This is a genomic window from Leisingera sp. F5 (assembly GCF_001593695.1).
Genome location: NZ_LUKH01000006.1, coordinates 1 through 54384, shown reverse-complemented (window position 1 = coordinate 54384; position 54384 = coordinate 1). Strand labels below are relative to the sequence as shown.

Sequence of the window (54384 nt, the reverse complement as noted above, 5' to 3'; positions counted from 1 at the left end):
GAAAGTGCGGATACCCCAGTCAGGTTTCACCACCATCCGCTGGTAAGTACGTTCCGTCACTTCACCCCAGGCGGCCATCCAGCTGAGGGCAGGGTTTGGCAAGGCGGAAAAGACCGGGTAAGATGCCATGGAGAGGGCGGTGGCGCCCAACCATTGGTTGGTGTTCCGGACGGTCTCCATCAGATCGTAGGTCATCATGTATCGCATGCGTGTCTCCTTCGGGCTCTGCCCCTGCGTCATCGGACCATCAAATCCGGAACATTGGACCAATCGCCGCTTCGCCCTGAAAAATGCAGAAGGTATTCTGCATAGCAGAAAGCCTATGAGGGATTCATTTATATGACAACTAGTGACGAATTATCCGCAGCGGCCAATTCTGAGAGCATTGAAAAGCTTAAGGAAAACATGAGCCGTGTTGAGGAGCTGAGCAAGCGTCTGGCCGATGTCATGTCCCGGAAGACCCCGCATAACGCTGCTTTGGACGGCCCGAATCAAGAGCTTTATGCACGTGCAGCAACCGCCTATTGGACGGAGGCGATGCAAAACCCTGCCAAGATCCTGGAGCAGCAAGTCGAATACTGGAGCAAATCGGTGCTGAATTTCGCCGAAGCGCAAAAGACCTTGGCCGGTCAGATGGGCAGCGCGGACGACGGCGGCGCCAAGGACCGCCGGTTTTCGAATCCTTTGTGGGAGAGCAGCCCGTATTTCCACTTTGTGAAGCAGCAGTACATGACCAACGCCGATGCGATCCGCAAAGCGGTGCAGGATGCGAGCGAGTTGGACGGCAAGGACAAGCAGCGGCTGACGTATTTCGCCGACCAGATCATCGAGATGATGTCGCCGACCAATTTTCTGCCCACCAATCCGGATGCGCTGGAAAAGGCTGTTGCGACCGAAGGCCAGTCGCTGATCGACGGGCTGGAGAATCTGGTCACCGATCTGGAAGCCAACAATGGTGAGCTGGTGGTGCGGCTGGCGGATGAAAGCGCCTTTGAGCTGGGCGGCAACATCGCGACCACGTCCGGCGATGTGGTCTACCGCAACCGGATGATGGAGCTGATCCAGTACAAACCCGCGACGGAAACCGTGCATGAGACCCCGATCGTGCTGTTTCCGCCCTGGATCAACAAGTTCTATATCCTCGACCTGAAGGCGCAGAACAGCATGATCAAATGGGTGACTGAGCAGGGCTATACCCTGTTCGTCGTCTCCTGGGTCAATGCGGATGCCAGCCATGCCGACGTGGGAATGGAAGACTACATGCAGGAGGGTTTCCTGACTGCGATTGAGACGGTCAAGGAGATCTGCAAGGTCAAGCAGGTGAACGCGGTGGGCTATTGCATTGCCGGCAGCACGCTGAGCCTGACATTGTCGCTGTTGAAGCAGCGTGGCGACACTTCGGTAAAATCGGCAACCTTTTTTACCACGCTGACAGACTTCGGCGATCAGGGCGAATTCACGCCGTTCCTGCAGAATGATTTCGTTGACGGGATCGAGGCGCAGGTGGAAGAGGAAGGGCTGCTGCGCTCCTGGGTGATTGCCCGGACCATGTCGTTCCTGCGTTCCAAGGATCTGATCTATGGCCCCGCCGTCAAAAGCTACATGATGGGCGAGACGCCGCCGGCCTTTGATCTGCTCTATTGGAACGGCGATGGCGCCAACCTGCCGGGCCGGATGGCGGTGCAGTATCTGCGGGGCCTATGCCAGAACAATGAATTTGCTCGCGACGGGTTTGAGCTGATGGGGCACAAGCTGCATATCAAGGATGTGGATGTGCCGCTGATGTCGATCACCTGCGAGACCGACCATATCGCCCGCTGGAAAGACTGCTACCGCGGCGTGCAGCAGATGGGATCGCGCAGCAAGAGCTTCATCGTGTCTGAGTCCGGCCATATCGCGGGCATCGTCAACCCGCCCAGCAAGAAGAAATACGGCCACTACACCAATACCGATCTGAAAGGGGACAGCGAAGCCTGGATGGAAGGTGCGGAATATCACGAAGGCTCCTGGTGGCCGCGTTGGAATGAGTGGCTGAAGAAGCGCTCCGGCAAGCAGGTTCCCGCCCGTGAAGCCGGCGATTCGGGCTACCCCTCTTTGATGCCTGCCCCTGGATCTTATGTAAGGGTCAAGGCAAACCGTTGATTTGACGGGATTTGCGATTTTTTTCTGCACTGCAGCATCAAAAACCTTGAAATGCTGCAGTGCGGCATGCATATTCCTCTCATGCTAAGAGCGCAGGATGGTCCTGCTGCAGCTTTCTGAGGAATTAGAACTATGGCAAAGACCCAAGACTTCACCGCGATGATGAAAGACTTCATGGGCGCATTCCCGGTCGACACCAAAGCGATGGAAGACGTTTTCAAAAACACCGCAGCCCTGAACGAGAAGCTGTCCGCCGTTGCGCTGGACGCTGCCGGCAAATCCGCCGAGATCTCGAACAAGTGGACCAAAGAAACCATCTCCAAGCTGGGCGATGTGTCCAAAGTCAAAGCCGACCCGGCCGACTATGCCAAAGCCGCAACCGATTTCGCCTCCGCTTCCGCTGAAGTGGCTGCTGAAAACATGGCTGCCTTTGCTGAGATCGCCAAGAAGGTCCAGATGGAAACCGTTGAACTGGTTATGGCTGCCGGCAAAGACATGGGCGAAGAAGCCACCGCAGCTGTGAAGAAGGCCACCGACGAAGTGACCTCTGCTGCGAAAAAAGCTTCGGCTGCTGCGAAGTAAGATCGACCGCAGACCGGCCCTGGCTCTCCTCCCTGACGGAGCCGGACTGTGAGAAAGGGCAGGCCGCAAGGCCTGCCCTTTTGCTGTTCAGGGGGCACTCACTCCGGCAATCCGGCCCGCCGCAGCCCGTCGCAGTAATGCTCCAGATCTGCTGCTCTGACAAAGGGGAGGGTCTTGCTGATGCGGGCGAGCGAAAACTCCGGCTCCAGGCCAAGGATGCGCCCGCATTCCCGTGCCGCCGCAGCCCTGTCCCCCAATTGTGCGTAGCAGGCAGCCAGATGGCGGTGCGGGGCCGGAAAGCCGGGAAACAGCCCGACAGCCTTGTTCACTTCTGAAATGCCGGGCTGGTACTCCCGGCACATGTACAGCGCCAGCCCCCTGAACCAGTGGAAATAGGTTGGATGGAACGGGTTGCGGCCAGAGGCTTGATCCAATTCGGCAAGGGCCTTTTCGGGCTGGCCCCGGTACACATAGGACAGGCCGCGGAAGGCCATCGCGTCAGTGTCGTTCGGATTCAGGGCAAGGGCGCGCTGGAAGTGGTCCTCCGCCAGGGGAAATTCTCCCTTGAACAGATGCATGACGGCCAGCCGGCGTTGCACGACGCTGTCCAGCGGGTCGATACGGGCTGCGCGGCGCAGATATGGGAAAGCCTGATCCAGGGTGTCTTCAGGGGACAGGCCCCAGCCGCTCATCCATTCAACCAGATATGTGAGCGCCAATCCGGAATAGGCCGACGGATTCCCCGGATCGCTGTCACAGGCTTTCTGGTACAACTCCCGGCACTGATACAGGGTGTTCCGGGTGTCGAGGATCAGAGCTTTGGCTTGCAGGACCAGTTCCTTGGATGTCCAGGGGCCGCCGCTGGCCAGCACTTCGGCTGATTTGCGTTTTGCAGTGGCCTGCAACTGTCCGGCCAGGGTTTGAGTGATCTGGCGGGCCAATGCGTCCTGGTGGCTGAAACCGGCCTGATTATCCTGGTCGTATTGTTCGCTTAGCAGCGAGGTTCCGCTGTAACCATCTGCCAGCGAAACAGCGACACGCAGGTGTCCGGACCGTTGCCGCACCGTGCCCTCAACCAAGTAACGGACGCCCAGTTCCACTGCAGCAAGGGATGTTTCAGATGCGCTGCTGGCAAAACGAAGTGCAGTGGTGCGGGAAATGACGCGCAACTCGCGGAACCGGGAAAGACCGATGGTAATGTCTTCGGTCAGGGTTTCGGCCAGGCTGTCTGCGCCGGGGGCAGCGGGGGATTTGTTCAAGAACGGCAGAACGGCTACGGACACTTCGTAGGCGGGGCCTTCTGCTTCAAAGCGCGGCATCGGGTTTTCGGCGATGCGGAAGATCCGAACCGGGTCAGAGATGTTGCGGATAACCTGCAGGCCGAGGTCGTCAAAGGCAGCATTGATCCTGCCGCGGACCTGTTCTTGAACCGTGCCGGAAACACAGATTTCACCGGGGCCTGCAAGGCTTTCGAGGCGGGCGGCGATGTTGACGCAATTGCCGAACAGATCGTCCCCGGCAGCAATGACGGTTCCTGTGTGAATTCCCATTCTCAGGTGCAGATGGGGCGGAGGGCCGCTGGCAACCGCAGCAGCGGTCAGCTTGGCAATCAGCAAGGCGGCTTTCACCGCGTGCACAGAGGTTTCGAACTCCAGCAGAAAGCCGTCGCCCTGTGTTTTGACAAGCCGGCCTGAATACTGCTGTGCGGCCGGCACGACGATATCGTCCGCAAGAGTGCGAACGGCAGCGACCGCTTCCGCTTCCCCGGTCTCAACCAGTGCGGAAAACCCAGCCACATCAGCGATTAAAACAGCAGCTTGTCTTTGTCTGTCCCCTTGGTCAGCCATCATTCCCGCTACCACAGACTCAAAAGACTCTGCCTGAATTATATCACATCGAGAGTTTTTTGCTGCACCTCAATTTCAAAATGTTCGATATTTGTTCATGGGAGGCTGTCTTGAGGTCAAAACTGCGCATTGCGGAAACTGGTGTATTGCGGCTCCCAGCCGGTCATTTGGCGCAGTTTTGCAGACTCCATCTGCTGATCCAATGTCGGACCCTCGGCCCAATCGCCGTATTTAATCAGCACGTGTTTGAGGCTGCGCACAACATAGCTGGCATCATGGCCGTGGCGCCGGGCGATCTCGCGGGTGATCTCTGCCACGGGCACGCCGGTTTCGGCACTGGCATTGAAGTGGCCTGTTAGCTTGGGGCGTTCCATCAGCAGCCGGTAGGCGCAGGCAAGATCTGCCCGCTCGACCAGGGGCCAGCGGGTTGCGACACTGCCCCAGATCTCAAACGGCATCATCAGGCGGGCGGCCTCCAGATAACGGGAAAACACACCGCCTTCAGGATGGTAGACCATCGCCGGGTGGATCACCGCGGCGGAAACGGCGGGGGCAGCAAGAGCGGCACGGGCGTTCTTCTGCATCCAGGCAAAGGGTTTGATTGGCCGCATGGGGCTGACCTCATCGGCGATCCGGTTGCCAGTCGCGCCGTACAGCCAGCAGCCCCCGGTATAAATCAAGCGCAGAGGGTCCGGGCGCAGGGCCGCCTGGCGCAGGATGGCGCCCATGGCGGCGGTGTCCGCCTCTGCCATGTCCGGACCAAAGGTGGCCGCAAGCTGGATCAACCCGTCCACATGGGCGACCTCGCGGACCCAGCTGCCGGGGTGGCGCAGATCGCCGCGCAAGGGGCGGGCGCCCATTGCTGCCAGTTTGCGGTCCGAGGCATCCGAGCGGCTGAGGCCGGTAACGTCATGCCCGTACCGGATCAGGTTTTGGGTGACGGCGGTGCCGATGGATCCGGTGCCGCCGAGGATAAAGATTTTCATGTCCCGCGTTGTCCTGCTGCAGATTCTGTCGCGGAGTCCTTTGTGAAATCTCAAGCCTGGTTGAGGTCAAGCGTCCTGAATGCGGGCGCTGCAGGGCTGTAGAGAACAAATGTTGCGGAAAACCTGCGGAGGCTTCCCTTTTGTTCTGCGCTGGCATAGGCTTTGCTGCGATGCGTCATGACCGGGGAGGGATTACATGACAGAACAGGACAAACCCTTGCTGATAAAGCGGTATGCAAGCCGCAGGCTTTATAACACTGAGACCAGCGATTACGTCACGCTGGAGGATATCGCGGGGTTCATCCGGGAAGGGCGCGAGGTGCAGATCGTCGACCTGAAAACGGGCGATGACCTGACACGGCAGTATCTGCTGCAGATCATTGCAGAGCATGAAAGCCGCGGCGAGAATGTGCTGCCGGTGAATGTGCTGAACGATCTGGTGCGCAGCTATATGGTGCCCGGCGGCGGGGTGATGCCGCAGTTTCTGCAGTCTTCCTTTGATATGCTGCGCGAAAGCCAGTCAAAGATGATGGAGAACATGAGCGCGATGAATCCTATGGCCAAGATGCCGGGGTTCGAAGCGATGAAGGCACAGCAGGAAGCGTTTCTGAAGGCGATGACCGGCGGCCTTGGCACGGCCGGGTGGACTGGCGGCGCACCCGGAGAAGAGAAATCCGAAGGCGGCGAGGATCTGGACGACATCAAGAAGCAGCTGGCTGCGCTGCAGGAGAAGCTGTCGAAGATGAAGTGAGGCGATTGGCGGCAGCGGGGGGCTGAGCAACGAGGGGCTCCCGCCTGTTCGCAAACAGTCTGCGACTGTTTCTCACAGTTGGGCGTGGCACCGCGTTGCGGTGCCATTCTTTTTGTGAGGTTTCTGTGTAAGAATTGCAGCGCCCGTGCGCTGCGCCGGGATTCAGACGCCAGGTTCGGCTGTCAAGCGCCCGGTTTGATTTTCAGGATATTGTGCAGCCGGTGGTACGGCGCGTTCCTGACGATCTTGTCCAGATCACCGGTTTCCGGCTGCGGTTTGGAGCGATAGAACAGATAGACGCTTGCAGCAAATGACAGGGTGCAGGCCCCGGCAATTGCGCTGGCGATGACAGTTTCCATTCCCATGGCTTCAAACATGCTGTTCTCCGGTTTCAGGACCAATATAGGCGTGGAGTGTTGAAATTTCCATATCACTTTGCACTGCCCGTGTTCTTTGCGGCTTCCAGCACATGGCGGGCCAGTGTTTCCGCGGCTTCGCGTTCTTGCGTATTGATCCGCCGCCGCGCCCGTCCGCCGAGGCGGGACGCGGTGGCGAAGATGAAGCCTGAAAAGGATAGCAGCGTCAGGCCAAAGGCAAGACCGCCCGTTACAGTGCCTGCAATGGCAGCGCCGAAGCTGGCCAGCAGCGCACCGGCTGCCAAGCGTTGCGACCATTGGCCGATCACCTGATCGGCATCCTGTGCCTGGGCTTCCGCATTTCCGGCCCGGGTGGCAAAGGCGGTCAGCAAGTCAGCCACCGTAACCCCGGTTTCCGGGTCGTTCGCGGCCCCGATAGCGGCCAGAAGCGCAGCCCGCTCACCGCTGCTGGCGGCAACCGCGCGGATGATCTGCGTCAGGTCTTCCTCGTTGATCGGATCACCCATGCTAAGGGCATTGGCCATTGCCACCAATGCGGTGGCCGGGCGCCGTTCGAATGCGGGAAGCGGTGTCATGGCGGTAAACTGGAGGGCACAAGCCAGGATTGCAATCACGAAAAACCCCGGCGCGCGGCCGGGGCTGTACCTTGTTCAATCTCCTGTGGTGTTCAGGCCGCGGCCCTGCCTGTGCTTTCCTCAGCCGCAGCCAGCAGGATATCTGTAACCACATCCAGTTCTGCACGGGTCAGACGCACTGGCAGGCGCACGTCGCAGGCCTTCATCAGCATGGAGCGGGTTTGCGGCAGGTCGGGCTGGCCGCCCAGGAATTGCCAGTTCCAGAAGGCGCGGGCGTTGTCGGTGGAGAGGCCGAAAACCTGCACCTTGACGCCTTTGGATCCTGCTGCAGCAGCAAAGGCACGGGTCTGTGCCTCGCTGAGGCCTGCAAGGTTGAACTGGATCGAATCCGGCGCGCGGCGTTCAGGGGCCAGCGGTGCGGGCACGTCGAAGAAAGGGGAGGCATTCAGACGTCCGGCCACATAGTCATGGTTGGCCAGCCCGTCGCGCACCCGGCGCGCCAGTTCCGGCAGCTGCGGGCGGATCACAACAGCGGACAGGTTGCTCATCCGCAGGTTATACAGCGGCAACTGGTTCTGCCACTTGGCAAAGGCCTGCTCCAGATCCGGGGTGTTTTCCCCGTGCGGGCCCTTGTGCTTTTTCCAGTTGTGCTCGTAAGCGCCGGACATGATCGCGGCGCGCGCGACCAGGTCGGCGTCGTCGGTGATCAGGATGCCGCCTTCACCAGCGTTGACCATCTTGTAGGACTGGAAGGAGAAGCAGCCGGCCTTGCCGATGGTGCCGATGTTCTTACCGCTCCAGGTGGTGCCCAGCGAATGAGCCGCGTCCTCGACCACCGGGATGCCGCGGGCATCGCACAGCGCCATGATCGCATCCATGTCGGAGGTATGGCCGCGCATGTGGCTGATGATCACCGCCTGCACGCTGCCCAGCTTGGCCTCAAAGTCACCCATGTCGATGCGGTAGTTGTCGCCGACTTCACACAGCACCGGCACGCAGTCGGCATGAACGACCGACGACGGCACGGCGGCAAAGGTAAAGGCCGGGATCAGCACGCGGGCGTCGCGGGGCAGGCCAAGCGCCTTCAGCGACAGGAACAGGGCGGCCGAGCAGGAGGAGACCGCCAGCGCGTATTTACTGCCCAGCAGTTCAGCATATTCCTGTTCCAGCAGCGTAACGGGCGCGTCTTCGGGCGCGGTGTAGCGGAACAGATCGCCCGACTGCATCAGGGCCTCGATTGCCTCAAGGGCGGCTGCGGGAATGGGTTCAGCGTCATGAACGTTGGGCGGCAGAGCCATATTTCAAAATCCTGAATTGTTTCTTTAGGAAATGTAAAACCAGCGGTCAAAAATGCCAAGAGGCGACGCTGCGGAAAATGCCGCGCAGGCAAAATTTCACAGAAATGTTGCGGAGTTGCGCGAAAACCAGCCTGGAGTCAGATCCCCAGCCGGTCGCGCAGGGCAAACCAGGTCATTGCCAGCACCAAGAGCGGCGAGCGCATCCGCGGCCCGCCCGGGAAGCGCGGGGCAGGGACGCGGGCCAGGGTGTCGAATCCTTCTGCCTGTCCCTGGATCGCCTGCGCCATCAGCTGGCCGGCATGGGTGGCGGTGCCGACACCATGGCCGGAGTAGCCGGAAGCAGTCAGCACATTGGGCGCCAGCCGGGCCAGATAGGGCATCCGCTTTATGGTGATGCCCAGGGTTCCGCCCCAGGCGTAATCGACCCGAACGTCCTTGGTGTGCGGGAAAATCTGCTGCATTGGTTTGCGCACTGTGGCCTCGATATCGGCTGGAAAGCGGTAGCCATAGCTTTCGCCGCCGCCGAACAGCAGCCGCTTGTCATGGCTGAGCCGGAAATAATTCACAACGAACTTGGTATCCGCCACAGCGACATCGCGGGCGAGCACCCGGGCCGCGTCTTCGCCCAGCGGTTCGGTTGCCACGATGAAATTGTTGATCGGCATCACCCGCGCCGCGACCTGATGGTTCAGCCCGCCAAGATAGCCGTTGCAGGCCAGGATCAAGTGACCGGCCGTTACCGTCCCGCCTGCAGTCCGCACGCGGACCTGCGCGCCTTCCTGGATGTCCAGAGCCTCGCTTTGCTCACAGATCTGCGCCCCGGCACCAGCCGCCGCCCGGGCCAGGCCCAGGGCATAGTTCAGCGGGTGCAGATGGGCAGCACCCATGTCCAACGATCCGCCCTTGTAGGCAGGAGAAGGGCAGATGGCGTGCAAGCCGGCCTCATCCAGCGGTTCGATCTGATCGTATCCGTAGCGGTTTTGCAGGTGTTCAGCATAGGCGTGTTCATGGGCTGCTTCGTTTTTGGAGAAGCAGGCATGGGCAATGCCGGGTTTCAGGTTGCAGTCGATGCTGTGACGGGCAATCAGGGATTTCACCAGATCCTTGGCGTCTTCGCCCAGCTGCCAGAGCTTTTGCGCGTCTGCTTTGCCCATCAGCGCTTCGAGCCCGTCCTGTTCCATCCGCTGGCCGCTGCCGAGCTGGCCGCCGTTACGGCCCGAGGCGCCAAAGCCCACGCGGTGCGCTTCCAGCAGCACAACACGCTGGCCCGCCTCCGCCAGATGCAGTGCGGCGGACAGGCCGGTGTAGCCGCCTCCGACGATGCAAACATCTGCAACTACGTCACCGGCCAGAGCCGGGAAACGATCCATCGGCGTGGCTGTTGCGGCATACCAGCTGTTTGGATATTCGCCCTTGCGGTCATTGGAATAGAGCAGGTTCATTGCCATCCCGCACCTCTTTCGCAAGCAGGCACCCGTGCGGGCGCCCTGCTCTTCATCTTTTCAAAAAATACTCAATTGCACCGGCGCTGCGCCCGGGCGCAACGCCGGCGGTTTCACACGTTCATCAGCAGATGTTCGCGCTCCCAGGGAGAGATCACCTGCAGGAATTCGTCATATTCCGCGCGTTTCACGATGGAGTAGACGCGGGCGAATTCCGGACCCAGAACCTCATGCAGTTCAGTGGCCTCGTCAAAGAGATCCAGCGCCTGCCCCATCACTTGCGGGATATCGCCTTCGCCCTCATAGGCGTCGCCCTTGAACTGCTTGCGCGGGCGCTCCTCGTTGATCAGGCCAAGATAGCCGCAGGCCAGCGACAGCGCGATGCCCAGGTACGGGTTGCAATCCATGCCGGCGATGCGGTTTTCCACCCGCCGCGCCCCGGGACCCGACAGCGGAATGCGGATGCCGGTGGTGCGGTTGTCGCGTGCCCACTCCAGATTGATCGGAGCCGCGTGGTCCTTCACGTACCGCCGGTAGGAGTTCACATAAGGCGCCATCACTGCCAGGCCCGCGGGCAAGTGGTTCTGGAACCCGGCAATGTAGTTGTAAAACGCGTCCGTCTCGCCGCCCTGCGGGCCGGAGAAGATATTCTCGCCGGTTTCCATATCCAGAACCGAATGGTGGATGTGCATGGCTGAGCCCGGCTCATCTTCGATCGGCTTGGCCATGAAAGTGGCAAAACAGTCGTGACGCAGCGCCGCTTCGCGGATCAGCCGTTTGAAATAAAAGACTTCATCGGCCAGTTTGACCGGGTCGCCATGCAGCAGGTTGATCTCCAGCTGCCCGGCGCCGCCTTCTTGGGTGATGCCGTCGATTTCAAACCCCTGAGCCTCGGCAAAGTCGTAGATGTCGTCGATCACCGGGCCAAACTCGTCCACTGCGGTCATCGAATAGGCCTGGCGCGCCGCTGCCGGGCGGCCGGAGCGGCCCATCATCGGTTTGATCTCATGCGCTGGATCAATGTTGCGGGCGACCAGGAAAAACTCCATCTCCGGGGCCACAACTGGCTTCCAGCCCTTGTCATGATAGAGCTGCACCACGCGCTTCAGCACGTTGCGCGGGCTGTAAGGGATCGGTTTGTCGTGCCTGTCATAGGCGTCATGGATCACCTGCAGGGTCCAGTCGCCGGTCCAGGGGGCAGCGGTGGCCGTGGACATGTCCGGCTTCAGCGTCATGTCCTTTTCGATCCAGCCGTCCTCATCCGCGGCATCGGCCCAGTCCCCGGTGATGGTCTGGTAGAAGATGCTGTCAGGCAGATGGAAATAGTCGGTCTTTGCGAATTTGGATGCCGGTACCGCCTTGCCACGGGCGATACCGGGAAGGTCCGAGATAACGCATTCAACTTCGTCGAGACGACGGCCCTCCAGATAGGTTTTTGCTGCTTCGGGAAGGGCGTCGAGCCAGGCTGACATTACGTCCTCTCTTTCCTGTAAAATTCTGCGAGGAGGGTTGCGATTTCTTGGTTGTCCACGGGGGCGTCCAGCTCAGCGGCTGCACGGTCCAGCAGGTCGTCCGGCACCACGCCGCGGCCGCGTTTTTCGATCAGGCCGCCGACAAAGGCGCTGGGGAATTCAGGATGCGGCTGCCAGGAGATGATGTGGTCGCCGTAGGCCAGGATGCCGTTCTGGCAAAAGTCGTTGCCGCCAAGCACCCGGGCGCCTTGGGGCGGTTCCACCACTTGGTCCTGATGCCAGGCATTGAGGGTCAGGTCCTTGCCGTCCACCTGATAGGTGACACGGCCCACGGCCCAGCCGCCATCGAACTTCTTAACCTTGCCGCCAAGCGCCTGGGCGATGATCTGGTGGCCGAAGCAGATGCCGGCCAGCGGCTGTTTCCTGGCGTTGATTTCGCGGATCAGCGCTTCCAGCGGCGGGATCCAGGCGTGATCTTCATAGGCACCATGCTTGGAGCCGGTGATCAGCCAGGCGTCGGCCGCATCGGCGCTGTCCGGCAGCACCCCGTCCACCACGGCCCAGGTTTGAAACTCAAAGCCGTTGCCATCCAGCATGTCACGGAACATGCCGTCGTAATCTCCAAAAGGGCCGAACAGGTCTTCGGGGGAGTGGCCGGTTTGCAAGATGCCGATTTTCATGAGTCACCAAATTTGATCAAATTGAGCCTAGCTGAGGGGAATGAAGCAGGCAAGCCCCTAGCCAAGCCCCTCAGGCAAGGCGGCTCTATACCGCTTCCAGCCAAGACAGCCAATGGCTCTCCCGGGGGCGCTCGGCAAAGCCTTTCAGCTCCTGCCGTTTGGTCATCACCAGATTTTGGATGGCAAGTTCCGGCAGCACACGGGCGATCAGCGGGTCGGTCTCAAACCAGTTGATTGCAGTCTCCCAGTCGGCGGCCAGCTGCGGCAGGCCTTCGATCTCGTAGATGTTGCCCTCAGACGGGGCGGGGGGCTGCATCCGGTCTTCGATCCCGGCCAGGGCAGAGCCAAGCACAGTTGCGAGCATCAGATAAGGGTTGATGTCGCCGCCAGCGACGCGGTGTTCAATGCGGCGTGCCTTGGGGCTGCCGCCAGGGATGCGGATGGCAGCGGTGCGGTTCTCGTAGGCCCAGGCAGCACTGACGGGCGCATGGGCGCCAGGCACCAACCGGTCGTAGGAGTTGCCGTGCGGGGCAAAGATCAGCGAACTGGCAGGCATCGCCGCCAGGCAGCCGGCCACCGCATGCATCAGCAGGTCCGACCCTCTCTCGCCGCCATCGTCAAAGACGTTGCTGCCGTCCTTGTCCTCGACCGAGAAATGCACATGCATGCCGTTCCCGGCCTCCTCGGCGTAGGGTTTCGCCATGAAGGTCGCGGCAAAGCCGTGTTTGCGCGCAAGCCCTTTTACCAAGGCTTTAAACAGCCAGGCATCATCTGCCGCGCGCATGGCTTCCTGATGGTTCAGGTTGATTTCAAACTGACCCAGGCCCGCCTCGGAAATAGCCGACTGGGCGGGGATGCCCATCATTTCGGCGCCGTCGTAAAGATCGGTGAAGAAGTCGTCAAAGGCGTCCAGCTCTGCCACTGACAGCACCGATTGCTGATCCAGTTCGCGCCCCGTTTGCGGGTCGATCGGCGGAGCCGGGCGGGGGCCGCTGTCATCGAGCAGGCTGAACTCCATCTCTGTCGCTGCCACGACACTCCAGCCGCGTGCCGCATAGCGCGACAGCACATCAGCCAGCACATGGCGGGGATCGCCAAGGAAAGCAGAGCCATCTTCCCAGTACATCGCCATCGGCACCAGCGCGGAAGTGCTTTTGAGCCAGGGCATCGGCACCGCACCGCGTTCGGTCGGCAGCATCACCCCGTCGGCGTCGCCGGTTTCAAACACCAGCGGATTGTCTTCCACATCGCGGCCCCAGAGATCGACATTGAGGGTCGAGATGGGCATCCGCGCCGCGCCGCTGTCCAGCTTGGCGGCCATGCCCGCAGGCAGGCGCTTGCCGCGCATCTGGCCGTTCATATCACAGGCGGCAATGCGGATGGTCTTCAGTCCGGACAAGTCCATAGGTGGCTCCATGAATACGTTGCGCCAACCCTAGCGCAGAGAATTGCATTCGCCAAGATAATTTGATCAAAAGTTAGAAGTGACGCTCCGGAGGCAGTAATTTATGGGAAAGCATCCTGCGGTTTGAGGCCAAGAACGCGCCCGGCACGATCCGGCATTTAAAAAAATGGCTCCCGAAGGAGCCATTCTGAATTCAGCGGATCAAGCTGATCCTCAGCTTGGGCTTGGCACGCCGTTCCTGCGGCAGGTGCCTGTTCAGCTGTTTGTTAACAAAACCGAACACCGAGATAACGGCCAGTGTCAGCAGAATGAAATAGAAGGCCAGGATCGGGTAGGGGACAAAGGGGTTGAAGGTCTTGTCCGCGAAATAGCTGGCATAATACAGTGCATCGCCCTTTTGCCGCCAAGCCGGGAAGCCCGAAAAGAACACCAGCGTGGTGGCGTGGAACAGAAAGATCGCCTCGTTGGTGTAGGCAGGCCAGGCCAGCCGCAGCATGGTCGGGAAGGTGATGCGGCGGAACCGGGTCCAGCCGGTCATGCCATAGGCGTCTGCGGCTTCGATATCGCCCTTGGGTATCGACAGCAGCGCACCATAAAAGATCTCGCCCGAATAGGCCGCGGTATTGCAGAACAGAACGACCAGCGCGCCCAGCCAGGCAGAGGTGAAGGGATCAAAGAAGCTGGAAACGCTTTTGAGGCTGAGGAAGCAGGCGTAGGCAAAGAAGAACTGAATGAACAGCGGGCTGCCGCGGAACACGAAGATGAACCACTCCGCCGGTTTGCGCCACAGCGGGTTGGGGCTGGATTTGCCAACTGCCAGGGCGACGGCCAGGAAAAAGCCGGTCGTCAGGGCAATGATGCCGAAGTAGATGTTCCAGATCATGCCGGAGCCGATCAGGGTGAAGTGCTCGCACAGGGTGTATTCGCCCTTGGGCAGCAGCCGTTCGCCAAAGCCCAAGGAACGGAAAGCATAGGCCTGGATGGTTTCAACGCAACTCATGCCGCTGCCTTTCTTTGTGCTTCGCCTGCTGCGGTGGCCTGGCCCTTGGTCAGGCGGGTCATGATGCGGTCCAGAACCACTTCGGAGACTTTGGTGAAGCAGAGGTAGAACACCAGCAGTGCGGCGAAGTACCAGACATGCCAGTTCGGATGCGGGTAGTCGGTGAACCGTGCGGTCTTGGTGCCGCCCAGCTCGCGCGCCCAATAGACGATGTCCTCAACCCCCAGCAGGAACAGCAGCGGCGTCGACTTGATCAGCACCATCCACAGGTTCGACAGCCCCGGCAGGGCATAGACCCACATCTGCGGCACCAGAATGCGCCAGAACGCCTGACGGCTGGTCATGCCATAGGCCTCGGCGGTTTCGATCTGGCCGCGCGGCACGGCGCGCATGGCACCAAACAGGACGTTGGCGGCAAAGGCGCCGAAAACGATCGAGAAGGTCAGAACCGCCAGGAAGAAGCCGTAAGTTTCATGCACCCATTGCGGTGCGGTGGACAGCGGCAGTTTCGCCGCATCGCAGACCACAAAATCAATGCCGCGGCGGATCGGTTCATCCCAGTCCGGGCATTTCACCTTGTGGCGCATCCACTCGAACGCCTGATCCAGCGCGATGACGAAGAACAGGAAGAAGGCAATATCGGGCACGCCGCGCACAATGCTGGTGTAGCCCATGCCGAACCAGCGCAGCGGCAGGATCTTGGAGCGTGCGGCACTGGCCGCACCAAATCCGAACATCAGCGCGACCGGGGCGGTGATGGCCAGCAGGGTCAGGACCACAAAGACCGAGATATAAAGGTTCAAATGCTTGCCGGTGGTCAGGTAGCAGCTGAGCCAGCTCAGCCCCTCAAGCGTCGATGGGTCCGTGCAATAGGAAAACATAAGTGGGCCTGTCTTTCTGTGCTCACGCCCGGGGCCGCAGGCACCGGAAGAGAATGAATGAGGCCCGCGCGCCGCGGCGGCGGGCCTGCAGATCCTGAAGCAGGATCAGATTACCACTGGGAGGAAACTTCCCATTTGGCGATCAGTTCATTCAGCGTGCCGTCGTCTTTCATAGTCTGGATCGCCGCGTCGAAGGTGCCGCGCAGTTCAGCGTCGGATTCACGGAAGCCCATGCCGACACCGCCGCCAAGTGCTTCGGATTTCTCCAGCATCACCAGGCCGTCGCCAACCACGGTGTCGAGGAAGCTTTTGTCGGCCAGAACCGCGTCAGCTTCGCCGTTGCGGACGGCTGCGACGGTTTCTTCCGGGGTGGCGAACTCGACCAGGGTCCAGCCCTGTTCGGCCACGAAAGCCGACTGCAGTGTGGAGGCCTGGGCTGCTACAACGCCGCTGGACAGATCAACATCTGCCGAAAGTGCGACGTATGCAGACGGATCCGGCGGCGTGTAACCTTGAGTGAAGTCGATGACCTCGTCGCGCTCATCAGTGATCGACATGCCGGCGATGATGGCGTCGTAGTTGCCGGAGACCAGGTTCGGAATGATCGAATCCCAGTCGTTTTTGACCCACTCGCAGGTCAGTTCGGCACGCTTGCACAGCTCATCGCCCAGCTCGCGCTCAAAGCCGTCGATCTCGCCGGCGTCATTGACGAAATTCCACGGCGCATAGGCGCCCTCGGTGCCCAGGCGCACAGTGTCCGCCAGGCCGATGCCTGCGGTCAGCGCCAAGGCGGCGGTGCCAAGGATCAGAGATTTCATATATTTACTCCCGTTCTGTTTGGTTATTGGGTCTGTTTGTTATTGCTTATTGGCCGTGCCGGGTCGAGGACAGGAATGCCCTGAGCCGCGGCGAGCGGGTGTTGCCGAACAACTCGTCCGGCGAACCTTCTTCTTCGATCAGCCCCTGGTGCAGGAACACGATGTGGCTGGACACATCTGCTGCCATGTTCATGTCATGGGTCACGATCAGCATGGTGCGGCCCTCGGCGGCGAGGTCCTTGATCACCTTGACGACTTCCTGCTCCAGCTCGGGGTCGAGCGCAGAGGTGGGCTCATCGAACAGCAGTGCTTCGGGTTCCATGCACAGCCCGCGGGCAATGGCAGCGCGCTGTTGCTGGCCGCCCGACAGCTGCGCCGGGTAGACATCGCATTTGTCGCCGATGCCGACCTTGGCCAGGTAATGGCGGGCTTTTTCCTCGACCTCGGCCCGGTCGCGGCCCAGCACCGTGACCGGCGCCTCCATCACGTTCTGCAGGATGGTCATATGGGCCCACAGATTGAACTGCTGGAAGACCATGGACAGGTTGGTGCGGATGCGCAGGACCTGTTTGGCGTCCGCCGGGCGGCGGTTGAGACCCTGGCCGGACCAGGTGATCGGCTCGCCCTTGAACCGGATTTCGCCTTGCTGGCTGTCTTCCAGCAGGTTGCAGCAGCGCAGCAGGGTAGACTTGCCTGAACCCGAAGACCCGATCAGCGAAACCACGTCGCCCTTGTGGGCGGTGATATCAACGCCTTTGATCACTTCCAGCTCGCCATAGGATTTATGCAGGCCGCGGATTTGCAGAACGGGCGAAGTATCGGTCAAGGTGTCTTTGTCCCTGTAAGTGGAAATTCGTTCTTATTGGACCGAAAAAAAGACCGAATGCAACGTTCAAACCGCACAAGCCGGCTCTGCAGGCGTCAAAATGACGGGCTGAGCTGCCATTTTGGAAGGGCGTGCTACGTCAGCTCAGCAGACCGGATGCGCTGTTCGGTCAGCACCGGGCCGGGCGGTGTCGGCACTGCCAGGTAGTCGCTGGGGGCAAACTGCACCAGCCCCTTCAGGTGCAGCAGGCTGCGAGTGTCTTCGTCCAGCCCGCGGATGGCGGATTCAACAGCGGAATACAGTAGTTGAGGGTCCTGGCCCAGGGCAGTGATGTAAGGCAGGGTCGGGGTCGGTTCAGTGCGTTCAATCTCCGTCAGCCCGGCCGCGAAGCCATCGTATTCTTTGACCAGTTCCCAGGTCAGCGCGTCCAAGGCCGCAAAATCGGCCCGGCCCTCGGCAACGGCTTGCGCCGACAGGCTGTGCCCGCCGGTTTCCACCAGCGCGCCAGGCAGAATATTGCGGTCGTGCAGATGCACCATCGGTGCGGCCCAGCCGGACTGCGACAACCCCTCGTTAAAAGCAAACCGGCGCCCGGTAAAGGCAGAGAGCGGCTGGCCCGCGTCCGCGCTGCGGGCGATAAAGACGCTGTTGTAATAGCCAGGCGGGCAGCCCGGCAGGCCGTAGTCGGGTGTGCCGATCAGCTCCACCTCGCCATAAAGCCGGGTGCGGTAAGGGCAACCGCAGGTCTGTGACAGCAGCAGATCCGGCGATTTCCAGACTTCCCAGAAGTCGGCGCCGCGGGTCAGGTCTTCGGGGCCGCCGCCCAGATGCGCGCGGATCGAGGTCCAGAACCGATCGTTTGCCGCAGCCGTTTCCGGACGGTCGTACATTCCAAGATGAGCAATCATAAAGCAGCCTCTGCCCGTTTGCGCGCCAGTGCGCTGTCCACATCCGAAACCCCCAGCAGACTGGCGGACAGCCGCAGCAGAGCATCTTCATTTGCATCGCGGTGGCCATCGGCCAAGGCCACTTGCCACAACGCTTCTACAACACCGGTGCGGTCCTCATAGGCCACGGCATCCTTGATCGCGCGGGTGAAGCGCACGGTATCGGGGGCCTCGGCTTCCATCGCCTCAGCCTGCTCGCGCAGGATCAGTGTCCCGCCTGTGTCCAGCTGGTAACGGGTGGACAAAATCCGGTCGATCCGGTCCTTCTCCACTTCAGAGTAATTGTGATCCGAGCGGGCAATCCGCACCAGCAGAGCAGTCAAGGCAAGCCGCGCCCCCTCGTCATCCAGCGGCGCAGGTGCAGGTTCCAGCAACCGTTGCAGAAGCTCCTTGAACATCAGCTTTCCTCCGCTGTGCCGCTGAATTTCTCAACCGCACGGGCGCGGGCTTTCTGGCTGTCGGCATAAGACAGGCCCATTGCCTTGCGGGCCTCTTCGACGATGGTGACTTCACCCGCGTGCTCGTTGCCGTCAGCCAGCACCACCTCCCACAGCGCATCCATCGCCGCCAGCCGTTCCTCCAGCCCGGTGGTCTCGCGGATCAGCCGCCCGAAGGTGTCGGTTTCCGGCGCTGCGGCGTGCAGCTTTTCGCAGGTGGCGCGCACCTTGGCGGCCTCGATTGCGTTGTGCTGGTAGAGCCGGGCCAGGATCCGGTCGATCAGGCTGATTTCCTCCAGCTGATAATCGCGGTCGGATTGCGCCACCCGCACCAGCAGGGCCCCCAGGGCCAATTCGGCATCCGGGTCCGGCAATTCCGGGCGCTCTGTCGGGCGGAACGCTTGGAAGAATTTCTTAAGCAGCGGCATCAGCAGACCTCGGTCAAAGCGGCTGGGCAGGCGGGGTTAATCGCCGTACCCTTCGATGATTTGCATATCACCCGCCGAGACCAGATCGCGAAAGGCCTTGGCGTCCTGATAAGCCATGGAATCATAGCAGGCTTTTGCGGTTTCGAAATCCTTGAATTCGAGGACAACAGTGCGCGAGCGGAACGCGCCTTCGCGCACCTCGCGTTCGCCGCCGCGTATCAGGAACCTAGCCCCGAACTCGGCCAGCACCGGCTGGGCCGCGGTCTTGTAGTCCTGGTAGCGCTCCATGTCCTGCACATCCACATGGGCCACCCAGTATCCTTTGGGCATGGGCTGCAGCCTCCCTTCTTTTTATGGTTGAGTGCAGGCTGATACAAAAGCGCGGCAAAGACAATGGGGCGGTTGTTAAGAATTTCCCCGTTCCGCGGAATTTGCACCTGCTTCAATGGTTTGCCGCGAAATGCAAAACGCCCGCCGGTGAGGACGGGCGTTTGAATCATGCTTAACAGCCGGCTCAGCCGATCTCAGCCAAACGTGCCAGGGCTTCCTTGATCTTGGCTTCCTCCTCCTCGCGTGCGGCGAGGTTCGCCTTGGCTTCCGCAACCACGTCCTCCGGGGCCGAGGCCGCGAATTTCGGGTTGTTCAGCCGCCCGCGCAATCCGCCCAGCTCTTTGGCCAGCTTGCCCAGGGTCTTCTCCAGGCGCGCCTTTTCGGCGTCCACGTCGATCACATCCGCCAGCGGCAGGCCAAAGGAGGCACCGGGTGCGGCCACCGAGGCGCAGCCCTTGGGAAAGCTCTCGACCTGCTCCAGCGAGGTGATGCGGGCCAGCTTCTGGATCATCGCCTCGTTCTTCTCCCAGGCGTTGCGGGCCTGATCAGAGAACTCAGTGACCACCATCGGGATCTTGGCGCCCGCCGGCACATGCATCTGCGCGCGGGTGGAGCGGATGTTCTCAATCGCGGTGATCACCCAGTTCATCTCGGCGTCAGCCTCGGCGTTGACCAGCTCGGTGCCATAGGACGGCCAGTCGGCGTGCACCAGCATCTTCTCGCGCTTGGCAGTGTTGCCCCACAGCTCTTCGGTGATGAAAGGCATAATCGGGTGCAACAGGATCATGCATTGATCCAGCACCCAGCCCAGCGTCTGGCGGGTCTCGGCGATCACCGCCTCATCTTCGGAGCCGAACAGCGGCTTCGACAGCTCGATATACCAGTCGCAGACCTTGCCCCAGGTAAAGGCATACAGCGCGTTGGCCGCGTCGTTGAAACGGTAGGCTTCCAGCGCTGCGTCCACCTCAACCCGCACTTTGGCGGTCTCACCAATGATCCATTGGTTCACGGCAGCCTTGGCGTCGGGGCAGGCATAGGCCAGGGTGTTTTCATCATAGACGTTGTTGAAATGGGCAAAGTTCACCGCATTCCACAGCTTGGTGCCAAAGTTCCGGTAACCCTTGAGGCGCTCCATATCCAGCTTCAGCACGCCGCCAAGCGCCGCCATCGCAGCCGAGGAGAAGCGCAGCGCGTCGGCGCCGAATTCCTCGATGATTTCCAGCGGGTCCACCACGTTGCCGGTGGATTTCGACATCTTCTTGCCCTTGGCGTCGCGCACCAGGCCATGCAGGTAGACAGTGTCGAACGGGATCTGGTCCACGACTGCCAGCTGCATCATCATCATCCGGGCCACCCAGAAGAACAGGATGTCCTGACCGGTCACTAGCGTAGATGTCGGGAAGTATTTCTGCATCTCGGCCGTGTCGTCCGGCCAGCCCAGCGTGCCGATCGGCCAGAGGCCGGAGGAGAACCAAGTGTCGAGGACATCGGGGTCGCGGCGAAGCAGAACGAAGTCGTTGTTACCCTTAAAGCCGGCGGTTTCAACGGCATCTTCAAACATGTCGTTGCCGTCGACATGTTCGATTGCCTCGGAAACTCCGTAATACTGCTTTGCCAGTTGCTCTGCTTCAGCAAATGAGGCAGCACAGAAGGGGACAAATTCAAGGGCGTCGTAGTCCACACCGAACGACTTGTTGGAGGCGTCTTTCTTCGGCCCATACCAAACCGGGATCTGATGGCCCCACCACAGCTGGCGCGAGATACACCAGGGCTCGATGTTCTCCAGCCAGTGATAATAGGTCTTCTCGCCCGATTCCGGCAGGATTTTCACATCGCCATTGCGCACCGCGTCCAGCGCCGGGCCGACAACCTTTTCCGCGTCCACAAACCACTGGTCGGTCAGCATCGGCTCGATCACCACCTTGGAACGGTCGCCAAAGGGCTGCATGATCGGCTTGTTCTCGACATACGGCACGGTCTCGGTGACCTGAGTTTCCTCGCCGTCCTCGCCCTTGATGGTCTTAGTCTCGCTGACCATCACCGCCAGGCCTTCACTGGTGATTTCTTCAACCACCGCTTTGCGCGCCTCGAACCGGTCCAGCCCGCGCAGGTGATCGGGCACCAGATTGATGGCGTCCACCTCATTCTCGGTGAATGCCGCACCTTTGGCGTGGGCTTGGGCCTTCTCCGCTTCCTCAGCGTAGGGTGCACCATCCGCGCGCATGGCACCGGTGGTGCTCATAAGGCGGTACATCGGGATGCCGCCGCGCTTGGCAACCTGATAGTCGTTGAAGTCATGCGCGCCAGTGATTTTCACCGCACCCGAGCCGAAATCCTTGTCCGGGTATTCGTCCGTAATGATCGGGATCAGGCGGCGGTGCTCCTTGGGGCCGACCGGGATTTCGCACAGGTGGCCAACGATAGGCGCATAACGTTCGTCCGAGGGATGCACAGCCACCGCGCCGTCGCCCAGCATGGTCTCGGGCCGGGTGGTGGCGATGGAGATATAGTCACGGGTTTCGCGGAACGTGACATTCCCCTCTTCATCTTTTTCCAAATACTCATATGTCGCACCGCCAGCCAGAGGGTACTTAAAATGCCACATATGGCCCGCGACTTCCACATTCTCGACCTCAAGGTCGGAGATCGCGGTCTCGAAATGCGGGTCCCAGTTGACCAGCCGCTTGCCGCGGTAGATCAGCCCCTTGTTATACATCTCCACAAAGACCTTGATCACGGCGTCGTGGAAATTGGGGGAGTTCTCGTGCCCGGTGCGGGTGTCGCCATGCGCGCCCGCCATGGTAAAGGCAGTGCGGGAGAAGTCGCAGGAGGCACCGAGGCGTTTCAGCTGCTCAACAATGGTGCCGCCGGATTTCTCTTTCCACTCCCAGACTTTCTCCAGGAATTTTTCGCGGCCCAGCTCGCGGCGCGAGGGCTGTTGTGTTTTGGCCAGCTCGCGCTCCACCACCATCTGGGTGGCGATCCCCGCATGGTCGGTGCCCGGCTGCCACAGGGTGTCGAAGCCCTGCATGCGTTTCCAGCGGATCAGAATATCCTGAAGCGTGTTGTTGAACGCATGGCCCATGTGCAGAACGCCGGTGACGTTCGGCGGCGGGATCATGATGCAGTAGGCGGAGGCCTCCGGCTTGGCATTTGCGCCGGCTTGGAAACAGCCTGCTTCTTCCCAGGCCTTGTAAAGGCGGCTTTCGGCTTCCGCCGCGTTGAACGTCTTTTCCATCGCCATCCGTTTAGATCCCTCATGCAGTTGGGCGATCAATTACCCAAAGGTGGCGCGGAGGGGAAGGCGGATATAGGGTTTTCTTTGCCGCTGGCCCAGTGTGGGCAGGCGGATGGCGGTGCAATGGGTATTTGAAACCAGAAAGAAGCAGGTCCGAAGCGCCCCTTGCAACTGGCCGTCCATTCGCCAGGGAATACGCAATGCCAGGAGCAAGGGGCAGCTTCTTCCTGGTGCGGTCATCGGCTCCCCAGCCTGTACCGCATAAGGAGAGTGCGGCGATTCTGGTTAACGGCCCCTTACCGCTTCTTTCTGGTTTCAAATACCCAAATGCGAAGCCAAAAGCCGCTGGGTGGACGGAAAGTCAGCCGGAACTCCAGATCTTGCGGCGGCGCTCCTTGACCATCTCGTTGCCTTCGTCGGTGCCGTCGTGGAAGGTGTTGAACCACTCGTCCCAAGGCGTCTCCCAGGTGCCGTAATTGCAGTCGAAGAACCTGTGGTGCAGCTGGTGGAAGAAGTCGCCGACCAGGAACTTGGCTTTGTTGCCGATTTTCAGATGCTCAAATCCGGCGTGCGAGGTTGGGGCGCCGATGCCGTGGTGGAACAGCAGGAACAGTGCCAGGACCGGGTGCGACGGCAGCAGGAAGAAAATCATCGTGTCGAACATCAGGAAAAAGCTTTCGACCGGGTGCATCGCCAGGCCGGACCACGGGCCGGTATTGATGTTGCGGTGATGCCAGGCGTGCACCTTGGTATAGAGCACGCCCACATGCAGCAGCCGGTGCAGCCAGTAAAAGTGGAAGCCGGCCCAGACCGGGATGAAGATGGTCATCAGGATCAGGGTGATCGGGTTCTCCTCCAGCGTGATCATCGTCACCCAGCCGTTGGCATAGGCGTAAAGGATGAAGCTCTCCCAGAAGGTCCAGAATGTCAGCGCCGGGCCAAGCGTCCAGAACATGTTGTCCCAGACCTGGTTCTTGAAGGTGAATACCTTGGCGCCTTTCATCATCGGGCGCATGTCATAGCGGTACTCGTCCGCTTGCGTGCGGAATTTCCACAGTGCCAGGTGCAGCCCGCCGGCCACCACCATGAGGATGCAGAAGTTACGCAGCCATATTTCGGCCACCCAGTCCCAGCTGAGCGTGGCAATGCGGTCCAGTGACGGGGTGAAGAATGTCCAGGTGACGATGGCAAAAACCAGGAGCAGCGCCCGCAGTGCCAGCGGATTCCAGCTTTGCAGCAGGTATTTGACCGAGGCCAGCGGTCTCAAAGGCCAGTCCCAGTAGGGGGAGGTCTGGATCGGCAGCTGCGGGGTGAAGTTCCAAATCTTGCGCTTGGGACGCGGGGCGTTGGCGGGACTTGTCATGTCTCGTCTCTCAATCTGGCTGGTGGGGAGAGGCTGCGCTAGGCGCATCCCTGTTCGCTGACTTGGACCCTAGGGCGGTGGTGGAGATTCCCAGCATGGTATGTCTTGCCGGTCAGGGTAAGTTCTGCTTAGCCTTGGTGCATGGCGACCCGGATACCCTCTCTCAACTGGCTGCGCGTGTTTGAAGCGGCGGCGCGCACCGAAAGCTTTGCCCGTGCGGCAGTCCAGCTGAATATGTCGGCGGCTGCAGTCAGCCAGCAAGTGAAAGCGCTGGAGGCACAGCTGGGCACACCGCTGTTTCAGCGCCACGCCCATGCGGTGACGCTGACCGAGGCCGGGCGGGCTTATCTGCCGTCGGTGCAGCAGTCGCTGCTGATGCTGGAGACCGCAACCACGGGTCTGTTCGGCGAGAGCCGCGAGCAGCGGCTGTTTGTGCAGTCGGTGCTGCTGTTTGCCCATGGGGTTCTGGCGCGGGGGCTGCCGCAGTTCCAGGCGGCGCACAGCCAAGTCAATCTGGCGCTCAGTACTGGCAATATGGCGGCTGATTTTGCCAACCGGTTCACCGATTTGCAGATCGTATTCGGCAACCCGTCGCTGTTTGGCACCGAAGGGGACGAGCTGCTGCGGGAGGTGCTCTATCCGGTGGCTCCGCCAGAGGTTGCGGCTCAGGTGCGGACACCGCAGGATCTGTTCCGCTTTCCGCTGATTGAAGTCTCGACCCACCGGGCCAGCTGGGTGCAGCTGTTTGAGGCCTTGCGGCTCTCGCACGGGCAGGCGCGCTATTTCTTCGCAGACAACTCGCTGATGGCGGCGGAGCTGTCAGTGCAAGGTGTGGGGATTGCGCTGGCGCGGGCGCCTGCTTCGGATGCCGCGGTCAGCGCGGGCGGGCTGGTGCGCTGCCTGCCGGAGGTCGCGGTGCCGGGGCAGGAGGCGTATCACCTGATTTATCCCGACCGCGGCGCCCTGCGCCCGGCGGCGCGGTTGTTCAGGGACTGGCTGCTGGATTATGTGAGGACCGTCTGATCCTTACTGCCCTGTCCGGTCCAGTTTTGTTGCCAGATGGATCAGGCTCTCAGATGAACGCACCCCGCGCGCTTCGGCGATGTGGTCGATGGTGTTGTCCAGCTCTGACGTGGTTTGCGCGACCACCTGAGCCAGCAGGTCAAATCTGCCTGAGGTCGTATGCACAACCTCAACCCCAGGCAGGCTGCGCAGGCGGGCGAGCACCTCCGGCCCCGAGCGCGGTTCGATCGACATCAGGACGGTCGCTTGAAGCGGCGGGCGTGCGGCGGCGGAGGTTTTAAGCGTGTAGCCTGTGATGACGCCGTTGGCTTCCAGCCGCTCGATCCGCGCCTGAACAGTAGTGCGGGCAAGGCCGAGGTGACGGGCAAGTTCCGCCACCGGGCGGCGGGCGTTTTCCCGCAACAAGGTGACAAGACGCTGATCGGTATCGTCGCTTTGCATGCTTGCCCTTCGATTTGACGTTCTTTTTCGTCACTATAAAAGAACTGACGAGCGGAATCGACAGAATTTCATCGGAAAATATGCAAAACGAACGAGGCTTTTCCTGATGCAGCAAATTCCACCGCTTTGGCTTTCCCCTGAATCCCACCTGGCCCGCAGCGCGCCGGATCATCCGATCCTGTATTTCTCGCCGCGGGTTTTGCATGAGGTGGCACGGCGGTTCCGCGAAGGGTTTCCAGGGCTGGTGACCTATGCAGTGAAGGCCAACCCGCATCCTGCTGTATTGTCCAATCTGGTGGCGGCTGGGATCACGGCTTTTGATGTGGCCTCGCCTGCGGAAATGACGGCAGTACGTGCGGCCAGCCCCGATGCGGTGATGCATTACAACAACCCGATGCGCTCAACGGCGGAGATCGCCGCGGGGATTGAGCATGGTGTTGCCAGCTGGTCTGTGGACGAGCTGAGCGAACTGGAAAAGCTGGGCGCAGTGCCGCGCTCCCGCGAGATTGCGGTGCGCTTTGCCTTGCCGGTCGCCGGTGCGGCTTATGACTTCGGCAGCAAGTTCGGCGCTGCTCCGGAAGAAGCCATAGAACTGCTGAAACAGGTGGCGGCGGATGGCTGGACGCCTGCGCTGTGTTTCCATCCGGGCACCCAGTGCGAGGATGAAAGCGCTTGGGTGGAATATGTTCACGCCGCCAAGCGGATTGTGGACGCAGCGGGTGTGAAGATCGCACGCCTCAATGTGGGCGGCGGGTTTGCGGCCAACCGGGATGGTGTGGCGCCGGATCTGGAGAAGGTCTTTGCCGCCATATCCAAAGCCGCCGACACGGCGTTTGGCACTGATAAGCCCACGCTGATCTGCGAGCCGGGGCGGGCGATGGTTTCCGAAAGCTTCACCCTGGCGGCGCGCATCAAGGGCATGCGGAAAGGCGGCGAGGTAGTGTTTCTGAATGACGGCATCTATGGCGGGCTGGTTGATATCCGCGACATGGGGCTGCCGGGCCGGGTGGAGGTTGTCGGAGGGGATGGCAAGCACCGGGAGGGCGAGCGCAAGCCCCGTGTGGTGTTCGGACCCACCTGTGACAGTCTGGACCGTTTGCCGGACGGTCTGCCGCTGCCAGGTGATGCCGCAACCGGTGACTATGTGCTGTTTCCGGGCTTGGGCGCCTATTCCTCTGCCATGAGCACGCAATTCAACGGATACGGCCTGTCTGACGTGGCGACGGTGATCGAGCTGTCTGGACAAGCCGCCCGCTGAGGTTAGTCTCGCCCCCGGAACGCCAGCCAGCGCGAACAAGGGGGCAAGCATGGACAAATTCGGGAAAAGCCAACCGGTGAAGCGGGTCGAGGACCTGCGTTTTCTGACCGGACAGGGGCAGTACATCGAGGATGCTGCCCCAACGGGTGCCTTGCGCGCCTGGGTGCTGCGCAGCCCGGTGGCGCATGGCGTGATCACGGCGCTGAACGTCGAGGACGCAAGCGAGAGTGAGGGCGTCCATGCGGTTATCACCCTGGCGGATCTAGAGGCTGCCGGTATTGATGTGTCTATGGACGGCACCACAGTGAAGAACCGGGATGGCTCCAGCGGCGCCGCGCCCGAACGTCCGATGCTTGCGCGGGACCGCGTGCGCTATGTGGGGGAACCGGTGGCGGTGGTCATTGCGGAGACGCTGGATCAGGCCCGTGATGCGGGGGAGCTGATCGAGCTCGACATTGACGATCTGCCTGCGAAGTTGGACGTCTTGCCGGGCGGTGAGCCGCTGCATGCGGAGGCGCCGGACAATCGTGCTTTTGACTGGGGCATGGGGGACGAGACAGCAACGGCCGAGGCGTTCCGCACTGCGGCTCATACTGTCGCGCTGCAGGTCGATGACAACCGGATTATCGTCAACTCGATGGAACCGCGCGGCTGCTTTGCCGAATGGCACGGCGGGCGGCTGCATTTCACCTTTGGCGGGCAGGGGGTCTGGGCGATCAAGTCCCAGCTGGCGGCTAAAATGCGGCTGGATGAGGCCGACGTCAAAGTCACGATCCCGGATGTGGGCGGCGGCTTTGGCATGAAGGCCTTTCCTTACCCGGAGTATTTCGCTGTCGCTCAGGCTGCCCGCGCGCTGGGCCGCCCGGTGTTCTGGATCGCCGACCGGACCGAATCCATGCTGAGCGACAACGGCGGGCGGGATCTGACCTCGCTGGCGGAGCTGGCCTTTGACGCGGACCTGAAAATCACCGCCTATAGGGTCAGCACCCGTTGCAACCTCGGCGCTTACAATTCGCATTTCGGCCAGCCGATCCAGACTCAGCTGTTCAGCCGGGTGCTGGCTGGTGTCTATGACATCCAGACCGCCTGGCTGCAGGTGGAGGGGATTTACACCACCACAACCCAGGTGGATGCCTACCGCGGTGCCGGGCGGCCCGAGGCGATCTATGTGCTGGAACGGGCGATGGACCGCGCGGCGCGTGAACTGGGTGTGGATCCGCTGGAGCTGCGGCAGCGCAACTTCATCAAGCCGGCGGCCTTTCCCTATGGCACCGTGACTGGTGAAACCTATGATGTGGGCGACTTCGATAAAGTTCTGAGCCGGGCTGCGGAAGAGGCGGATCTGAAGGGATTCGCCGCCCGCCGCGCCGCAGATGGTAAACGCGGCAAGTACCGGGGCGTTGGGGTCTGTTACTATATCGAAAGCATTTTGGGCGATCCTTCAGAAGGCGCGGAAGTGGAGTTTCTGGAGGGTGGCCGGGTGAATATCTATGTTGGCACGCAAAGCAACGGACAGGGGCATGAAACTGTCTATGCCCAGTTCCTGGCCGACCAAAGCGGTATCCCTGCAGAAAACATCCATGTCATCCAGGGCGACAGTGACCGCATCGCTCAGGGCGGCGGCACCGGTGGATCGCGGTCTGTGACAACACAGGCGAACGCCACGCTGGCCGCAGTGGATACGATGATTGCCGCCTTCATCCCCTTCCTGGCGGAGGAGATGGGTGTGGAGGAAGTGGCGGTCGGGTTTGACGGCGAAACCTTCCGGGCACCGGGATCGAACTTGACCCCCACGATGCTGGAAGCGGCAGAGATGGCCCGCGCGCAAGGGCGGCTTGATCTGCAGCGCCACGCGGCGCGGGCCCGGCTGCCGGGGCGGTCGTTTCCGAACGGCGCGCATATTGCCGAAATTGTTATCGATCCGGAGACTGGGCAAGCCGACGTGGAGCGCTACACTGTAGTTGACGATTTTGGTAATTTGATCAACCCGATGCTGGCCGAAGGGCAAGTGCATGGCGGGGTGGCGCAGGGGCTGGGACAGGCCATGCTGGAACGTGTTGTCTATGATTCTGACGGACAACTGCTCACAGCTTCGTTCATGGACTATGCCTTGCCGCGGGCCAGCGGCGTCCCCATGATTGGGTTTACCTCCGAGCCTGTGCCGTCCACCCGGAACCCGATGGGGATGAAGGGCTGCGGCGAGGCGGGCACCGTCGGCGCGCTGGCTGCTGTTGCTAATGCGGTGCAGGACGCGGTCTGGGATCGCGGCGTGCGGCAAGTGGACATGCCGTTCACCCCGCTGAGAGTTTGGGAAGTGCTTAGGGATGTTTCTGACGCAGCTGAGTAAAAGGGTTTTAGGGTGGCTCGGACGGCCGCTGCGCTCGGAGCATTCCGGCGAAACCAAGCTGCGCGGGCCGCAGGCCCATGTGATCATCCTGGACGGCACCATGTCGACACTGGAAGAAGGGCACGAAACCCACGCCGGCCAGCTGTTCCGGCTGTGCCGGGAAATGGGCGGACAGGTTTCGGTCTTTTATGAATCCGGGGTTCAGTGGAAAGGCTGGGGCAGCGCCCCTGATGTGATGATGGGGCGTGGCATCAACCGGCAGATCCGCCGTGCTTACGGTTATCTTGCCTCCCGCTACCGGCCCGGCGACCGTATCTATCTGTTCGGCTATTCCCGCGGTGCCTATGCGGTGCGCTCGCTGGCGGGAGTGATCGACCGGATCGGCCTGCTGAAGGCGGAGCACGCCACCGTGCGCAACATACGCACCGCTTACCGGCATTACCGGCTGAACGGGCGGTCCAAGACCTCGGGCGCTTTTACCGCGGCGCATTGCCATGAAGACATTGAGATTGAGATGGTCGGCGCCTGGGATACGGTCAAGGCCTTGGGGTTGCGTCTGCCGCTGTTGTGGCGCTGGGCAGAAAACCGGCACAACTTCCACAACCACCACTTGGGCCACCACGTCAAAAGCGGCTACCACGCGCTGGCGCTGGATGAAACACGGGACGTTTTCAAACCGGTGCTGTGGGATTGCCCCAAGGACTGGGGCGGACATGTAGAACAGGTCTGGTTCCGCGGTGCCCATGGTGACGTCGGCGGCCAGCTTGGCGGCTATGAGGAAGCCCGGCCCAAGGCCAACGTCTCTTTGGTGTGGATGCTGGAAAAGGCCGAAGACCGCGGTTTGCCGCTGCCGCTGGATTGGCGAATGCGGTTTCCGGTCGATCCTAAGGCGCCGTCTGTCGGCACTTGGCGCGGCTGGGGCAAGATTTTCCTGTTGCGCAGCCGCCGCCGGGTTGGTCTGGATGGCAGCGAGCGACTGCATAGCAGTGTCAGCACTGGCAAACCCTCCGAGGGGTCGGCTGGCGGCTGGCTGACCAGGTTCTCCAAGACCTGAAGGGCGGCCTGACGTTCACCAGTAAACCGGTAGCGGATGAAACCGGGCCTAGGTGGCAATATCAGCCGGCAACTGCGCGGCGGTCAAACTCCCGCCGAAGCCGTTTCAAGGACAACGCCACAATCAGCTTGTGGGCCGGCCGGACCGGGATCATGTAAATCCGGCCAAAGAGGTTGTGTGTTTTGACGGATGACGTCACCGACAAAACACCGCTGCTGGAAGAAACACAGGTCATCACATCCAAGTGCCGGTCCCGGACCGTAAGGGTCATCACTTCGTCCGACAGGGCCTCTACCAGAAAGAAATCCAGCTGATCGCCTGTTTGCACTGCCGCTTTCGGTGTCCGGGAAATGCCGCCGATGCGTTTAACCCCGAAGCAGGCGGAAATGGCGTCGCGCAGCCGGAAGGCCAGCTTCATGCCAGGCAAAGGCTTTGCGTGCATAATGTTCCAGGCCTCCAGCGGGGTGACAGGCGCCGGCAGAACAACGGATTGCGTATCCAGAAAATCCAGCTCCTTGGCAGGGGCCAGGATTTGAATGCGGGCTGTGGCGGCCCGGCCGAGACTGTTTGGCGGCATGACCGACCCTTCGTTCAGCATTTCAGCAGATTGGCCGGAGCATAGATGCATATCGGCCGCGTGCAAGTTGGGAAGCGGTTGCCCGGCGGTTAGCCTTGGGCGATCTTCATCACAATGCAAGTGGTGGAGCCGGTCGCATAGAGGCGTCCGTCTTCCAGCCCGCGGATTTCGCCATGCGCGACACCAGTGGAGCGGCCCACGTGGTCGATGCTGCCGCTGCAGTCGATGGTGGTGCCCAGCGGGATCGCCCGCAGGATGTTGATCTTGTATTCCAGCGTTGTGTAGACCGAACCCGCGGGAACTTTGGTCATCACAGCGCAGGCCATGGCGCTGTCCAGAAGCGTGCCGTACCAGCCGCCATGCACAGTGCCCATCGGGTTGCAGACGGGAAACTCCGGCGTGCCGCGGAACACAATCCGGCCGTCTTCGACGCTGTGCAGGTGATAGCCCAGCGTTTCGGCAATCGGTGGACCGGGCAGGCGGCGGTCCAGGATGCCTTGCATGAAGTCCAGACCGGAAATCCGGGTAATCTGCTCCATTGTCAGCAGGTCAGAGGGCTGTTTGGCATAAAACATGGCGCGCGAGTCCTTGGCAGAGGTGACGCTGCCATTAGAAACCGCGCGCCGGGGTGTGCAACGCTTACGCCACGTTCGACAGTGCTACCTTGGGGGTGACGCCCAGGGCAAAGCAGACATCGCGGGTCAGCTCGGGGCGGTTCAGCGTGTAGAAATGCAGCTTTTCTACGCCGCCTTCCAGCAGGTCTGAACACAGCTCAGTGCAAAGGGCTGTGGCCAGCAGTTCCTCGCGGTCGTCACGCAGCGCCTTGGCAAAGGCGTTTTCGACCCAGTCTGGAATGATGGTGCCGCAGCGCTTGGCAAAGTTGCGCGCGCCCTTCCAGTTCTCGATCGGCAGGATGCCGGGGGTGAGCTTGCTGCCGTCGATCCCGGCCTTTTCACAGGCATCGCGGAAGCGGAAGAAGGTCTCGGCCTCGAAAAAGAACTGGGTCAGCGCCTCATCCGCGCCGGCGTCCAGCTTGCGCTTCAGCCATTCCACGTCTGCGGCCTGATCTGCGGCGTCCGGGTGGCGGTCCGGGTAGGCGCCGACCTTGATGTTGAAATTGCCGCGCAAGGCCAGTCCCTTGATCAGCTCCACCGAATTGGCAAAACCGTCGGGATGCGGAATGAACTTGCCTTCGCCCTTGGGCGGGTCGCCGCGCAGCGCAACAATTTCGGTCACGCCAGCCTCGGCAAACTGGTCGGCGATTTCCAGCGTTTCGGCCTTGGAGGCATTCACGCAGGTCAGATGCGCAGCCACGTTCAAGCCGGAGGATTTATGCAGTGTCGACACTGCGTCCCGGGTCAGCGTGCGGGTGGTGCCGCCGGCACCATAGGTCACCGAGACAAAGCGCGGCTCCATCGGCGCAAGGACTTGCACGGTGTCCCAAAGCCGGAAGGAGGCTTCGAGATTCTGCGGCGGGAAGAATTCAAAGGAAATCTTGGGCGTCGTCATCTCAGGTCTCTCGCTAGGTTGATTTCAGCTCTTGTTGCATGCGCAGCATTGTGAGACAATTTCATAATCCTCAAGAACAACATGAGCGCAATTGAAGAATGCATATTGAGTTCCGTCACCTCCGCACCATTAAGGCCATTCACGAGGCCGGCGGGTTGGCCCGCGCCGCGGATCAGCTGAACATCACCCAAAGCGCGCTGAGCCATCAGGTGAAGGGGCTGGAGGAACAAGCGGGGGTCGAGCTGTTCATCCGCCGTTCAAAGCCGATGAAACTGTCACCGGCGGGGCTGCGCCTGCTGCGGCTGGCCGAGCAGGTTCTGCCGCAACTTGAAGCAGCACAAGCGGAATTCTCCGCTTTGCGGGATGGCAATACCGGGCGGATGCATATCGCCATCGAATGCCACGCCTGTTTCGAATGGCTGTTCCCGGTGCTGGAAGGGTTCCGCAAGAACTGGGGCGATGTGGATGTGGATATCCGCCCCGGATTGGCCTTTGACGCGCTGCCGGCACTGCAAAAAGAGGAGGTGGATCTGGTGGTCTCCTCCGATCCCGAGGACATTGCCGGCGTCGAATTTATTGAGCTGTTTGATTACAATGCGGTGTTTGTTGCCTCGGCCCAGCATCCCTTGGCGGAGAAACCTTTCGTTGAGGCTGCGGATTTCATCGGCCAGAACCTGATCACCTACCCGGTGGACAAGACCCGGCTGGATGTGTTCAGCCAGCTGCTGATTCCGGCGGGGGTTGAGCCAGCCTCGATCCGCCAGGTGGAGCTGACAGCGGTGATCCTGCTGCTGGTGGCGTCAAACCGCGGCGTGTCGGTGCTGCCGGACTGGGTGGTGCGGGAGGTGAAGTATTCCTCGGATTATGTGACCCGGCCGCTGACCAAGGCCGGGATCACGCGGCGGCTGTACGCAGCCATTCGGACCGAGGACCGCGAGAAACCTTACATGCAGGAACTGATCCGCCTGGCCAAGGTCGAGGCCCGCAAGCTGCAGCATGTTTGATAGGGCGCGGAGCGGCCGGGCGCCGTTCCGGCTTCCGTGCCCGCTCCGCGCGGTTGCGCGATACAGCAGTGCAGCGTGCGGCTTCAGACCAGCTTGACGATCTGCTTGCCGGTATTGCCGCCCTGCATCATCGACAGGAAGGTCTTGGGGGCGTTCTCCAACCCTTCAGCAATATCTTCCAGATATTTGATCCCGCCGCTGGCGATCCTGGGGGCGACGTCCTGCAGAAAATCAGGATAGCGGTCGTAGTGGTTGAAGATGATGAAGCCATTCACGGACAGGAACCTGGTCAGCACCGAGCGCCAGATCGCGGGGGCGGTCAGATCGGTTTCAGCGCTGTTGTACCAGGCGATCATGCCGCAGACCGGGATCCGGCCGAAGTTGTTCATGTTGGGCAGCACCGCCTCCAGCACCTTGCCGCCGACATTCTCGTAGTAAATGTCGATGCCGTCCGGGCATTCCGCCGCGAGGGCTTCGCTCAGCGCTTCGGCAGTTTCATAGGCGCGGTGGTCGAGGCAGGCGTCAAAGCCGAAGGTCTCCACCGCCAGCTTGCACTTGTCAGCACCGCCCGCAACGCCGACCACGCGCAGGCCTGCTTGCTTTGCCAGCTGACCGACCATCGAACCAACCGGGCCGGTCGCGGCAGCAACCACCAAGGTTTCACCGGCTTTGGGGCGGCCATAGGCCTCTAAGCCATGCCAGGCGGTAAACCCCGGCATGCCGAGAGCGCCAAGCGCAGTCGTAAGCGGCGCCAGCTGGGGGTCCAGTTTGCGGACTTCAGACGCAGGAACGCAGGCGTGACTGGCCCAGCCGAACATGCCCAGGGCGAAGTCGCCGGTCTGGAAATCCGGGCTGCCCGAGGCAATCACCTCACCGACGCCACCCGCGCTCATGGTCTCTCCGATTTCGACTGGCGGGGCATAGGACTTACCCGCATTCATGCGTCCGCGCATATAGGGGTCTAGCGACATATAGTGAACTTTTACAATAACTTCGCCTTCGCCTGGTTGGGGCAGATCCACCGACTCAAGGCGGAAATTGTCTTCGCTGGCCTGGCCTTCGGGGCGGCTGGCCAGCACGATACGCTGCATCTGGTCGGGCATGGGAATGTTCCTTGATCTGATTGCTTTGGAGTTTGGGCGCGGTGATGCGGGAATTCAACCGCCCTGGCTGCTGTAACCGGGCGTCAGGCCAGTAACCCTCATTGCGGCAAAGCCCCTTGGCAACTGCGGGCAGGGGGCGTATAGGCACGGTTTGACCGGCATCTCCCCGACGTGACAGGATACTGCAGACATGATTGGCAGCGCAAACCTCAATGTGATGATCAAGACCGCCCGCAAGGCCGGTCGTTCCCTTGTGAAAGACTTCCGCGAGGTGGAGAACCTGCAGGTGTCGATGAAAGGTGCCGGCGACTTTGTCTCCAAGGCTGACATCGCCGCTGAAAAGATCATCAAGGAAGAGCTGCGCAATGCGCGCCCGACCTATGGCTGGCTGGCCGAAGAGGGCGGCGAGGAAGACGGCGAAGATCCGACCCGCCGCTGGATCGTTGATCCGCTGGACGGCACTACTAATTTCCTGCACGGGCTGCCGCACTGGGCAATCTCCATCGCGCTGGAGCACAAGGGCAAAATCGTTGCGGGCGTGGTCTATGACGCTGCTAAGGACGAGATGTTCTTTGCCGAGAAGGGCGCCGGCGCCTGGATGAACGACACCCGCATCCGGGTGTCGGGCCGCCACCGGATGATCGAGTCCATTTTTGCAACCGGTGTGCCGTTCGGCGGCCGCGCCGACCTGCCGCTGACGCTTCAAGATCTTGCCCGCCTGATGCCCGCCTGCGCCGGCGTGCGCCGCTGGGGCTCTGCCGCGCTGGATATGGCCTATGTGGCCGCAGGCCGCTATGAGGGCTTCTGGGAACGCCGCCTGAACGCCTGGGACCTGGCTGCAGGCATCATCATCGTGAAAGAGGCCGGCGGGTTTGCCGAGGCGATTGATCCCGAAGCGGGCATTATCGATTCCGGTTCGGTGGTGTGCTCGAACGAGCCGATCTTCGACAATTTCGCCAAGGTGATCCGCGGCTGAACTTGTCCGTAAGATTGAGAATATGAAACGCGGCCATTGCGCCGCGTTTTTTGTATTGTGTGATTGAATGAGACCTGCGCCCTCCCGTTTTGCCGGAGGCAAACCTTTGGTTTGAGGGGAGGGGGGCGCAGCTTGGCCTATCGGACTGGCAGGAGGTTATTGCTGATCAGACGGGTGGTTAACACCGTCGTGCCAGGGGATATCGCCATGAGTCTCGGGATGCGTTCGCGGATTGGCGCCTTCGATACAGCCCAGGTTGACACCGCATTCCTTCGGGTCCGAACGCCGCTGGTGGTGGGTGTAGATGCCGCAGGTCTTGCAGAAGTAATGTTTCGCGGTATGAGTGCCCCAGGTGTAGAGACTGAGATTTTCCACCCCTTTCAGCACCTTCAGGCTGGCGGCAACGGCGGTGACGGCAGCCGCCCCGCGGCGGCGGCAAAAGGAACAATCGCAACGCGCGGCAGAGGCGAGGCCTTGGGGAAAATCCGCTTCGATCTCAACGGCGCCGCAGTGGCAGGTTGCTTTCAGATGGGGCATTTTGAGTTCCTCTGTCACAATGTTTCGTTATGGAAGGAACCGACTGAGTCAGTTCATCAGTTTCTAGGGCTTGTTTGGCAAGCCGTTTGCTTGCAGGTTCTCCGTAACAACAATTAATTTCAATAGGATACTCATGAAGAAGCTTTTCCTGACTTGCCTGGCTGCAGTTTCCATCACCGCTTGTACTTCCGTTGCGAAAGTCGAAAGACTCGCGATTTCCTCCGCAGAGACCAACGCGATTGAACGTGCAACTCGCGACGTACTGGTTCATCCGGAGAGTGCAAAATTTCGCAATATTCACCAGAACCGCATCAGCTATTCCGATGGCAAGTCCATTGTACGCGCATGCGGAGAGGTGAGTGCAGTGACTGCTGGCGGGTTTCAGGGAGGTTTCAGACCGTTTGTTGTGACATTGAAAGACGGAGAATACTTGGTAAACGCTGTTGCAATGCCTGATACCCCTCATGACCAGCGCCCAAGCGGTCGGGTTGGAGCCACTGAAGCGCATTTTGTTCGAGGTCTTTGCTACGATGACGTATTCAGGAATTGAGTACTTGCTTGGCAAGTTTTGAGCAAAACTCCGATTGTTCCCCGCAATCTTCTCCAGGGCGGATCTAACCTTACTTTACCCCGATGCCCGTCGGGGTGGCGGCCTGCGTGTTAATCAGTAGTCTGTTCCTATGGTTCTGCAGGCCGTCTTGATACTTCTTTCCTGTAACTGAAGTGCGGGACTGGTCGGCGCACTATTTCCCCCAGGGCCCCGGCTTCCGCCTCTTGCGCGGCAGTTTGGGGATGCGGCTGGCGGCGTACTCGTACTCGTTTTCCGGATGCGGCGGGGTGCCATGGGTCTTGTTCCAAAACGCCGGGCCGCCGCGCCGCAGCCATAGGGGCAGGCACATCACCAGCCCGACGGCAAAGCCGCCGGCATGGGCCCAGTAAGCCACGCCGCCTTGATCGGGGTCGGCGCCGAGGCCTCCAAAGAACTGCATCGCCAGCCAGACGCCCAGCATGACAAAGGCGGGGATGGTGAAGATGCGGAAATAGATGATCAGCACCAGCAGGATATCGACGCGGGCCTTGGGGAACATCAACAGGTAGCCGCCCATGACGCCCGCAATGGCGCCGGAGGCCCCCACCGTTGGCACCATGGAACCGGGGGCCGACATCACATGGATCAGCCCGGCGCCCAAACCGCTGATGAGATAGAACACAAGGAAAGGAAGATGCCCCATCTCGTCTTCCAGATTATCGCCGAAGATCCATAGGAACAGCATGTTGCCGCCCAGATGCATCAGCCCTGCGTGGATGAACAAGGAGGTGAACAGGGTCTCGAACCCGTACCCGTGACTGATCTCGGCTGGCACCACCGCATAAGTGTCATAGAAATAGGCCAGCGCGCGGGGCGAGGCATAGCTGGCCGTATAGTAGACATAGGCCAGGATATTTATCGCCATCAGCGCATAGACGACATAGGGCCTGCGGCCGGACGGGTTGTGGTCGCGGATCGGAAACATGGGGAAACGCTGGGCCGGAAATGGCCCAGCGTCAAGCACTTATCGGGCGCAGTTCAGGCGTTGCCTCCAAGCAGGTCCGCGTTGCCGCCGGAGGCGGTGGTGTCGACGCAGACGTGGCGCTCGGCCAGGACGCGGGCGCGGTCGGGCTTGCCGGGGATCAGCGGGATGATCGGGCCGTCGCGTTTGGCCAGCCACTGTTCGATCTCGCGGCCCGTGGCCTCGTCGCCCCACCACAGCACGCCGGCAATGCCCTGGATCGCCTCAAGCCGGTGCAGGTCGAACATCCCGTGCGCCTCAATCGCGGTGCCGCCGAGGCTGATCACCTCTTTGGCCTGTTCCGCCGCGGCCTCCGGCCCCGGTCCCATGCACAACAGCGGCGGGCGGGCAGAGACGGTCAGGCGGTTCGATTCGCCGGTTGGTCCGGGCAGGGTGGTGGTTACAGGACGCGCAGGCACGCCGCTTTCCCCAGGCAGTTCGGCAAAGGTGGTTTCCCACTGGGCGTTGCTTTGCTGCCGGTCCGGCGCGCAGAAACGGCTGAGGTAATAGGGGCCGCCCGCCTTGGGGCCGGTGCCCGACAGGCCCTCGCCGCCGAACGGCTGGCTGCCGACAATGGCGCCGATCTGGTTGCGGTTCACATAGATGTTGCCCGCATGCACCCGGTCGCAGACATGCTGCACCCGGTCGTCGATACGGGTGTGCAACCCGAAGGTCAGCCCGTAACCGGTTGCGTTGATGTCGGAAATCACCTGATCCAGGTCCTGTGACTTGAACCGTGCGACATGCAGGACGGGACCAAAGATCTCTTCCTCCAGCGCGCTGATGCCTGGGACTTCGATCATGGTCGGGGCCACAAAGGTGCCGGCTTGCGGCGCGCGCATTTCCTTCAGCACCCGGCCCTCAGTTCGGGCCTTGGCGACATGGGCCAGGATGCCAGCCCGGGCGCCTTCGTCGATCACCGGGCCGCTGTCGGTTGACAGAAGCCAGGGGTCGTCCAGATGCAGGCAATCCATCGCTCCCTTCAGCATCTTCAGCACGGTGGCGGCAATGTCTTCCTGCAGATAGAGGCAGCGCAGGGCGGAACAGCGCTGACCCGCGGACTGGAAGGCGCTTTCGATCACTGCCTGCACGGTCTGTTCGGGCAGGGCGGTGGAGTCGACGATCATTGCATTCAGACCGCCGGTCTCCGCAATCAGCGGCGCGCCGGGCTGCAGGTTGTCGGCCATCGCCTTGCGGATGTGCATTGCGGTCGCGGTGGAACCGGTGAAGGCAACACCATTGACCCGCGGGTCCGAGGTGATGGCGGCGCCAACCACGCTGCCGCGTCCTGGCACCAGCTGCATGGCTGCGCGCGGCACTCCGGCCTCATGCATCAGCTGCACGGCGCGGTGGGCGATCAGGGGCGTCTGGTCGGCGGGTTTTGCCAGCACCGCGTTGCCTGCGGCCAGCGCCGCTGCAACCTGACCGGTGAAGATCGCCAGCGGGAAGTTCCAGGGCGAGATGCAGGAGAAGATGCCAGCAGGCGGCGCCTCAGAAATGCGGGACGCATAGTAGCGCAGGAAATCCACCGCCTCGCGCAGCTCAGCCACTGCGTCGGGGATGGTCTTGCCGGCCTCGCGGGCGAGGATGGCAAACAGCTCGCCGAAGTTTTCCTCATAGAGGTCGGCGGCCTTATTCAGGATCGCGGTGCGTTCCGCTGCAGGAGCATCCCAAGGGTCGGCCAGCGCCAGCGCCAGCTCGACATCTTCGGGACTGCACTGGCTGACGGAGCCTGCAACACTCAGATCGGTGGGGCTGGTCACATCCTTGGCGGTCTCGGGGCGGGCATCGCCTGCCAGCAGCGGTCCGGCCTGCCATTGATGCGTGCGCCAAGGCGCGCGGGCCTCTTCAATCTTGGCCAGTGTGGGCGCATGCCCCAGGTCGAACCCCTTGGAATTCGGGCGTTCCGGCGCATAAAGCTCTGGCCCTGTCGGGATCTTGCGGCTGATATCGGCAACCGCAGCGAAGGGATCCGCGGCGACGATATCCGGCGAGACATTTTCGTCCACGATCTGGTTCACGAATGAGCTGTTGGCGCCGTTTTCCAGCAGACGCCGGACCAGATAGGCCAAGAGATCGCGGTGCGCTCCGACGGGGGCATAAATCCGGCAGTTGGTCTTGTTCTGCTCCAGCACCATCTGGTGCAGGGTTTCGCCCATGCCGTGCAGGCGCTGAAACTCGTAGGTTGCGTTGTCTTTGTCCGCAGCCATATGCAGGATCGCCGAGACAGTATGCGCATTGTGGGTGGCGAACTGCGGGTAAATCCGGTCCGTCATCCCCAGCAGCTTGCGGGCGTTGGAAATATAGGACACATCGGTCAGTGCCTTGTTGGTGAAAACCGGAAATCCGTCCACGCCTTCGACCTGGGCGCGTTTGATTTCAGTATCCCAATAAGCGCCTTTCACCAGCCGCACCATAAAGCGGCGATCATACGCCTCTGCCATCTCATGCAGGGCATCGATGGCCAGCCCGGTGCGCGGCCCATAGGCCTGCACCACCACGCCAAAGCCGTCCCAGCCTGCCAGAGAAGGGTCCGAGACCACGGCGCCGATCACCTCCAGCGACAGCGACAGGCGGTCAGCCTCTTCGGCGTCGATGTTGAGGCCCATTTTCGCGGCTTTGGCCAGCAGAGCCAGTGCCTTGAGGCGCGGCACCAGATGCTCCATCACGCTGTCTTCCTGCGCCAGCTCGTAACGCGGATGCAGGGCGGAGAGTTTTACCGAAATGCCGGGATTCTTGCGGATGTCATCGCTGTTGCAGGCGGCTGCAATGGCCGAGATCGCCTTGGAATAAGACAGGTGGTAGCGGGCCGCGTCAGCCTCTGTCCGGGCGGCTTCTCCCAGCATGTCGTAGGAGTAAGTGTAGCCCTTGGCCTCCATCCCGGCGGCGCGGTCCATGGCGCTTTCAATGGTTTCACCCAGCACGAACTGGCGGCCCATTTCCTTCATCGCGCGGCTGACGGCGGTGCGGATCACCGGCTCGCCCAAGCGCTTTATGGCGCCGCGCAGGGCGCCGATGGGGCTGCGTTCCTCGTCCAGCACCTTGCCGGTCAGCATCAGCGCCCAGGTAGAGGCATTGACCAGCGAGGAGGTAGACTTGCCCAGATGCTTGCCCCAGTCGGAAGGCGCGATCTTGTCCTCGATCAGCGCATCAATAGTGTCGGCATCCGGCACCCGCAGCAACGCCTCGGCCAGGCACATCAGCGCGACGCCCTCGTCAGTGGACAAGCCGTATTCGGCCAGGAACACTTCCATCAGACCAGGCGCCGAATGGCCGCGGATATCGCGCACCAGGGCGGCGGCGTTAGCGCAGATGCGGCTGCGGTCGGTGTCAGATAAGTCCGCTTGGGCGATCAGCTGATCGCGCATTGCGGTTTGATCAGCATAAGTGCCGGCATCGATCCGGTAGCGCAGCTTGGGTTGGGTGGTCATGCGGGTAACTCCACAAAAAGTGTGCAGGGCTTTTGCTAAGGGTACACGCATTCATGCGGGACAATCGCCTGAAGATGTGAGATCCTTAGGTGAATTGGTGCATAGTTTATAAAAGGAAAGTCCAAATGAGCTTTCAGGACCTTGATCGGTTCGACCGGGCGATTCTGAATGTGCTGAGTGAGGACGGGCGGATATCCATTGCGGATCTGGCCCGTAAAATCGGCTTGTCGAAAACGCCCACTCAAACACGTCTCAGGCGGCTTGAGGCCGAGGGCACCATTACCGGGTACCGGGCGTTGGTGGATCCGATCCGGCTTGGCCTGGATCATGTCGCCTTTGTTGAGGTAAAGCTGGATGACACGCGGGAGGCGGCGCTGGTTAAATTCAACGCAGCCGTGGCGAAACTGCCGGAGATCGAACAGGCCTATATGATGGCATCGCATTTCGACTATCTGCTGAAGGTGCGGACCCGCTCGATGACGGACTACCGGTCGGTTCTTGGCGAAAAGATTTCCTCGCTGCCGCATGTCTCCTCAACCTCAACCTATGTGGCGATGGAAGCGGTAAAGGAAGACGGTGCATTGGCGCCTTTGTGAGGCAGCAGGAATGCGCGCACGGGCAGTTGACTTGATTGAATGGTGAAATATGCCAGCATAGGGCATGCCTTTTGTTTTGTTACGCACACCGCTTCGCTGTACCGGGATTGCCGGGGTCTTCGCCGCTTTAACGATGTCTGCGCCTGTGCAGGCCTCTGACTGCCCGGTTGCTCCAGACCATAGCGCCCGGCTGGATGGGTTGATGCACGAGGTGCAGAAGGCCGCCACCGAAGGTCAGGCGCGCGAAATTGCCAACCGGATGTGGGAGTTCTGGGCCGACGCGCCGGATGCGCAGGCTCAGGCGATGCTTGACCGCGGGATGACAAGGCGCACTTCCTTTGATTTTCTGGGGGCTTTGGAGGATTTCGGTCAGCTGATCGCTTACTGCCCGGACTATGCCGAGGGCTACAACCAGCGCGCCTTTGTGCATTACCTGCGCCGGGACTTTGCCGCCGCGCTGCGGGATCTGAACCGGGCGCTGGAATTGTCGCCCCGCCATATTGCCGCGATGAGCGGACGGGCACTGTCGCTTTACGGCCTGTCGCGGCTGGAGGAAGCACGCGCGGCCTTGGCCGAGGCGCTGGCGTTGAACCCCTGGCTGCCAGAGCGTTATCTGGCCGATCCGGGCGGGCCATTGGCGCCTGCAGGAGCGGGGGATACCGAGTTGTAGCCGCGCCCGCACTGCGGGAAAAATTCCAGCAAAACGCTGAAAACCGATTGTCCGCATGAATTCAGAAGGCTAGACCTGCAGCTAAGGCGCCGCATGGCAGCGCCTTGTGCGGACGTGGTGGAATGGTAGACACCGGAGACTTAAAATCTCCTGGCCTTATGGCCGTGCGGGTTCGAGTCCCGCCGTCCGCACCAAAAACTTTCCAGTAGCAGAAACATGCAGCAGACTAGGCTGTTTGACTTGTGCCGGTGTGATGTCCGGCAGGGTGCATTCAGCCCACGCCTGCAACGGTGCTGAGAATATCGCGCATAGACTGCATTGCTCTGCCGGTTGTTTTATGTAAGATGTTTCGTGAAATGTGAAAGATCTTACGCATATGGCGCTTATCCACAAAAAAATCTCAGCGCTTTTGACGGATATGAACCTGTCCAACCGGCAGGCGGCGCTGAAATGCGGTATCCCCTATGGCACTTTCAACAGCGCGCTTAAGAACGAGCGGGAAATCGGCTGGAGCATGCTCGATGCGCTGGCGCGCGGGCTGGGGGTGTCGTTTCATTATTTCTCGTCGGACACTGCTGGGCTCGAGCTGCTGCCGGACCGCCAGGCGGGGGAGGCAGGACGCAAGGCCTTTGAAATCCTCAATGCCCAGTTGCAGGCGGCTGCCCGGTCCCGCCAGTACCGCGGCTGCGACGTGTCGCTGCAGGATTTCCTGGACTGGTGGTTTGCCAACAGCGGCCGCCTGGAAAGCTTTGACCAGCTGCAGCATCAGGTGGACTTGTTCAATCCGCCGGACGCGGAAAGAAACCGCATCCAGCCGATCAAGTCAGGTCCGGCCAGCCTGGCGTCCGTTTGCTTTGAAGTGGCAAGCAGCGATCAGCTGCGGGACACCCTGAACGGGTTCAGCGACAAGCTCAATGCTGATCTGGTGATGGCGCACAGCGAAGCGATCAGCCGCGGCGAGCCGGTGATCACCCATCCATCGATCGATGTGAAGCTGCTGAACGGGCGCCGCTTTACCCGGCAGTACCGGCGGGTGCTGGCGCCGGTCTATCTGCCTGACGGCAAGCTGCTGGTGGTCAATTTTTCACAAGACATCAAATTTGGCTAGGTCGCTTTGCAGCATGTGCTCCATTTCCAGCCGGGATGCGCCGACAAACCACTCGGTGCTGCTACGCACCTCCGGTTCCGGATCGCGCCACTTCTGCGCCCGCGGAATTGCCCGGCTGAAGCCGTAAACCAGGTCCAGACGGGCCTGCATGTGGCGGTCCGGTATGAAGGCATAGATCCAATCCACATCCCATTTCTGGATCGCCAGGATTTGAAAGATCCGCATGAAGGGTTCCAGCCGTTCCGCCCGTTTGCCGCGATGGCCGGGCAGAAAATTCAGTTCGCCGATATAGGCCAGCCGCCCGCTGACCTCCCGCGCCAACGGTTCGGCGACACTCTCAACGCCGCCGCCTGCATCATTGGGAAACTGATGCCGTGAAGTGCGCAGCAGAAACTCAGCCAGGGTTTCGCGGCCCAGATCCTGCAGCATGGAGGCCGCACCGCCGACATAGCTGTCCCCCTCCTTCAAGAACAGCCAGAAGGCAGAGTTCCGGGTGTGGTCGGCCCGGTCGATGGCAAAACCCGGCATCTGGAACTGGCGGCCGGTTTCGGCGGCGGCTTCGGGTACTTTCTCAAAATCCGTGAACATTTCAACCTGAAGGCCGGCCTGCGAAAGCGCGTTCAAATACCCCGACAGCGTTTTGCCCAAATCCAGAAAGTTCATAAAGGTCCCCCGTCACAAAAATTATGTATCCGGATAGCCCGGATCGTCTCCTGACGCCGCCTCAGAGTGCAGGTTCTGTAAAATCTTAACTACTTTTGCGGTAAATTGTTCGAATTTCAAACTGAACCCGCCAGCTCTTGCGGCCTGATTGCCAAGGCTGGGGTATGGCCTGTTTTAAATAGCAAAAGCCCGGCAACTGCGCTGCCGGGCTCAAACGTGTCAAAGGTACTCTGGGTTGTGTCAGCCGCGGCCGCGATAGGGCGGCACGCCCTGGTCGGGGATCCAGACGCCTTCGGGCATCGGGCCGGTCTGCCAGAACACATCAATCGGGATGCCTCCACGCGGGTACCAGTAGCCGCCGATGCGCAGCCACTGCGGTTCCAGGAAATCGGCCAGGCGGCGGGCGATGGAGACGGTGCAATCTTCGTGAAAGGCACCGTGGTTGCGGAAGGAGGTCAGGAAGAGCTTCAGCGATTTGCTCTCCACCAGCCATTCGCCGGGCACGTAGTCGATCACCAGATGCGCAAAATCGGGCTGGCCTGTCATCGGACAGAGCGAAGTGAACTCCGGCGCGGTGAAGCGAACGTTATAGGCCACATCGGCCTGCGGGTTCTGCACCCGCTCCAGTTCCGCCTGTTCCGGGCTGGCGGGCAGGATGGTGTCGCCGCCCAGTTGCTTCAGGTTGCTGTAGATGCTGTCAGACATTTCGGGGTTCCTATCCAATCAGACGCCGCGCTTGTTGCCCCAGACCAGCACGTGCAGCTGGGGCAGGACGCGGGGGGTGAACCAGCCGTCGCCGGTCACTTTTTCAATCAGCCACAACAGCCGCTCGGTGGCCTGGTTCAGGTCGACCGGCAGCGCCGGGTCGACCTCAGGATTGCCGGGCTGCAGATACAGCGGCAGTTCCGGGTGGCGTTCGGCGGCGGCCTTGGCCCAGGCGTAATCCTTGTCGTCAAAGATCACGATCTTCATCACCGCCTGGCCGCAGCCCTTGGCGGCTTCAAGACATTGGTCGAAGGTTTTCCAATCGACCTTCTCGCCACTGGAAGGCGGCTTGGGGCTGAGAACCAATGTGTCGAGATCGCCGAACCACGGCTTGCTGACGGACCCTTGGGTCTCACAGGCAAAACGGTAGCCCTCGGCTTTGCCGTAGGCAATCACCGGTGCAAAGTCCTGGATCGCCGGGTTGCCGCCGGAGATCGACACCGTCAAAGGTTTGCCGCCGGACAAGCGCCGGACCTCGCCCATGACCTCTTCGGGGGCCATCACTGCCCAGTCATGGCGGTAGGCGCTGTCGACCGCATGCATGCTGTCGCACCACGAACAGCGGTAATCGCAGCCGCCGGCGCGGACGAACACCGTGGGTTCCCCGATCAGGGCGCCTTCGCCCTGGATCGTGGGGCCGAAGATTTCGGCGATGCGCAGGGTCATGGCCGGTACTCCGCCCAGGTTTTCGGGGTTTCCGAGATCTTTACTGCAGTCACTTCAGGCCAGCGCGCATGGCACCAGTCATAGAAATGCTTGGCCATGTTTTCAGCGGTTGAATGCCCTTCCAGCACGTCGTTCAGGTGCCGGTGGTCAAAGGTGCCGTCGATGTAGTCCTTCAGCGGCTTCAGCTCGTGATAGTCGCGCACGAAACCGTCCGCATTCAGCTCCTTCGCCGCCACTTCCACCACCACGACGTAGTTGTGCCCGTGCAGCCGGGCGCATTGATGGTCAGCGGGCAAGTGCGTCAGCTGATGGGAGGCGGAGAAGTGGAACTCCTTGGTAATCCGGAACATTAGGCGCCGTCCTTTCCGGCAATCGCCTGCTGCCAGAAATCGGGATCGGCGTATTCCGTCGGATCCTCGACACCGGCCAGATGGAAGGCTTCGCGCCGCTCCACGCAAGTGCCGCAGCGGCCGCAATGCTTGTCGCCGCCCTTGTAGCAGGACCAGGTCTCGGCAAAGGGGGTGTTGTGCGCTGCACCGGCAGTGACGATGTCGCCCTTGGAGCCGTGCACAAACGGCGTGTAAAGCCGGACGTCGGCGTATCCATCCAGCGCCGCGCGCTGCATGGTGTCGAACGCCTCGGTAAAGGCCGGGCGGCAGTCCGGATAGATGAAGTGGTCGCCGCCGTGCACCGCTGTGGCGACGGCCTCGTCGCCGTTGGCGGCAGCAATGCCATAGGCAATGGTCAGCATGATGGCATTGCGGTTCGGCACCACGGTGACCTTCATGGTCTCTTCTTCGTAATGGCCGTCCGGCACGTCGATGTCATCGGTCAGGGCCGAGCCGGAAAGTGCTGCACCGATGCCCCGCATGTCGATGATGTCATGCGGCACGCCCAGACGGCGCGCAGCGGCGGCGGCGTAGTCGAGCTCCTTCTTGTGGCGTTGGCCATAGTCAAAGGAGACAAGACGGGTCAGCTGATGTTCTTCAGCGACCATATGGGCAAGCGAAACGGAATCCAGCCCGCCCGAGCAGATAACGATAGTCTTCATGTTTGAACCCTTGTTTTGGTGACCGGGTAGGCTGCGACCGGTGCCGCGCATATAGCGGCGTGCGGCCTAGCGCGCAAGAGGCGGGCGGATAGCGCACTATTTGCAGGTGATGTTTGGAAAAGTTGAAAGTACCTCTGGGGGCGGGCCAGAGGCCCGCGCCCGACCCTCCCCACGGGAGGGCGCTTCGCACCCACCCAGGGTCAGGCGCGAGCCTCATGTTCTGCTCTAAACCGGCGGCATCTCACCTTCCAGCCATTCCAGAAACGCCCGTGACGCCGGGGTGCTGGTATGGCTGGGCGGCGGCAGCAGGAAATAGTTTTCCAGCAGCTCCGCCGAATGTTCGCTGGGTTTGACCAGCTGGCCGCTCTCCAGCAGCCCGCCCGCCAGCGTGTCATGCGACATCGAAATGCCTGCGCCATTCACGGCCGCCGTCATGGCAATGACGTAGGTGGAGGCCAGATTGATCTCGTGGTTGCGTTCAAACGGCAACCCGCGCGACTTGAACCACGCGCCCCAAGAGCCTGTCACGCCGCCGCAATCCAGCAAGTGGGCCGTGCTGAAATCCACCGCACCGCCTTGATAGCCCGGCGCGCAGACCGGATAGAACCGGTCCCGTGTCAGCCGCACCGCTGCTGCCGACATGTCGGCTGGGCGGCCAAAACGGATCTCGGTTCCTGCGTTGGCGGCATGGCGTTCGGGGTCCCAGATCGGAGTCACAATGTTCAGCACCAGCCAGGGGAATTTTTCATACAGCCGGGGCAGGCGGGGTGACAGCCAGAACACCGAAAAGGCCATATTGCACTGCAAGACCAGATGCCGGCCCTGATCGCCGCCGGTAAAGGCCTGGGTGCCGGCCGCAATCAGATCAAAAGCCTCGCGCACGATCGGCATGTAGTTGGCGCCGGCTTCTGACAGTTCCAGCGCGCGGGTTTTACGAATGAACAGCTCGCGGCCCAGGAAATTCTCCAGGCTGCGCACATGCTGGCTGATTGCCGATTGCGTCAGGTTCAGTTCCGCCGCGGCGCGGGTGAACGACAGGTGCCGGGCACTGGCCTCAAAAGCGCGCAGCCAGGTGAGGGGGGGCAGGGACGTGGAGGGGGATCCGGGGGAAGACAGCGACGAAGACATGGACGCATGACCTATGCATTAGTTCAATTAATGCATTACGCGTGAATCAATCGTTTGTCAGCAGCGATTGCGGCTGGCACCAATAGCGCAGCAACTTTCCCGGAGGCGCCAGAATGAACAAGCAAACGGATCTCAGCCCGAACCTCACCCATTGGCAGGAGCGCGTCGATATGGCCGCTGCTTTCCGCTGGACCGAGCGGCTGAACATGCACGAGGCGGTGGCAAATCACTTCAGCCTGGCGGTGAACGAGGACGGCAGCCAGTTCCTTATGAACCCGAACCAGGTGCATTTTGCCCGCGTCAAAGCCTCGGACCTGCTGTTTCTGGATGCCAACGACCCCAAGACCATGGAGCGCCCTGACGCGCCGGACCCGACTGCCTGGGGCCTGCACGGCTCGATCCACCGCCTTTGCCCGCATGCGCGCTGCGTAATGCATGTGCATTCGATCCACGCCACCGTCCTGGCCTGCCTCGCCGACAGCACCTTGCCGCCGATCGACCAGAACACCGCCACCTTCTACAACCGCTATGTGGTCGACAACGATTTTGGCGGCCTGGCGTTCGACGATGAAGGCGCGCGCTGCGCGTCGATGCTGGCCGATCCCAAGGTCAAGACCATGATCATGGGCAACCACGGGGTGCTGATTATCGGCGACACGGTCGCGGACACGTTCAACCGCCTCTATTATTTCGAGCGCGCTGCAGAGACCTATATCCGGGCCCTTCAAACGGGGCAGAAACTGCGCGTGCTGAGCGACGCGGTCGCCGAAAAGACCGCGCAGGAGCTGGAGGACTATCCGGATCAGGCGGAGCGTCACCTAGCCGAGCTGAAGGCGATCCTCGACGACGAAGGCTCCAACTACGCCAGCTAAGGCAGGCATTCCATCCAGGCAATGAAGCCACGGGCAGTTGTGACAGCTGCCCGGCGCCTTGCTGCATCCCATTGAAACATCACTTCAGCCATCCAGAAGGTTCCAGATGCCTGATTACGTCCCCACAAACGCTGCTTCCTCGGGCGTGAAGCTCGACAAGAAGACGTTGAAATCCATCGCCGCCCGCAGCGACAGGCCCGGCCTGATTTACCTTGCGCAATGGGTCGCCTTCCTGGCCGCCACCGGCACGCTGGTCTGGGCTGCGCTTGGCACGATCTGGATGTGGCCCGCAATGCTGCTGCATGGCATCTTCCTGACCGTGCCGGCCTATTCCTTCAGCCATGAGACCGCTCATGGCACCGCCTTCCGCAGCCGCTGGCTGAATGAGGCGGTGCTGTGGGTCACCTCCCTGATCTATATGGAGGAGCCGCTGCACCGCCGCTATACCCACACCAACCACCACACTCACACCTGGCATGTGGGCAAGGACAGCCAGATGCCCTTCGACACGCCCATGGGCTTTGGCGGCTGGCTGGCCGAGATCACCGGCACTGCTCTGTTGCGCTTCCACATGCAGGTCTTCGTGCATCTGGCGGCGGGCCACTACACCGAGACCATGAAGATGGTCACGCCGGAAGGCGAGTTCGCCAAGATGACCCGCAACGCGCGCATCATGCTGTTGATTTATGTGCTGATCGCCGCGGCGCCGTTCTTTGGCATCTGGTGGGTGGTCTGGCTGATTGTCATTCCGCGGGTGCTGGGCGCGCCTGTCATGCTGCTGTTCACGCTGATCCAGCATGTGGAGCTGCAGGAGAACTCGCCCTCGATCCTGGACAGCACCCGTTCTTTCCGCAGCAACTGGCTGGCCGGGTTCCTCTATATGAAGATGAACAACCACGTCGAACATCATCTGTACCCGCAGGTGCCGTTTCATGCGCTGCCGAAACTGGCCGAAGCGGTGCAGGATCAGGTACCGGACCCGGATCCGGGGTTCTTCAAAACCAATCTTGAGGTTCTGTCGGTTGTGCTGCGCCGCAGCCTGGGCCGCCCCACCAAAGCCTCAACTATCCGCCAGGCGCCGCATATGATTTCCGAAGGCGGCCCGGTTGAGCGCGTTGCGCAGCGGACAATGTAACTCTTTTCAGAATATGCCAAACCAGGAGCCAAACGCATGAGCCAATGGATTGACGCCTGCGCCACCGATGACATCGACGAGGAGGACTTGATCGCTTGGGAGCATGAGGGCAAATCATACGCAATCTACAACACCGATAAGGGTTTTTTTGCCTCGGATCTGATGTGCACCCATGAGGAGCAGAGCCTGGAGGACGGTCTGGTGATCGACTGCGTGATCGAATGCCCGCTGCACGGCGGACGGTTTGATATCTGCACCGGCAAGGCGCTGTCAGCGCCGGTGCATCAGGACCTCAAGACCTATCCTGTCAGGGTCGAGGACGGCAGGGTGTTTGTGGAAACCGGCTGATATCTTCCTCCCCGGAGTATCAGCTTATGGCGGGCCTTAGGGGCCGCCTTTTTTCATTCTTCATTGACTGGTTTGGCATCTGATCTTGATCAAAGCGAATGCACTCACGAATCCCTATGCCTGATCTTCAAGAGACACGACAGGCATAGGAGAGACCTCATGTTGCGCCTTGCATCCGTTCTATATTCGCTGATTGGTTCCAGCTTGGCTGGCGTCGGCGTCATTGCAGTTCTGGTCGCAGGCATGACCAACGTTCCGGCAATTCTGGCCTCGGCAGCCATCGGTGCGGTTCTGGGGATGCCGGTGGCCTGGCTGGTGGCCAAGCAGCTTTACGCCCGCGGCGCCTAGGCCCTTAGGCTCAAGCGTTCAGGAACACCCGCGCGGCGGCCTCGAACTCCCGCGGTTTCTCGGCATGCAGCCAATGGCCTGCGCCGGGCAGTTTGGCAAAGCGGGCGGCGGGAAAACGTGCGCGGATCTCGTCGCGGTGTTCGGGCAGAACATAGGCCGACTCGGACCCGGACAGGAACAGCGCAGGACCCTCCCAAGAGGCATTTGTTTCCGGGAAGGACATGATGTGGGGCATCTGATCTGCTAGCGTGTCCAAGTTCAGTTTCCAACGCTTGTTGGGAATGTCCAGTGACTGGGTGAAAAAGCTTTGCAGGGCGGGTTCCACTCCGGCCTCGGCCAGTTGCGCCGCGGCCTCTGGGCGGCGCAGCACCGTCTCCATATCCACCGTGCGCATGGCGTGGATGTACTGGATCTGCGTATGGCCGTAGGCCACAGGCGCGATATCGGCCACCACCAGGCGGCGCACCGCCTGCGGATTGTTCAGCGCCAGCATCATTGACGCCTTGCCGCCCATCGAATGGCCGATCACATCCATCTGCCCGCCATGGGCGGCAATCACCCCGGCCAGGTCTTCGGCCAGCTCCGGATAGGTGTGGCTGTCCGTCCGCGGGCTGTCGCCATGATTGCGCATGTCAACTGCAACCACCAGCCGTTCATCCGACAGGCGTTTTGCGATGACACCCCAATTCCGGGCCGAGCCATAAAGGCCGTGGGCAATCAGCAGCGGGGTTCTGTCGGTGGCAGTGCCATGTGTGATCGTGTTCAGCATGAGCCCTAGATACCCGCGCAGGCAAAGGCTTGCCACCCCCATTGAGACAGGCGCGGGCGCAGGCTAGGGTGGCGGCGAACGGCAGCTGAGGGAGAGTGCCAGAATGGCCGCCAGTCTGGATCAGGACATCGAAGAGATCCGCACGCTGCTGAAAGAGCGTGAGCATGCCGCCGGCGATCTCGCCGCCGCATTGAAACGCGCCCGCCGCCGCCTGCCGCGCCGGGTCTATAAACAGGGCATGAAACTCGCCGATGCGCTGCCGATGCTGGAACACCCCAAGCTGCGGCCGACCGTGGACGAGAAACCGTTGCGCGGTGCCGCACGCGAAGTGAAGGCGTATTTGCAGAAAATTGACCTGGCCGACCGGCGCAAGGGCTTTTGGCTGGGAGTGCTGGGCAGCATGGGGTTTTCTGTGCTGGTGGTGCTGATCCTGCTGGTTGTGGTCCTGCGGTGGCGCGGTTTGATCTGATTTCCCGCTTTACGCCGCCGCTGCCTGCGGTATTTTGAACGCGGTTCAAAGAAGGGCAAGGCGCCATGGCAGGCAAGGTAGAGGCGCGCAAGGCGGCGCTGCGGGAAAAACTGGTGGAGGCGGCAGAGATCCGCATCGCACGCGACGGGGCAGGGGCGCTGCGCGCCCGCGATCTGGCGCAGGATGCGGGCTGTGCGCTGGGGGCAATCTATAACGCTTTCGACGATCTGAATGCCATCATCATGGCGGTGAACGGGCGCACCTTCCGCAAGCTGGGAGCTGCAGTCAGGGCATCGGTGGAGGATGCCTGCGCAGAGCCGCCCACCAGCCGCCTGATCCTTATGAGCAACGCCTACCTGCACTTTGCCATCGCGAACACCAACCTGTGGCGGGCGCTGTTTGATTTGCAGATGACGGCAGAGGGGCCGGTGCCGGATTGGTATCTGGAAGCCTTGGAGGGCCTCTTTGCCAATATCGCCCGCCCTGTGGGGGAACTGTTCCCTGGGATGGGGGCAGAGGAAACCGGCCTGATGGTGCGGGCGCTGTTCTCTTCGGTGCATGGCATTGTGCTGCTGGGGCTGGAGCGGCGCATCTCGGGCGTGCCTCCAGAGCAGATCGAAACGATGATTGCCCAGGTGCTCCGTCAAATCGGCAAATCTTAGTTTTTTTGAACGTCGTTCAAAATAGCTCTTGAACGACGTTCAAACTTGTGCGATCACTCTTTTCGTGAACGATGTTCAAATTGGAGGAAGAGATGTTCGCCACTCTGAAGACCCTGATCACCGGTGCCAATGCCCGGGCCGAAGAGCAACTGCGGGAGACCTATTCGATCGAGCTGATCACCCAGAAGATCCGCGAGGCCGAAGGCAATCTGAAGGCAGCCAAGCTGACCCTGGCCAGCCTGATCCAACGCCAGCGCGCCGAACAGCGCCAGATCGAGACCCTGCAAACACGCGTACAGGACCTGATGGCCCGGGCCGGTGAAGCGCTGGAAGGCGGGCGCGAGGATCTGGCCCAAAGCGCAGCCCAGGCAGTGGCAGAGATGGAAAACGAGCTGACGGTCCGCCGCCAGACCCTGGACCGGCTCGACACAAGGATCTTGCAGCTGCGCCAGTCGGTGGAAACCGCCAGCCGCCGCATCACCGACCTGAAGCAGGGCGCCATTGCCGCCCGCGCCACCCGGCGCGAGCAGGACATCCAGCGCCGCCTGCGCCGCCACACCGGCGGCGACAGCCCGGCCGAGGAGGCAGAGGCGCTGATCAGCGAAGTCCTGCAGCGTGATGATCCGTTCGAGCAGGGCGAAATCCTGCGCGAGATCGACGGTGAGCTGGCTGGCAGCACAATTGGTGATGATCTGGCGGACGCCGGTTTCGGCCCCCGCAGCCGCAGCACTGCCGCCGATGTGCTGAACCGGCTGAAAGCTAAAGACTGACCGGGAGCGAGCCCAACCACGTCCCGGCGTGCCGGGCAACCTTAAGCAAGTTTAGTTACTGGAGATAAAACATGTATACCGACAACACCGATAACAAGCTGATCATCCTTCTGAACGTTGCCGGCATTGCCATTGCTTATGTGATGCTGGGGGTGTCCCTGTGGCTTTCCACCGAAGTGCCGCTTGCCACCAAAGGGTATTGGGGCATGGGGGTGCTGTTGCTGACACTGAGCCTGATCAACGTGGTGAAATACCGCTTTGACCATCGCTCCAGCGAAGACCGCATCCGCAAGATCGAGGACGCCCGCAACGAAAAGCTGCTGGAAGACGCGCTGCTCGACGCGAAACAGGATCTCTGATCCGCTTTAAGTGAGACCGTCCCGGCGCCCGCCCTTTATTGGCGGGCGTTTTCCATCTGCCGGGCTGGGGCCGCCACAGGTGACAACGCCTCGCGGAACACCAGTGTCACGGTGACAAAACTGACATAGAGCAGCAGATACCAGGACCCCATCTTGGCCAGGCTCACCCATTCGCCGCTGGCCTGGCCATTGTACAGCCAGGTCTTGGTGCTGGTGCCGATGTTTTCTGCCAGCCACAGAAAGAAACTGGACAGAAACGCGGCCAGCGGCAGCGGCATCCAGTAAAGGCGCTCGCCAATGCGGAACCAGATGCGGGTGCGGGCAAACAGCAGCACCGTTGCTGCAAACAGGCCCAGCCGGATGTCTGCCAGGAAATGATGGGCATAGAAGTTGCCATAGATGGCAGTGGCCAGCAGCACCGTGGTCCAGAACGGCGGATAGGGGGCAAAGCGCATGTCAAACAACCGGATCACCCGCGCCATGTAGGAACCGACCGCTGCATACATGAAACCGGAAAACAGCGGCACGTCATAGAGTTTGATCGCGCCGCCGCCGGGATAGCCCCAGCTGCCCGCCTGCACCTTGAAGATCTCCATCGCGGTACCAGTCAGGTGAAACAGCAGGATGACCCGCACCTCGCGCCAGCTTTCCATGTCGGCGGCCAGCAGCAGCGCCTGCAGCGCCAGCGCATAGATCAGCAAGGCGTCATAACGGGCCAGCACCCAGTCCGGCTGCCAGATCCAACCGGTTACGATAAGCCCGCCCAGCAGCAGGATGCCGAAAATTGCGGCCCAGCCTTGTTTCAGGGTGAACATGGTGAATTCGCTGAGCGCCAATGGAAGATGCGCGCGCATCCTGTCGCCAAGGCGGCGCTCCAGGCGGCGGGTGCGGTTTGAATTTTTGTTGTTCATAAAGCGTTTAGATCAAACACAGCCGGAGGTGAAAAGGTGAAAGCAACCACGAGCCGCTCCCGCCCCTTTCCAGCCTGCCGGAGGCAGACCTGAAAGCGTTGGGCATGGCGCCGCGCGGGTCTTGGGCCCGGCAGCGCCCCGTAGGGGCGCTGCCGGGCCCAAGACCCGTGCCGGGGCATCTTTGATGCACCTGCGGGGCGCGGGAGCCTCGCCTTTGCGGCAACAGAAGACCGCCGCGGCTGCGAGGGCCGCGGCGGTCTTTTTCTCTCAACCCTGCAGGGGCTTACAGGTTCGGGTACAGCGGGAACCGGACGCAGAGACCGGCCACCTTGGCGCGCACCGCGGCTTCCACATCCGCATTGCCGTCTTCGCCGTTGGCGGCCAGCCCGTCGATCACCTCGATGATCAGGTCGGCGATCTGGCGGAACTCTGCCTCGCCGAAGCCGCGGGTGGTGCCTG

The 54384-nt window shown here is 61.3% G+C and carries 57 protein-coding genes, 1 tRNA gene and 1 pseudogene (1 of these 59 only partly in view); 22 read left to right on the top strand and 37 right to left on the bottom strand.

Features of this window, described 5'->3' with window-relative positions; translation table 11 throughout:
- Positions 1 to 207, bottom strand: partial view of a polyhydroxyalkanoate depolymerase gene (phaZ, locus tag A2I95_RS05135; RefSeq protein WP_291728512.1) — the start only. The gene continues 1068 nt to the left of window position 1, outside the view; 207 of the gene's 1275 nt are visible here — the first part of the coding sequence; the start codon lies at positions 205 to 207; its stop codon lies off the left edge, out of view.
- A gap of 132 nt (positions 208 to 339) precedes the next feature.
- On the opposite strand from phaZ, the gene A2I95_RS05130 reads away from it, so the two are divergent.
- Positions 340 to 2142, top strand: coding sequence for a class I poly(R)-hydroxyalkanoic acid synthase (locus A2I95_RS05130; protein ID WP_291728510.1), 1803 nt, complete (start codon positions 340 to 342; stop codon positions 2140 to 2142).
- A 132-nt stretch (positions 2143 to 2274) separates the two neighbouring features.
- Positions 2275 to 2724 (top strand): phasin family protein, encoded by a 450-nt coding sequence (locus A2I95_RS05125; RefSeq protein WP_024089573.1) that lies wholly within the window; start codon positions 2275 to 2277, stop codon positions 2722 to 2724.
- 98 nt (positions 2725 to 2822) lie between these two features.
- Here A2I95_RS05125 and A2I95_RS05120 read toward each other — a convergent pair whose 3' ends face one another.
- Both A2I95_RS05120 and A2I95_RS05115 read right to left on the bottom strand, forming a co-directional pair.
- On the bottom strand, positions 2823 to 4574 hold the full coding sequence (locus A2I95_RS05120) for an adenylate/guanylate cyclase domain-containing protein (protein WP_291728508.1): 1752 nt from the start codon (positions 4572 to 4574) through the stop codon (positions 2823 to 2825).
- Between the two features lie 113 nt (positions 4575 to 4687).
- Entirely contained in the window at positions 4688 to 5557 is an 870-nt protein-coding gene (locus A2I95_RS05115; protein WP_291728506.1) for an NAD-dependent epimerase/dehydratase family protein, read from the bottom strand.
- Positions 5558 to 5753: 196 nt separating this feature from the next.
- On the opposite strand from A2I95_RS05115, the gene phaR reads away from it, so the two are divergent.
- Entirely contained in the window at positions 5754 to 6308 is a 555-nt protein-coding gene (phaR, locus tag A2I95_RS05110) for a polyhydroxyalkanoate synthesis repressor PhaR (RefSeq protein WP_291728504.1), read from the top strand.
- 182 nt (positions 6309 to 6490) lie between these two features.
- Here phaR and A2I95_RS05105 read toward each other — a convergent pair whose 3' ends face one another.
- The 17 genes from A2I95_RS05105 to A2I95_RS05025 all read right to left on the bottom strand — a co-directional run bounded on the left by A2I95_RS05105 (position 6491) and on the right by A2I95_RS05025 (position 23825).
- Complete coding sequence (locus tag A2I95_RS05105) at positions 6491 to 6685, bottom strand: hypothetical protein (RefSeq protein ID WP_291728503.1); 195 nt, start codon at positions 6683 to 6685, stop codon at positions 6491 to 6493.
- Positions 6686 to 6738: 53 nt separating this feature from the next.
- A complete protein-coding gene (locus A2I95_RS05100) occupies positions 6739 to 7260 on the bottom strand; it encodes a hypothetical protein (protein WP_291728501.1) in 522 nt (173 codons plus the stop codon).
- Positions 7261 to 7352: 92 nt separating this feature from the next.
- Positions 7353 to 8558, bottom strand: a complete 1206-nt coding sequence (locus A2I95_RS05095; protein ID WP_291728499.1) for an aminotransferase class I/II-fold pyridoxal phosphate-dependent enzyme — start codon at positions 8556 to 8558, stop codon at positions 7353 to 7355.
- Between the two features lie 137 nt (positions 8559 to 8695).
- The gene (locus tag A2I95_RS05090) at positions 8696 to 10006 is read right to left on the bottom strand and encodes an FAD-binding oxidoreductase (protein ID WP_291728497.1); all 1311 of its coding nucleotides are present in this window, start codon (positions 10004 to 10006) and stop codon (positions 8696 to 8698) included.
- A gap of 107 nt (positions 10007 to 10113) precedes the next feature.
- Positions 10114 to 11472, bottom strand: coding sequence for a glutamine synthetase family protein (locus A2I95_RS05085; RefSeq protein ID WP_027259387.1), 1359 nt, complete (start codon positions 11470 to 11472; stop codon positions 10114 to 10116).
- Positions 11472 to 12152: a type 1 glutamine amidotransferase gene (locus A2I95_RS05080; RefSeq protein ID WP_291728494.1), complete on the bottom strand. Its 681-nt coding sequence runs from the start codon at positions 12150 to 12152 to the stop codon at positions 11472 to 11474. The genes A2I95_RS05085 and A2I95_RS05080 overlap by 1 nt, the downstream gene beginning before the upstream one ends.
- A gap of 85 nt (positions 12153 to 12237) precedes the next feature.
- A complete protein-coding gene (locus tag A2I95_RS05075) occupies positions 12238 to 13557 on the bottom strand; it encodes a glutamine synthetase family protein (RefSeq protein ID WP_291728493.1) in 1320 nt (439 codons plus the stop codon).
- A gap of 193 nt (positions 13558 to 13750) precedes the next feature.
- Positions 13751 to 14557, bottom strand: coding sequence for an ABC transporter permease (locus tag A2I95_RS05070; protein WP_291728491.1), 807 nt, complete (start codon positions 14555 to 14557; stop codon positions 13751 to 13753).
- On the bottom strand, positions 14554 to 15438 hold the full coding sequence (locus A2I95_RS05065) for an ABC transporter permease (RefSeq protein ID WP_291728488.1): 885 nt from the start codon (positions 15436 to 15438) through the stop codon (positions 14554 to 14556). The genes A2I95_RS05070 and A2I95_RS05065 overlap by 4 nt, the downstream gene beginning before the upstream one ends.
- Before the next feature lie 110 nt (positions 15439 to 15548).
- Entirely contained in the window at positions 15549 to 16256 is a 708-nt protein-coding gene (locus A2I95_RS05060; protein WP_291728487.1) for a transporter substrate-binding domain-containing protein, read from the bottom strand.
- Between the two features lie 46 nt (positions 16257 to 16302).
- Positions 16303 to 17082 (bottom strand): ABC transporter ATP-binding protein, encoded by a 780-nt coding sequence (locus A2I95_RS05055; RefSeq protein ID WP_291728485.1) that lies wholly within the window; start codon positions 17080 to 17082, stop codon positions 16303 to 16305.
- Between the two features lie 134 nt (positions 17083 to 17216).
- On the bottom strand, positions 17217 to 17990 hold the full coding sequence (locus A2I95_RS05050; RefSeq protein WP_291728483.1) for a PhnD/SsuA/transferrin family substrate-binding protein: 774 nt from the start codon (positions 17988 to 17990) through the stop codon (positions 17217 to 17219).
- Positions 17987 to 18427, bottom strand: a complete 441-nt coding sequence (locus A2I95_RS05045; protein WP_291728481.1) for a TerB family tellurite resistance protein — start codon at positions 18425 to 18427, stop codon at positions 17987 to 17989. The genes A2I95_RS05050 and A2I95_RS05045 overlap by 4 nt, the downstream gene beginning before the upstream one ends.
- The gene (locus A2I95_RS05040) at positions 18427 to 18888 is read right to left on the bottom strand and encodes a TerB family tellurite resistance protein (protein WP_291728808.1); all 462 of its coding nucleotides are present in this window, start codon (positions 18886 to 18888) and stop codon (positions 18427 to 18429) included. The genes A2I95_RS05045 and A2I95_RS05040 overlap by 1 nt, the downstream gene beginning before the upstream one ends.
- Positions 18889 to 18930: 42 nt before the next feature.
- Entirely contained in the window at positions 18931 to 19224 is a 294-nt protein-coding gene (locus tag A2I95_RS05035; protein WP_291728480.1) for a DUF1330 domain-containing protein, read from the bottom strand.
- 184 nt (positions 19225 to 19408) lie between these two features.
- On the bottom strand, positions 19409 to 22468 hold the full coding sequence (locus tag A2I95_RS05030) for a valine--tRNA ligase (RefSeq protein WP_291728478.1): 3060 nt from the start codon (positions 22466 to 22468) through the stop codon (positions 19409 to 19411).
- Between the two features lie 355 nt (positions 22469 to 22823).
- Entirely contained in the window at positions 22824 to 23825 is a 1002-nt protein-coding gene (locus tag A2I95_RS05025; RefSeq protein WP_291728476.1) for a sterol desaturase family protein, read from the bottom strand.
- A 141-nt stretch (positions 23826 to 23966) separates the two neighbouring features.
- On the opposite strand from A2I95_RS05025, the gene A2I95_RS05020 reads away from it, so the two are divergent.
- Positions 23967 to 24848, top strand: a complete 882-nt coding sequence (locus A2I95_RS05020) for a LysR family transcriptional regulator (RefSeq protein ID WP_291728474.1) — start codon at positions 23967 to 23969, stop codon at positions 24846 to 24848.
- Between the two features lie 3 nt (positions 24849 to 24851).
- Here the strand turns inward: A2I95_RS05020 and A2I95_RS05015 are convergent, their stop codons facing one another.
- The gene (locus A2I95_RS05015; RefSeq protein ID WP_291728472.1) at positions 24852 to 25289 is read right to left on the bottom strand and encodes an Lrp/AsnC family transcriptional regulator; all 438 of its coding nucleotides are present in this window, start codon (positions 25287 to 25289) and stop codon (positions 24852 to 24854) included.
- 106 nt (positions 25290 to 25395) lie between these two features.
- Here A2I95_RS05015 and A2I95_RS05010 point away from each other — a divergent pair, with 106 nt between their 5' ends.
- The 3 genes from A2I95_RS05010 to A2I95_RS05000 are packed head-to-tail and all read left to right on the top strand — an operon-like array spanning position 25396 to position 29948.
- Entirely contained in the window at positions 25396 to 26547 is a 1152-nt protein-coding gene (locus tag A2I95_RS05010) for a type III PLP-dependent enzyme (RefSeq protein WP_291728470.1), read from the top strand.
- A 49-nt stretch (positions 26548 to 26596) separates the two neighbouring features.
- Positions 26597 to 28894: a xanthine dehydrogenase family protein molybdopterin-binding subunit gene (locus A2I95_RS05005; RefSeq protein ID WP_291728468.1), complete on the top strand. Its 2298-nt coding sequence runs from the start codon at positions 26597 to 26599 to the stop codon at positions 28892 to 28894.
- A complete protein-coding gene (locus tag A2I95_RS05000) occupies positions 28872 to 29948 on the top strand; it encodes a DUF2235 domain-containing protein (protein WP_291728466.1) in 1077 nt (358 codons plus the stop codon). Before A2I95_RS05005 ends, A2I95_RS05000 begins: the two co-directional genes overlap by 23 nt.
- 61 nt (positions 29949 to 30009) lie before the next feature.
- Here the strand turns inward: A2I95_RS05000 and A2I95_RS04995 are convergent, their stop codons facing one another.
- The 3 genes from A2I95_RS04995 to A2I95_RS04985 all read right to left on the bottom strand — a co-directional run bounded on the left by A2I95_RS04995 (position 30010) and on the right by A2I95_RS04985 (position 32034).
- Positions 30010 to 30525: a DUF2867 domain-containing protein gene (locus tag A2I95_RS04995; protein WP_291728464.1), complete on the bottom strand. Its 516-nt coding sequence runs from the start codon at positions 30523 to 30525 to the stop codon at positions 30010 to 30012.
- Positions 30526 to 30614: 89 nt separating this feature from the next.
- Entirely contained in the window at positions 30615 to 31100 is a 486-nt protein-coding gene (locus A2I95_RS04990) for a PaaI family thioesterase (protein WP_291728462.1), read from the bottom strand.
- A 64-nt stretch (positions 31101 to 31164) separates the two neighbouring features.
- Entirely contained in the window at positions 31165 to 32034 is an 870-nt protein-coding gene (locus A2I95_RS04985) for a methylenetetrahydrofolate reductase (protein WP_291728460.1), read from the bottom strand.
- 98 nt (positions 32035 to 32132) lie between these two features.
- On the opposite strand from A2I95_RS04985, the gene A2I95_RS04980 reads away from it, so the two are divergent.
- Complete coding sequence (locus A2I95_RS04980) at positions 32133 to 33038, top strand: LysR family transcriptional regulator (protein WP_291728458.1); 906 nt, start codon at positions 32133 to 32135, stop codon at positions 33036 to 33038.
- A gap of 83 nt (positions 33039 to 33121) precedes the next feature.
- Here the strand turns inward: A2I95_RS04980 and A2I95_RS04975 are convergent, their stop codons facing one another.
- Positions 33122 to 34141 carry an NADP-dependent oxidoreductase gene (locus tag A2I95_RS04975; protein WP_291728456.1) on the bottom strand — a complete coding sequence of 340 codons (1020 nt, stop codon included), beginning with the start codon at positions 34139 to 34141 and terminating at the stop codon, positions 33122 to 33124.
- Between the two features lie 190 nt (positions 34142 to 34331).
- Here A2I95_RS04975 and A2I95_RS04970 point away from each other — a divergent pair, with 190 nt between their 5' ends.
- A complete protein-coding gene (locus tag A2I95_RS04970; protein WP_291728454.1) occupies positions 34332 to 35117 on the top strand; it encodes an inositol monophosphatase family protein in 786 nt (261 codons plus the stop codon).
- Between the two features lie 156 nt (positions 35118 to 35273).
- Here A2I95_RS04970 and A2I95_RS04965 read toward each other — a convergent pair whose 3' ends face one another.
- Positions 35274 to 35654 (bottom strand): GFA family protein, encoded by a 381-nt coding sequence (locus A2I95_RS04965; RefSeq protein ID WP_291728452.1) that lies wholly within the window; start codon positions 35652 to 35654, stop codon positions 35274 to 35276.
- 133 nt (positions 35655 to 35787) lie between these two features.
- Here A2I95_RS04965 and A2I95_RS04960 point away from each other — a divergent pair, with 133 nt between their 5' ends.
- Entirely contained in the window at positions 35788 to 36204 is a 417-nt protein-coding gene (locus tag A2I95_RS04960) for a hypothetical protein (RefSeq protein WP_291728450.1), read from the top strand.
- A gap of 193 nt (positions 36205 to 36397) precedes the next feature.
- Here A2I95_RS04960 and A2I95_RS04955 read toward each other — a convergent pair whose 3' ends face one another.
- The gene (locus A2I95_RS04955) at positions 36398 to 37168 is read right to left on the bottom strand and encodes a rhomboid family intramembrane serine protease (protein ID WP_291728448.1); all 771 of its coding nucleotides are present in this window, start codon (positions 37166 to 37168) and stop codon (positions 36398 to 36400) included.
- A 53-nt stretch (positions 37169 to 37221) separates the two neighbouring features.
- Entirely contained in the window at positions 37222 to 40635 is a 3414-nt protein-coding gene (putA, locus tag A2I95_RS04950; protein ID WP_291728446.1) for a bifunctional proline dehydrogenase/L-glutamate gamma-semialdehyde dehydrogenase PutA, read from the bottom strand.
- A 125-nt stretch (positions 40636 to 40760) separates the two neighbouring features.
- Here putA and A2I95_RS04945 point away from each other — a divergent pair, with 125 nt between their 5' ends.
- The 4 genes from A2I95_RS04945 to A2I95_RS04930 all read left to right on the top strand — a co-directional run bounded on the left by A2I95_RS04945 (position 40761) and on the right by A2I95_RS04930 (position 43009).
- Positions 40761 to 41231: an Lrp/AsnC family transcriptional regulator gene (locus A2I95_RS04945; RefSeq protein WP_291728444.1), complete on the top strand. Its 471-nt coding sequence runs from the start codon at positions 40761 to 40763 to the stop codon at positions 41229 to 41231.
- Between the two features lie 133 nt (positions 41232 to 41364).
- Positions 41365 to 41901 (top strand): tetratricopeptide repeat protein, encoded by a 537-nt coding sequence (locus tag A2I95_RS04940; protein WP_291728442.1) that lies wholly within the window; start codon positions 41365 to 41367, stop codon positions 41899 to 41901.
- 108 nt (positions 41902 to 42009) lie between these two features.
- Positions 42010 to 42095 (top strand) — tRNA-Leu (locus A2I95_RS04935).
- 182 nt (positions 42096 to 42277) lie between these two features.
- Positions 42278 to 43009, top strand: a complete 732-nt coding sequence (locus A2I95_RS04930; RefSeq protein ID WP_291728441.1) for a helix-turn-helix transcriptional regulator — start codon at positions 42278 to 42280, stop codon at positions 43007 to 43009.
- Here the strand turns inward: A2I95_RS04930 and A2I95_RS04925 are convergent.
- The 6 genes from A2I95_RS04925 to A2I95_RS04900 all read right to left on the bottom strand — a co-directional run bounded on the left by A2I95_RS04925 (position 42986) and on the right by A2I95_RS04900 (position 47282).
- Complete coding sequence (locus A2I95_RS04925) at positions 42986 to 43672, bottom strand: hypothetical protein (RefSeq protein WP_291728439.1); 687 nt, start codon at positions 43670 to 43672, stop codon at positions 42986 to 42988. The two genes, A2I95_RS04930 and A2I95_RS04925, sit on opposite strands and share 24 nt — an antisense overlap.
- Positions 43673 to 43912: 240 nt before the next feature.
- Complete coding sequence (gene queF, locus A2I95_RS04920; RefSeq protein WP_291728437.1) at positions 43913 to 44377, bottom strand: preQ(1) synthase; 465 nt, start codon at positions 44375 to 44377, stop codon at positions 43913 to 43915.
- An 18-nt stretch (positions 44378 to 44395) separates the two neighbouring features.
- Positions 44396 to 45103 carry a 7-carboxy-7-deazaguanine synthase QueE gene (queE, locus tag A2I95_RS04915; RefSeq protein ID WP_291728435.1) on the bottom strand — a complete coding sequence of 236 codons (708 nt, stop codon included), beginning with the start codon at positions 45101 to 45103 and terminating at the stop codon, positions 44396 to 44398.
- The gene (gene queD / locus A2I95_RS04910; protein ID WP_291728433.1) at positions 45100 to 45453 is read right to left on the bottom strand and encodes a 6-carboxytetrahydropterin synthase QueD; all 354 of its coding nucleotides are present in this window, start codon (positions 45451 to 45453) and stop codon (positions 45100 to 45102) included. Before queD ends, queE begins: the two co-directional genes overlap by 4 nt.
- On the bottom strand, positions 45453 to 46154 hold the full coding sequence (gene queC, locus A2I95_RS04905) for a 7-cyano-7-deazaguanine synthase QueC (protein WP_291728431.1): 702 nt from the start codon (positions 46152 to 46154) through the stop codon (positions 45453 to 45455). The genes queD and queC overlap by 1 nt, the downstream gene beginning before the upstream one ends.
- Before the next feature lie 225 nt (positions 46155 to 46379).
- Positions 46380 to 47282: a LysR family transcriptional regulator gene (locus A2I95_RS04900; protein WP_291728429.1), complete on the bottom strand. Its 903-nt coding sequence runs from the start codon at positions 47280 to 47282 to the stop codon at positions 46380 to 46382.
- Between the two features lie 113 nt (positions 47283 to 47395).
- Between A2I95_RS04900 and A2I95_RS04895 the strand changes: the two genes are divergently transcribed.
- The 4 genes from A2I95_RS04895 to A2I95_RS04880 all read left to right on the top strand — a co-directional run bounded on the left by A2I95_RS04895 (position 47396) and on the right by A2I95_RS04880 (position 49985).
- The gene (locus A2I95_RS04895) at positions 47396 to 48154 is read left to right on the top strand and encodes a class II aldolase and adducin N-terminal domain-containing protein (protein WP_291728428.1); all 759 of its coding nucleotides are present in this window, start codon (positions 47396 to 47398) and stop codon (positions 48152 to 48154) included.
- 106 nt (positions 48155 to 48260) lie between these two features.
- Complete coding sequence (locus tag A2I95_RS04890; RefSeq protein WP_291728426.1) at positions 48261 to 49289, top strand: fatty acid desaturase; 1029 nt, start codon at positions 48261 to 48263, stop codon at positions 49287 to 49289.
- A gap of 36 nt (positions 49290 to 49325) precedes the next feature.
- A complete protein-coding gene (locus A2I95_RS04885) occupies positions 49326 to 49637 on the top strand; it encodes a non-heme iron oxygenase ferredoxin subunit (protein WP_291728424.1) in 312 nt (103 codons plus the stop codon).
- 159 nt (positions 49638 to 49796) lie between these two features.
- Positions 49797 to 49985 carry a hypothetical protein gene (locus A2I95_RS04880; protein ID WP_291728422.1) on the top strand — a complete coding sequence of 63 codons (189 nt, stop codon included), beginning with the start codon at positions 49797 to 49799 and terminating at the stop codon, positions 49983 to 49985.
- 10 nt (positions 49986 to 49995) lie between these two features.
- Here the strand turns inward: A2I95_RS04880 and A2I95_RS04875 are convergent, their stop codons facing one another.
- Positions 49996 to 50754, bottom strand: a complete 759-nt coding sequence (locus tag A2I95_RS04875; protein WP_291728420.1) for an alpha/beta fold hydrolase — start codon at positions 50752 to 50754, stop codon at positions 49996 to 49998.
- A gap of 103 nt (positions 50755 to 50857) precedes the next feature.
- On the opposite strand from A2I95_RS04875, the gene A2I95_RS04870 reads away from it, so the two are divergent.
- The 4 genes from A2I95_RS04870 to A2I95_RS04855 all read left to right on the top strand — a co-directional run bounded on the left by A2I95_RS04870 (position 50858) and on the right by A2I95_RS04855 (position 53014).
- Complete coding sequence (locus A2I95_RS04870) at positions 50858 to 51223, top strand: hypothetical protein (RefSeq protein ID WP_291728418.1); 366 nt, start codon at positions 50858 to 50860, stop codon at positions 51221 to 51223.
- A 65-nt stretch (positions 51224 to 51288) separates the two neighbouring features.
- The gene (locus A2I95_RS04865; RefSeq protein ID WP_291728416.1) at positions 51289 to 51885 is read left to right on the top strand and encodes a TetR/AcrR family transcriptional regulator; all 597 of its coding nucleotides are present in this window, start codon (positions 51289 to 51291) and stop codon (positions 51883 to 51885) included.
- A gap of 92 nt (positions 51886 to 51977) precedes the next feature.
- Positions 51978 to 52655: a PspA/IM30 family protein gene (locus tag A2I95_RS04860; RefSeq protein WP_291728414.1), complete on the top strand. Its 678-nt coding sequence runs from the start codon at positions 51978 to 51980 to the stop codon at positions 52653 to 52655.
- A gap of 71 nt (positions 52656 to 52726) precedes the next feature.
- The gene (locus tag A2I95_RS04855; protein ID WP_291728412.1) at positions 52727 to 53014 is read left to right on the top strand and encodes a hypothetical protein; all 288 of its coding nucleotides are present in this window, start codon (positions 52727 to 52729) and stop codon (positions 53012 to 53014) included.
- A 35-nt stretch (positions 53015 to 53049) separates the two neighbouring features.
- On the opposite strand, the gene A2I95_RS04850 is transcribed toward A2I95_RS04855, so the two are convergent.
- Together A2I95_RS04850 and glyA are read right to left on the bottom strand one after the other, a co-directional pair.
- Entirely contained in the window at positions 53050 to 53925 is an 876-nt protein-coding gene (locus A2I95_RS04850; protein WP_291728410.1) for a DUF817 domain-containing protein, read from the bottom strand.
- 283 nt (positions 53926 to 54208) lie between these two features.
- Positions 54209 to 54384, bottom strand: a pseudogene (gene glyA / locus A2I95_RS04845) (serine hydroxymethyltransferase); the annotation flags it as partial.

Excerpts from the sequence above, each read along its gene's own strand:
- A2I95_RS05130 (WP_291728510.1), top strand. The coding sequence starts at position 340 with ATGACAACTAGTGACGAATTATCCGCAGCGGCCAATTCTGAGAGCATT.
- A2I95_RS05125 (WP_024089573.1), top strand. The coding sequence starts at position 2,275 with ATGGCAAAGACCCAAGACTTCACCGCGATGATGAAAGACTTCATGGGC.
- A2I95_RS05120 (WP_291728508.1), bottom strand. The coding sequence starts at position 4,574 with ATGATGGCTGACCAAGGGGACAGACAAAGACAAGCTGCTGTTTTAATC.
- A2I95_RS05115 (WP_291728506.1), bottom strand. The coding sequence starts at position 5,557 with ATGAAAATCTTTATCCTCGGCGGCACCGGATCCATCGGCACCGCCGTC.
- phaR (WP_291728504.1), top strand. The coding sequence starts at position 5,754 with ATGACAGAACAGGACAAACCCTTGCTGATAAAGCGGTATGCAAGCCGC.
- A2I95_RS05105 (WP_291728503.1), bottom strand. The coding sequence starts at position 6,685 with ATGTTTGAAGCCATGGGAATGGAAACTGTCATCGCCAGCGCAATTGCC.
- A2I95_RS05100 (WP_291728501.1), bottom strand. The coding sequence starts at position 7,260 with ATGACACCGCTTCCCGCATTCGAACGGCGCCCGGCCACCGCATTGGTG.
- A2I95_RS05095 (WP_291728499.1), bottom strand. The coding sequence starts at position 8,558 with ATGGCTCTGCCGCCCAACGTTCATGACGCTGAACCCATTCCCGCAGCC.
- A2I95_RS05090 (WP_291728497.1), bottom strand. The coding sequence starts at position 10,006 with ATGGCAATGAACCTGCTCTATTCCAATGACCGCAAGGGCGAATATCCA.
- A2I95_RS05085 (WP_027259387.1), bottom strand. The coding sequence starts at position 11,472 with ATGTCAGCCTGGCTCGACGCCCTTCCCGAAGCAGCAAAAACCTATCTG.
- A2I95_RS05080 (WP_291728494.1), bottom strand. The coding sequence starts at position 12,152 with ATGAAAATCGGCATCTTGCAAACCGGCCACTCCCCCGAAGACCTGTTC.
- A2I95_RS05075 (WP_291728493.1), bottom strand. The coding sequence starts at position 13,557 with ATGGACTTGTCCGGACTGAAGACCATCCGCATTGCCGCCTGTGATATG.
- A2I95_RS05070 (WP_291728491.1), bottom strand. The coding sequence starts at position 14,557 with ATGAGTTGCGTTGAAACCATCCAGGCCTATGCTTTCCGTTCCTTGGGC.
- A2I95_RS05065 (WP_291728488.1), bottom strand. The coding sequence starts at position 15,438 with ATGTTTTCCTATTGCACGGACCCATCGACGCTTGAGGGGCTGAGCTGG.
- A2I95_RS05060 (WP_291728487.1), bottom strand. The coding sequence starts at position 16,256 with ATGAAATCTCTGATCCTTGGCACCGCCGCCTTGGCGCTGACCGCAGGC.
- A2I95_RS05050 (WP_291728483.1), bottom strand. The coding sequence starts at position 17,990 with ATGATTGCTCATCTTGGAATGTACGACCGTCCGGAAACGGCTGCGGCA.
- A2I95_RS05045 (WP_291728481.1), bottom strand. The coding sequence starts at position 18,427 with ATGTTCAAGGAGCTTCTGCAACGGTTGCTGGAACCTGCACCTGCGCCG.
- A2I95_RS05035 (WP_291728480.1), bottom strand. The coding sequence starts at position 19,224 with ATGCCCAAAGGATACTGGGTGGCCCATGTGGATGTGCAGGACATGGAG.
- A2I95_RS05030 (WP_291728478.1), bottom strand. The coding sequence starts at position 22,468 with ATGGCGATGGAAAAGACGTTCAACGCGGCGGAAGCCGAAAGCCGCCTT.
- A2I95_RS05025 (WP_291728476.1), bottom strand. The coding sequence starts at position 23,825 with ATGACAAGTCCCGCCAACGCCCCGCGTCCCAAGCGCAAGATTTGGAAC.
- A2I95_RS05020 (WP_291728474.1), top strand. The coding sequence starts at position 23,967 with ATGGCGACCCGGATACCCTCTCTCAACTGGCTGCGCGTGTTTGAAGCG.
- A2I95_RS05015 (WP_291728472.1), bottom strand. The coding sequence starts at position 25,289 with ATGCAAAGCGACGATACCGATCAGCGTCTTGTCACCTTGTTGCGGGAA.
- A2I95_RS05010 (WP_291728470.1), top strand. The coding sequence starts at position 25,396 with ATGCAGCAAATTCCACCGCTTTGGCTTTCCCCTGAATCCCACCTGGCC.
- A2I95_RS05005 (WP_291728468.1), top strand. The coding sequence starts at position 26,597 with ATGGACAAATTCGGGAAAAGCCAACCGGTGAAGCGGGTCGAGGACCTG.
- A2I95_RS05000 (WP_291728466.1), top strand. The coding sequence starts at position 28,872 with ATGTTTCTGACGCAGCTGAGTAAAAGGGTTTTAGGGTGGCTCGGACGG.
- A2I95_RS04995 (WP_291728464.1), bottom strand. The coding sequence starts at position 30,525 with ATGCCGCCAAACAGTCTCGGCCGGGCCGCCACAGCCCGCATTCAAATC.
- A2I95_RS04990 (WP_291728462.1), bottom strand. The coding sequence starts at position 31,100 with ATGTTTTATGCCAAACAGCCCTCTGACCTGCTGACAATGGAGCAGATT.
- A2I95_RS04985 (WP_291728460.1), bottom strand. The coding sequence starts at position 32,034 with ATGACGACGCCCAAGATTTCCTTTGAATTCTTCCCGCCGCAGAATCTC.
- A2I95_RS04980 (WP_291728458.1), top strand. The coding sequence starts at position 32,133 with ATGCATATTGAGTTCCGTCACCTCCGCACCATTAAGGCCATTCACGAG.
- A2I95_RS04975 (WP_291728456.1), bottom strand. The coding sequence starts at position 34,141 with ATGCCCGACCAGATGCAGCGTATCGTGCTGGCCAGCCGCCCCGAAGGC.
- A2I95_RS04970 (WP_291728454.1), top strand. The coding sequence starts at position 34,332 with ATGATTGGCAGCGCAAACCTCAATGTGATGATCAAGACCGCCCGCAAG.
- A2I95_RS04965 (WP_291728452.1), bottom strand. The coding sequence starts at position 35,654 with ATGCCCCATCTGAAAGCAACCTGCCACTGCGGCGCCGTTGAGATCGAA.
- A2I95_RS04960 (WP_291728450.1), top strand. The coding sequence starts at position 35,788 with ATGAAGAAGCTTTTCCTGACTTGCCTGGCTGCAGTTTCCATCACCGCT.
- A2I95_RS04955 (WP_291728448.1), bottom strand. The coding sequence starts at position 37,168 with ATGTTTCCGATCCGCGACCACAACCCGTCCGGCCGCAGGCCCTATGTC.
- putA (WP_291728446.1), bottom strand. The coding sequence starts at position 40,635 with ATGACCACCCAACCCAAGCTGCGCTACCGGATCGATGCCGGCACTTAT.
- A2I95_RS04945 (WP_291728444.1), top strand. The coding sequence starts at position 40,761 with ATGAGCTTTCAGGACCTTGATCGGTTCGACCGGGCGATTCTGAATGTG.
- A2I95_RS04940 (WP_291728442.1), top strand. The coding sequence starts at position 41,365 with ATGTCTGCGCCTGTGCAGGCCTCTGACTGCCCGGTTGCTCCAGACCAT.
- A2I95_RS04930 (WP_291728441.1), top strand. The coding sequence starts at position 42,278 with ATGGCGCTTATCCACAAAAAAATCTCAGCGCTTTTGACGGATATGAAC.
- A2I95_RS04925 (WP_291728439.1), bottom strand. The coding sequence starts at position 43,672 with ATGAACTTTCTGGATTTGGGCAAAACGCTGTCGGGGTATTTGAACGCG.
- queF (WP_291728437.1), bottom strand. The coding sequence starts at position 44,377 with ATGTCTGACAGCATCTACAGCAACCTGAAGCAACTGGGCGGCGACACC.
- queE (WP_291728435.1), bottom strand. The coding sequence starts at position 45,103 with ATGACCCTGCGCATCGCCGAAATCTTCGGCCCCACGATCCAGGGCGAA.
- queD (WP_291728433.1), bottom strand. The coding sequence starts at position 45,453 with ATGTTCCGGATTACCAAGGAGTTCCACTTCTCCGCCTCCCATCAGCTG.
- queC (WP_291728431.1), bottom strand. The coding sequence starts at position 46,154 with ATGAAGACTATCGTTATCTGCTCGGGCGGGCTGGATTCCGTTTCGCTT.
- A2I95_RS04900 (WP_291728429.1), bottom strand. The coding sequence starts at position 47,282 with ATGTCTTCGTCGCTGTCTTCCCCCGGATCCCCCTCCACGTCCCTGCCC.
- A2I95_RS04895 (WP_291728428.1), top strand. The coding sequence starts at position 47,396 with ATGAACAAGCAAACGGATCTCAGCCCGAACCTCACCCATTGGCAGGAG.
- A2I95_RS04890 (WP_291728426.1), top strand. The coding sequence starts at position 48,261 with ATGCCTGATTACGTCCCCACAAACGCTGCTTCCTCGGGCGTGAAGCTC.
- A2I95_RS04885 (WP_291728424.1), top strand. The coding sequence starts at position 49,326 with ATGAGCCAATGGATTGACGCCTGCGCCACCGATGACATCGACGAGGAG.
- A2I95_RS04880 (WP_291728422.1), top strand. The coding sequence starts at position 49,797 with ATGTTGCGCCTTGCATCCGTTCTATATTCGCTGATTGGTTCCAGCTTG.
- A2I95_RS04875 (WP_291728420.1), bottom strand. The coding sequence starts at position 50,754 with ATGCTGAACACGATCACACATGGCACTGCCACCGACAGAACCCCGCTG.
- A2I95_RS04870 (WP_291728418.1), top strand. The coding sequence starts at position 50,858 with ATGGCCGCCAGTCTGGATCAGGACATCGAAGAGATCCGCACGCTGCTG.
- A2I95_RS04865 (WP_291728416.1), top strand. The coding sequence starts at position 51,289 with ATGGCAGGCAAGGTAGAGGCGCGCAAGGCGGCGCTGCGGGAAAAACTG.
- A2I95_RS04860 (WP_291728414.1), top strand. The coding sequence starts at position 51,978 with ATGTTCGCCACTCTGAAGACCCTGATCACCGGTGCCAATGCCCGGGCC.
- A2I95_RS04855 (WP_291728412.1), top strand. The coding sequence starts at position 52,727 with ATGTATACCGACAACACCGATAACAAGCTGATCATCCTTCTGAACGTT.
- A2I95_RS04850 (WP_291728410.1), bottom strand. The coding sequence starts at position 53,925 with ATGAACAACAAAAATTCAAACCGCACCCGCCGCCTGGAGCGCCGCCTT.